Origin of the sequence: Gordonia sp. C13 (genome assembly GCF_023218005.1) — a bacterium.
GTDB classification, from domain to species: domain Bacteria; phylum Actinomycetota; class Actinomycetes; order Mycobacteriales; family Mycobacteriaceae; genus Gordonia; species Gordonia namibiensis.
On record NZ_JALPSY010000001.1, the window covers coordinates 1 to 57,671 of the forward strand.

A 57,671-nucleotide genomic window follows, 5' to 3' on the forward strand; every position below is an offset into this window, starting at 1 on the left:
TTTCCGGGTGAGCGGGAACGGAAATCGTGAGCGAGCCGGTGGAGCTACGCGTATTTGTAAGCGGCGCTCTGCTTCTCGCGTCTCTTCATGGCCTGGATCGCGTCGTGGTGGCGACGGGCGTGGTACGCCAGCGGGAAGTAGGTCGCGCGTTCGGGCAGGGTGCGGTAGGCGAACCGCAGGCGGCGGTGGATCTTCTCGAGGTGGCGCTGTTCCTCGTCGGTCCACGTCAGGCCGAGGATCTCGCGTACGCGCGGGTCCATGACACCGACGGTGGTGAGGTAGTTGAAGTTCTGGAACGGGACCGACGCGGTGGCGGCGACCTTCTTGACGGCCGGACGCAGCGCCTTGGGCACGGTCTTCGGCACCGGCGGGGCGGCGCGCATCTGCTCGATGAGCTCGATCGCCACCGGATGGCGGATCAGTTTGTTCTCGATGAAGTCGTCGAAATACTCGTCGAACTCCTCGAGGGTCTCGGGGTAACCCTTCATCGGGACCTGGACGATCTTGGCGATGCGACGGTTGTCGCGCAGCAGCTCCTTGCGCTCTTCGAGCGTGAACTTTCGGCCGAGGACGAGCGGCGCGGCGGTGGTCATCGTCGGGAACCCGGTCGCGATCACCCACGCGTAGGCCTCCGGGTTGAGCGCGCTGATGTGCTTGCCGTCGGCGTTGCGCATCTGCAGCGGCTGATGCAGCTTGCGCAGGCGGTGTCCTTCAGCGATGGCTTCCTGGCCGCCGTAGGTCCAGCGCAGCACCGAGTCGGCGGAACGGATCGCACGCCCGACCGGATCGGTGCGAAACACCGAGTACTTGCCGACGACGTCGCCGATCACCGGGTGCATCACCTGCATCACGAACGCTGCGCCGTTGATCGGCAGGAACGTGTAGAGACCGGTGAGCTGCGCGGTGAGCGAATCGGGCGGGATCAGCTCGATCTCGTCGTCGCGGTGGTTGATGAGCCGGTCGGTGTCCTCGGGATCGGCGGTCGTCGGTTCGTCGTGTACCGCGGTCATGGTGCCCCCAACATGGCTTTCGAAAGCTATTTCGACAACATTTGTAGTCAGATTACCCCAGGAGCTGTTGGAAACCCAGGTTTCGATACGGCTCGTCGCTGCGCTCCTCGCCTACTCAACCGGCGGGAAGGCACGACCGATCGGCGAGAAGGCAGATCACAACCGGCGAGGAGGCACGACCGACCAGCGAGAAGGCAGATCACAACCGGCGGGGAGGCACGACCGATCGGCGAGAAGGCAGATCACAACCGGCGGGGAGGCACGACCGACCGGCGAGAAGGCAGATCACAACCGGCGGGAAGGCACGACCGACCGGCGAGAAGGCAGATCACAACCGGCGGGGAGGAACGACTTACCGGCGAGAAGGCAGATCTCAACCGGCGGGGAGGCACGACCGATCGGCGAGAAGGCAGATCACAACCGGCGGGGAGGCACGACCGACCGGCGAGAAGGCAGATCACAACCGGCGGGAAGGCACGACTGACCGACGAGAAGGCAGATCACAACCGGCGGCGAGGCACGACCGATCGGCGAGAAGGCAGATCACAACCAACGGGGAGGCAGGGTTTTCCTGCTCAGGCAGGGCCGATGATGACCGTGCGGGTCCCGAGGGCGCGCTCGCGGACGGTGAAGATGCGGGTGCCCTTCTTGCGGCCGGTGCGGATCTCGCTGAGATCGAGACCCGCCGAGGACAGACGCGCGTGGGTCGCTTCGACGTCGGTGGACCGCCAGGCGACACCCCACAGCGAGGTTGCGGCGGGCGTCGGGGGTTCGGTCGAGGTCACCGCGGTGACGACCTCGACGATGAGGTCGCCGGCACGGAAGAACAGCTGTCGGGCGTTGTCGCCGATCGGCTGGTCGAGCCGGAAATCCAGGTCGAAGACGCCGCCGAACAGCGCGACCGCCCGATCGCGGTTGTCGCAGGTGAAGACGAGGTGGTCCATCCCGGTCACATCGCCGGCATGCGCCGCCTCCCCCACGGCTTCGCGGGCGGCAACACCGAGTGGCGTGGACCCCCCGATCACCCCGACGGTCGAGTCGACGACCGGGAAGCCGCGTCGGGTCAGCAGCCGGCGCATCGCCGCGACCGCGTCGACCGCGAAGTACACGCGATGGCCGGCGTCCGCGTCACCTTCTTCGACGGGTGCCCGGCGCAACCGGAGCTCGGTGTTGCCGACCACCAGCGGCGAATCGGCATCGGGCGCCCCGGATAATCCGAGAAGGGTCTCGTGCGTACGGGCGGCGAGTGCAGGGTCGGCGCAGGCGAGTTCGACGATCGCAGTCGGGAGCGGAGTCGGCGGGATCACCGCTTCTTCTTACCCTTTCGCCTGCGCGGTGTGGGCGGGGCGGGTCGATACGTCAGCGGTGCCGAACTGGTGATGTGCCAGGCGCCGCACGTGCACTCGTAATAGCGCAGAGACAGCGTTCCCAAAGCTCGCCGCTTGATGCGATCGATGCCGTCGAGCGCGTCGGCCGGCGACGAGAAGGGAAGCTTGTCAGGTGTCGGACACTCGGCCGTCTCGATCCGGCGCTCCGGCCGTCGAGCGGGACGGGTGTGCATCAGCTCGTGGAAAGCCGTACGTGCCTCGATCTCGCGGTAGAACGATTCGAGATCGTCGTCGGAGAAGGGCACGGGTCGATTATCCCCTCACCGCGGATCGTCGGCAGAATCGCGCCCGGTGCGCGACTAGCGGGCCATCCACAGACGACGGCGGATGACCTCACGCATACGGCGGAGCTCGGCGGCGCTCAAGGCCTCCGGCGGATCGGCGTCGACGATCCGGTTGAGTTCAGCGAAGAAGTCCCGATCAGACAGCCCGAATTCCTCGATGATCTGCTTCGACGACCCACCTCCCAACGGGTACCAGTGCTTCTCGAACTGGATCATCTGCTGCTGCCTGTCGTTCATTCCACCTCCAACTACGTTCTGTTCCGCATCGCGCCGGCACACGTCGTCCGGCTGAGAAAAGTCTTGATTTGTGCGTGACGGATGTCACCGCCGTCGTCCTTTGTACACCTGTCGTCCGACAGTTGGGAGCAAGTGACCCAAGGTGATTCGAATGTGTCTCACAACGTTCACCGGAAGGTCATGAATTCCCGCCGGGAGCTCCCGGAAGGCCCTCAAGCGTTCACCGAGGACGGGGTGTCGGAACGTCGTGAATCGCGTCGGTTCGCCCGGATGCTGCTCGCGAGAGAGGCGCCTATGAACGCCACTCCGACGAGGCCGGTGACGACCTCGTCGATGTGATACTTCACGCCCAGAAGGAGGATGACGGCCAGTGCGCCGATCGCCCAGTGCGCCCCGTGTTCGAGGTACCGGTACTCCCCCAGCGTGCCCTGACGCACGAGGTAGATCGTGATGGACCGGACGAACATCGCGCCGATGAAACCGAGGCCGAGAGCGATGATGATCGGATCCGAGGTGATCGCGAAGGCCCCGATCACGCCGTCGAAGGAGAACGACGCGTCGAGCACCTCGAGGTAGAGGAAGAGGAAGAACGCGGCTTTGCCGGTCGCCTTGGTCGCTCGGGTCGGGCCGGGTTCGTCGTGTTCCGGGCCGTCGGACATGAACAGCGAGCTGAGTCCGTCGACGGTGATGTAGGTGACCATGCCGAGGATCCCGGCAATCAGGACCGTGGCGCGAATGTCGTCAGCAGCCAGGAACTCGGCGCAGAGCACGAGCGCGACAGATGCGAGTACGACGGGTAGCTGGTCGAGCTTGCCGATCTTGGCCAGCGGACGCTCGAGCCACGTCAGCCAGGTGCGCTCGCGCTCCGTCAGCACGAAATTGAGGAACAGCAGCAAGAGGAACATCCCGCCGAATGCGGCGATCTGCGGATGCGCCTCGGTCAGGATCGTCTCGTAACTGGGTTGGCCGTCGGCGAAGTAGGCCTGCCCGTCGGGCGGAGGGTTGGTGGCGAGTCGCAGCGCCTCGGCCGGGTTCAAGCCGCCGGTGATCCAGACGATCATCAACGGGAAGAGCAGGCGCATGCCGAAGACGGCGATGAGCACACCCACGGTCAGGAACATGCGCTGCCAGAACGCGGACATCCGCTCCAGGATCGTCGCGTTGATGACGGCGTTGTCGAAGGACAACGACACCTCGAGCACGCCGAGGATCGCGCACAACGCGAGCCCGGTCCAGCCGAGGTAGAGGTACGCGATGACCAGCGCGACCACCGAGATGCCGGCGGACAGGCCGAAGATGCGGGCGATCACCGCAGCTTCTCGGCTTCCTTCGCGAGCTCGAGCAGAGTGTCGGTCAGCTCGGCCAGGACGTCATGGTCGGCGCGCTCGGCGACCGCGGTGCCGAGGTCCTCGGCCGCGCATCGCAGAGCGAACATGCGATCGCCGAAATCGGCGGCCTCGGCGGCCGACAGGATCACGGCGTCGGCGGGAATGGATGTCCCCTCGAGCAGCGTTCTCTGCTCATAGGCGCGCTGCCTGCACGAACGCTTGCAGTACTTGCGGCGCCGGCCGAGTTCGGAGTCGACCATCATCGACCCGCACCACGCACAGTTGTACGGGCGACGCCGGTGATGAGAGACCTGTTCCACATCGGAGACCGTACCCCGGTGGGACGCTCCGAAACCGGCACGGCACGTCGGGCGGTCGCCTCGAGTCAACACGGGTCGTCGGCGGGTGGCGGACCACCACTGCGATTGCGCGTAGAATGTTTCTGTTGACGACTCAGTTGGCTGCGTTCGAACGTGAACGCCGCGTGAATACAGCTGATAGATCCGGCAAACTGAGAAATCTGACGAAGCTTTGAGAGGAACCCTTCATGGCAGATCGAGTACTTCGGGGTAGCCGCCTCGGCGCGGTGAGCTACGAGACCGATCGCGACCACGACCTCGCGCCACGTCGCATCGTCCAGTACCGCACCGACAACGGTGAGATCTTCGACGTCCCCTTCGCCGACGACGCCGAGGTGCCGTCGAAGTGGCCGTGCAAGAACGGCATGGAAGGCACGATCCTCGAGGGCGCAGAGCCCGAGGAGAAGAAGACGAAGCCGCCGCGCACCCACTGGGACATGCTGCTCGAGCGTCGTAGCGAGGAAGAACTCGAGGTGCTCCTCAACGAGCGTCTCGAACTGCTGAAGCAGCGTCGCAAGGGCATCACGCACTGAGCCCCACCGTTTGACAGACAGATCGGCCCGGCAGGAACGCCTGCCGGGCCGATCTGTCTGTGTACTGCCGAGCTAGGAGTTCTTGACGATGCCCAGGCGCTCGAGGCGGCTCTGGATGCCCCAGCGCGCGACCATCGTGAAGGCCTCCGACATGACACCGCCACTCATCTTGGACACGCCCAGCTCGCGTTCGGTGAACGTGATCGGCACCTCGCGGACATCGAACCCGGCGCGCACGGTCCGCCAGGCGAGGTCGATCTGGAAGCAGTAACCGGCCGACTCGACGGTGTCGAGCTGGATCTTCTCCAACACGCCGCGTCGGTAGGCGCGGAAGCCGGCGGTGATGTCGTGCACCTTGGCGCCGAGCGCGACGCGGGCGTAGGTGTTGGCACCGCGCGAGAGGAACTCACGGTGCTTGGGCCAGTTCACGAGTTTGCCGCCGGGCACGTACCGAGAACCGATGACGAGGTCGGCGCCGTCATTGATGGCGTCGAAGAGGCGGTGAAGCTGCTCGGGGGCATGACTGCCGTCGGCATCCATCTCGACGATGACCGGGTAGTCGCGGTTCAGGCCCCACGCGAACCCGGCGAGGTAGGCCTTGCCGAGGCCGTCCTTCTCCTTGCGATGCATCACGTGGATGCGGCCCGACTCCTTACCGTCGGCGGCGTGTGCCTCGGCGTCTTTGCGGGCCAGTTCTTCGGCGACCTCACCGGTGTCGTCCGGGCTGGAATCGTCGACGACCAGCAGGTGCACGCCGGGCAGGGCGGCCTGGAGGCGTTCGACGATCACCGGCAGGTTGTCGCGCTCGTTGAACGTCGGCACGACGACCAGTGCGCCCGCTCCGTCGGCGCCGACCACCGGCTGCGGCGCGTCGCCTGACTGGCGCTGTCCTGCCGAGGCGTCAATCCCCGATGCCATCGAGCTCCTTAAATGTCACCGGACGCCCGTGCGGCGTCCCTGCGTGGCTTGAGTGTGAACCTAGTACGCGAGGCCAGCGCAAACAAAAGACCGCCCACCGCCACGACGATCGCGAGTGCCTCGGGCCATACCCCGAGGCGGGTCGCGAGGGTCTCGCCGTCGTGCAGCGGGAGGGTGCTGGTCAGCACGTCCGAGGCGAAGATGCCGGATTGCTCGGTGATCGAACCGTCGGCGTCGATGATCGCGCTCACACCGCTGGTCGCGGCGACGACCACAGCACGTCCGTGTTCGACGGCACGCACTTGCGACATCGCCAGCTGCTGATAGGTCATCTCGGTGCGGCCGAAGGTCGCATTGTTGGTGGGCACGAAGAGCATCTGCGCCCCGTCACGGATCGACTGGCGGGCCGCACGGTCGAAGGCGACCTCCCAGCAGGTCGCGACGCCCACGGAGACCTCACCCGAGCGGCCGGGGACGTCCACGACGGTGGGACCGGTGCCCGGTTTGAAGTTGCCGGCCATGTCCGCATACGACGAGAAGAGACGGAAGAACGAGCGCCACGGCAGGTATTCGCCGAACGGCTGCACGATGTGCTTGTCGTAGCGGTCGACAGGTCCCTTCGCACTGTCCCAGACGAGCACCGAGTTCGTGGGGCGGCCGTCGGAGTTGCGGATCAGGGTGCCCACGAGGATCGGGGCGCCGACGGCCTCGGAGGCGTGGGTGATCTCGGCGGCGGCGTCGGCGTTGTCCAGCGGTGAGATGTCCGAGGCGTTCTCCGGCCACAGCACGAAGTCGGGCGGGGCGGCGAGGCCGGCGTCGATCGCCTGGGCGTAGCCGATGGTGGTGCGCACGTGGTTGTCGAGCACGGCACGGCGCTGCGCGTTGAAATCGAGGCCGAGGCGCGGCACGTTGCCCTGGACGGCGCCGATACGCACTGACTGCGATGAGATGGTGCGGTCGATGGTGGCCGGGGTCAGGGCGATCGCCGCCACGGGTGCGAGCAGCGCGATGGCCACCGCGAGGGTCGCGACCCGCACGAGGCCCGACGGCTGGTCGGCGGTGAGCGCCGCCGCCGAGCGGGCGGATCGGCGGTAGGCGGAAACGAGGATGATCAGCAGCCAGGCGACCGAGGCGCCGAACAACGCCACCCCGGCGGACAGCCCGGGTGCGCCCAGCACGGACGCCAGTGGCAGCAGCGGGCCGTCGACCTGACTGAAAGCTGTTCGCCCCCAAGGAAATCCGCCGAACGGGAACGACGATCGCAGGGCTTCGACGAGCACCCAGGACAGCATGAACCAGACCGGCGGTACCGGGAGCCGCATGGTCAGGGTCGCGATCGCGCCGAACAGGGCGAGGTACCCGGACAGCAGCACCGACAGCGCGAGCCACGGTAGCGGGCCGACGTAGACACCGATCCACGGCAGCAGCGGGATGAAGAAGGCGAGACCGAAGACGAAGCCGACCCACGCACCCGTGCGCACCCGTGGACGCCGCACGTACAGCGCGGTGAAGAGCACGCCGAGACCGAAGACCGCAAGGAACCACCAGTTGCGGGGAGGGAAAGCCGCCCACATCGCCAGACCGGCGACGATCGCGGCCACGGTGCGAAGACTCCAGTCCCAGGTCAGTGTGAAACGGCGGGAACGCGCCTCGGTCTCCTCGGGGGACGTCATCGTGTCGGTGGCGTTCACCCGGCGTCCCGGTCGAAGAGAACCTGTCCGCGGTGCACGGTCCGGACACACCGCGGCAGTTCGGCTCCCGGGGAGACGTCCGGCAGGGCGGGCACGCGCGAACGCGGGTCGGTGGACCAGCGCTGCACCTTTTCGTGGGAGCCGGCGACGACGAGGTCGTCGGCCTCCCAGACCGCGTAGCTTGCGGGTGCACCGGGCGCCAGGGTGCCGGTGAGGCCGTCGTTGACACCCCCGGCGCGCCAGCCGCCGCGGGTCGCCGCGGCAAAGGCACCACGGGCCGAGATCGCGTTGGTGGGCTGGTGGTGGTGGACCGCGGCCCGGATCGTTGACCAGGGGTCGATCGGCGTGACCGGGGCATCGGACGAGAACGAGAGCGCCACACCGGTTTTGGCGAGCATGGCGAAATCGTTGAGGGTTGCCGCGCGGGCCGTGCCGAGCCGGGCGTCGTAGAGGTCGCCCTCGCCGCCCCATTCGGCGTCGAAATGCGGCTGCATGCTGGCGATCACGCCGCAGCGTGCCAGGACCTCCGCGTCGCGGGCGGTGACCATCTCGGCGTGCTCGAGCCGGTGGGCGCAGCGGGCGATCGCCGGGGTGCCCAGTTCGTCGGCGAGTTCGGTGAGAGCGGCGACGACGGCGCCGGTGGCAGCATCACCGATGACGTGGAAGCCGGACTGGATGCCGGCGAGCGTGCAGCCGCGGAGGTGATCGCGGATCGTCTCCATGTCGAGGTAGCTGATGCCGCGGGTGTCCGGGGCGTCGGTGTACGGCTCGTTGAGCCACGCGGTGTGCGACCCGATCGCGCCGTCGATGAAGAGGTCACCGCCGAGTGCGTGGGCGCGGGTGATGGTCATCAGTTCGGCCGCGTGGTCGGCGTCGGTGACGGTCTGTCCCCAGTAGCGGCGGATCTCGACGGGGTGGTCGAGGTCGGCGATGGCCAGGAAGTCGTCCATCCCGCTGATGTCGGGGCCGCCGTTCTCGTGGACGGCGACGACACCGTGCGCGGCGGCCACGTCGAGTGCACGACGTTGCGCCCGCTCACGGTGTGCGGCGGTGACGAGGAGTCGGGCTGCACCACGGACGAGGTGATGCGCCTCGGCGACCAGAGGCTCCTCCGGGTGGTAACCGACGGCGTCCGCGAGTTCGGGGACGAGGCGGCGCAGAGCGGTGGACGCGACCGCGGAGTGTTCGTCGACGCGGGCGAGATAGACCGGACGTCCGCCGACCACTGCATCGAGCTCACTGGTCGTCGGGAAACGACCGTCCTCGGGTTCGGGGCCTTCCCACGTCGAGTCGTCCCAGCCGAGACCCCAGAGGAGATCACCCTCGTCGTGTCCGGCGACGGCGTCGTCGGCGACCGCCTTCTCGACGAGACGCAGGCAGTGAGTCCGGCTGGTCGCCTCGTTGAGGGTGAGGCCGTCGAGGGAGAGTCCCGTCGACGTGAGGTGCACGTGCGAGTCGACGAAACCCGGGCTGACGAACAGCCCGTTCAGATCGACGATCTCCGCATCCGGGTGAAGGGCCCGGCCGACGTCGTCGGTTCCGACCCACACCACCACCCCATCGGTGATGGCCATCGCGGTCGCGTCAGGGGCGGCCGCCGAGTACACGGCACCGCCGAGGAGCAGTTGGGTTGCCACGATCGTTCAGTCTGCCTTGCCGTGGGTGAATGTGGCCGGGAGGGGTCGCGCGGGGCGAGCCCAGGTCAGCGCGTGGGCGGCAGCTGCGGGGTGGTCATCGGTGTGGTTCTTGGGCCGAAGCCGGTTCCGGAGGTGTCCGAGTCCACAACCGTGCCGTCGACGACGGTCCCACCACCGGGAACGCCGCCACCGCGGATCCGGCTGCCGTAGACGCCGGTGGCGTACAGGCCCGCGCGGTCCACCGCGGTCGCCATCCGCTTGGCGCCGACGGCCACCACGGCCGGGCGCAACGCTTTGCGGGTCGGCGGGAAGAGCAGCAGTATTCCGGCGAGAGTCGAGACGATGCCCGGGATGACCAGCAGGATGGTCGAGGTCGCGACGAGCGCGGTGTCGGCCAGCGGCGCCCGCGCGTCGACCTCGTTGTTGGCGGCGCGACGCAGCTCGCCGAAGACCTTGCGGCCCTGCCAGCGCAAGGTGAGGAACCCGAGGACGCCGGCCGCGATGCTGATCAGCACAGCCCAGCCGAACCCGAGCCACAACGCCATCGCCACGAAGGCGGCGATCTCCAGCAGCGCGTACACGGCGAAGTAGCGGAGTGCCATGGTCGTCTCACCTGTCTTTCGGTGCCTTGCCGGCACCCTCGATGTCAGGGTCTGGCGGGGTAACGAACGAGGGGGCCATTTTTCTCCCGGGGGGTTTGACCTCGATACGCGGCGTCCTCGATACGCGGCGTCCTCGATCTCGATGCGCTCCTTCGTCGCTTACTCGACCCGGCGGCTTCGCTCGGCCGTCGCTACTCGGCGGAGCAGGACGTCAGTCTTCCCCGCGGGCCTCGATGTCGCCCTCGGTCTGCAGGTACACGTTGCGCAGCTGATCGAGGAGTTCGGTGGGCGGTTCGTGCCACATGTCCCGTTCGACGGCCTCGAGCAGGCGTTCGGCGATGCCGTGCAGTGCCCAGGGGTTGGACTGCTGCATGAACTCCTGATTGGTCTCGTCGAGGACATAGGACTCGGTGAGCTTCTCGTACATCCAGTCGGCGACGACGTCGGTGGTGGCGTCGTAACCGAAGAGATAGTCGACGGTCGCGGCCATCTCGAAGGCACCCTTGTATCCGTGGCGCTGCATCGCCGAGATCCAGCGCGGGTTGACGACGCGAGCGCGGAACACGCGGGCGGTCTCCTCCGACAGCGTGCGGGTGCGGACGGAGTCGGGCCGGGTGCTGTCGCCGATGTAGGCCTCGGGCGCCGTTCCGGTCAGCGCGCGGACGGTCGCCACCATGCCGCCGTGGTACTGGAAGTAGTCGTCGGAGTCGGCGATGTCGTGTTCGCGGGTGTCGGTGTTCTTGGCGGCCACCGCGATCCGCTTGTAGGCGGCGCGCATGTCGTCGACCGCCGGGACACCGTCGAGTCCGCGGCCATAGGCGTAGCCGCCCCACTCGGTGTAGACCCGTGCCAGGTCCTCGTCGCTGCGCCAGTCGCGGGAGTCGATGAGCTGCAGGATTCCGGCGCCGTAGGTTCCGGGTTTGGAACCGAAGACACGGGTGACCGCGCGGCGGCGGTCGCCGTGCTCGGCCATGGCGGAGCGGACATGGGCGGCGACGAAGTTCTGCTCATCCGGTTCGTCGGCGCCGGCGGCGAGAGCGACCGCGTCGTCGAGCATCGCGACCACGTGCGGGAAGGCGTCGCGGAAGAACCCGGAGATCCGGACGGTGACGTCGATGCGCGGGCGGCCGAGTTCGGCGAGGTCGATGAGTTCGAGGTCGACGACACGGCGCGACATCTCGTCCCACACCGGCATCACACCGAGGAGGGCGAGGACCTCTGCGACGTCGTCGCCGGATGTGCGCATGGCACTGGTCCCCCACACCGACAGCCCGACCGATGCCGGGTGGTGGCCGTGGTCGCTGACATACCGCTCCAGCAGCGAGTCGGCCATCGCGCGACCGGTCTCCCACGCCAGCCGCGAGGGCACGGCCTTCGGGTCGACGGAGTAGAAGTTGCGGCCGGTCGGCAGCACGTTGATCAGTCCGCGCAACGGAGAGCCGCTGGGGCCGGCGGGGATGAAGCCGCCGTCGAGGGCGTGCAGGACGCGGGGCACTTCACCGGTCGTCTGCCGCAGACGCGGGACGACTTCGGTCGCCGCGAAACGCAGGACATCACCGACCGCGTCGGGCAATCCGGCGGTGGCTTCCGCAATGACAGCCGGAGACCAGTCGTCCTTCGCGCACGCCGCGACCAGGTCACGGGCCTGCGCCTCGACGACGTCGACGGTCCCGCGTTCGGCGGTGCCGTCCTCGACCAGGCCCAGTGCTTCGCGGAGTCCGGGCAGCGCCGACGTTCCACCCCACAGTTGCCGGGCGCGCAGCATCGCGAGGACGAGGTCGACCTCGGCCTCGTCGCGCGGTGGCTCACCGAGAACATGGAGGCCGTCGCGGATCTGGACGTCCTTGATCTCGCACAGCCAGCCGTCGACATGCAGCAGCATGTCGTCGAAGACCTCTTCGTCGGGGCGTTCGGTGAGTCCGAGGTCGTGGTCCATCTTGGCCGCGGTGAGCAGTGTCCAGATCTGCTGGCGGATCGCCGGGAGTTTCGCGGGATCGAGGGCGGTGATGTTGGCGTGTTCGTCGAGCAGCTGCTCGAGTCGGGCGATGTCGCCGTAGGACTCGGCGCGCGCCATCGGCGGGATCAGGTGGTCGACGAGAACGGCGTGGGCCCGGCGCTTCGCCTGGGTTCCCTCCCCCGGGTCGTTGACGAGGAAGGGATAGATGAGCGGGAGATCGCCGAGGGCCGCGTCGGTTCCGCAGTTGGCGGACATGCCGAGGTTCTTGCCCGGCAACCATTCGAGGTTGCCGTGTTTGCCGACGTGCACGATCGCGTCAGCACCGAAACCGGCCTGGCCCGAGGCCTGCCGAGCGGCGATCCACCGGTAGGACGCCAGGTAGTGGTGCGACGGCGGGAGGTCGGGGTCGTGGTAGATCGCGACCGGGTTCTCGCCGAACCCGCGCGGCGGCTGCACCATGATCGCGATGTTGCCGAAAGTCAGTGCGGCGATGACGATGTCGCCGTCGGGATTGGTCGACCGGTCGACGAACAGGTCACCGGGTGCCTCGCCCCAGTGTTCGACGACGGCACTGCGCAGTTCTTCCGGCAGCGTCTCGAACCAGGCGCGGTACTGCGCGGCGGGCAGGCGGATGGGGTTGGCGGCGAGAGTTTCCTCGGTCAGCCAATCCGGGTCCTGGCCGCCGGTGGCGATGATCTCGTGGATCAGCGCATCCGAATCGTCCTCGGCCAGGCCGGGTATCGCACCGGGACCGGACTCCGGTCCGATGTCGTAACCGGCCGCCCGTAGGGCCGAGAGCAGGCGCAGCAGACTGCGCGGGGTGTCGAGACCGACGGCGTTGCCGATGCGGGCGTGCTTGGTCGGGTACGCCGACAGCATGATGGCGATGCGCTTGTCGCCCGCCGGGATCCGGCGCAGCCGTGCGTGCGACACCGCGATGCCCGCGACGCGGGCGCAGCGCTCGGGGTCCGGCTGATACCAGGGCAGACCGTCGTCGTCGAATTCCTTGAAGGAGAACGGGACCGTGATGATGCGGCCATCGAACTCCGGCACCGCCACCTGTGTCGCGACGTCGAGTGGTGACAGACCGTCATCGCTCGCCTCCCAGTCCGCGCGAGAGCCCGTGAGGCACAGGCCCTGCAGGATCGGGATGTCGAGTGCGGCAAGTCGTTCGATGTTCCACGCTTCGTCGTCGCCGCCGGCCGATGCGGTTGCCGGGGTTGCTCCGCCGGCCGCCAGGACGGTGACCACGAGGGCGTCGACCGTGCCGAGCAGCTCGATCAGGTCATCGGGAGCAGTGCGCAGGGACGCGCAGAAGATCGGCAGTGCGCGCGCGCCGCGTTCTTCGATGGCGCTGCACAGCGCATCGATGTAGCGGGTGTTCCCGGCGAGATGCTGAGCGCGGTAGTAGAGGACCGCGATGGTCGGCCCTTCGGAGATATCGCGCTCCGCACGTTCCAGGATTCCCCAGGCCGGGGTCTGCTGCGGGGGCTCGAAGCCGTGGCCGGTGAACAGCACGGTGTCGGACAGGAAGTGGTGCAGGTTGACGATGTTCGCGACGCCACCGGCGGCGAGGTAGTCGTGCGCCTGGGCGGCGACACCGGCCGGCACCGTCGAATGGGCCATCAGGTCAGGGTCCGGCTGCTGCTCGCCGGAACACACCACCAGCGGTTTGCCCGTCGCCTCGACCGCGGCGAGTCCCTCTTCCCAGGCGCGCGTTCCGCCGAGGATGCGGACAACGATCAGGTCGGCGTCGGCGGCGAGGGCCGGGATCTCGTCGACGAGGAGCCGGGCAGGATTCGCGCCGCGGAACCCCACCCCGGGGTTCGCCTCGCCGGCGGCCGCCGCGGTCAGCAGGTCGGTATCCGAGGTCGAGAGCAGCAGGATCATCGTGTCTCCTCGCCGGGTTGTCGCGCCCGGAGTGTCGGGTGTGTGCGAGGGACTGGTCTGGCTGGGGCACCCGGTTTTCGTCGGGACCCGTCACAGTGGCGCGACCGCGCCGGATTCTCACCGGCTTCAGCCCGCTCGCGGTTGGGTCTCAGCGTACGGCGACCGGTCGGCGAAGTCCGCACCTGGGCCGGTCGTAGGCTGGGGGAATGACTGAGGCGGCCGAACCCGCTCCCGGCACGACGATCCGGGAGACCGCGATCCGGGAGTCTGGGGATCGTTGTCCCGGCGTGTTCAGCACCCACGACGCGCAGGACGGCGCGCTGGCCCGAATCCGGCTCCCCGGAGGCCGGATCCGCGCCGACCAGCTCACCGCCCTCGCCCAGGCAACAGCCGCGCACGCCGACGGCTTCCTCGAACTGACCGCACGCGGGAACCTGCAGCTCCGAGGCATCACCGACGTCGAGGCGGTGGCCGACGCCGTGGTGAACGCCGGCCTTGCGCCGAGCTCGTCGCACGACAGGGTGCGCAACATCGAGGTCAGCCCGCTGACCGGCCGCATCGGCGGCATCGCCGACGCCGCTCCGCTGGCAACGGCGCTCGACGACGCACTGCGGGCCGATCCGTCGGCCTCCTCGATCTCGGGACGGTTCTTGTTCGGGATCGACGACGGCCGGGGCGACATCCGCCGCCGCGGCGCCGATGCGTGTGCAGTGGTGCGATCGGCCGAACCCGTGGTCGCCGACATCTTCATCGGTGGAGTCCCGGTCGGGTCGGCCGAAGGGCCGGACGGGATCGTCGAGGCACTCATCGCGGTGACCGCCGGTCTGAACAAGGTGGCACCCGGCGCCTGGCGGGTGCGAGATCTCGGCACCGAGGACCGAAGCAGCCTGGAGCGCCGCGTCGCCGAAATCCTCACCCCCCTGGTCGAATCCGGCGAAGAAGACATACCGGACCCGCCGGGGCCGATCGTGGGCTGGTTCGATCAGGACGACGGATCGGTGCTGCTCGGCTCGGTCGTCGAACTCGGCCGGCTGCCCGCGCGCCTGGCCGAGTTCATCGGCGCGGTCGAGTCGCCGGTGGTCTTCACCCCGGACCGGGAGATCCTGATCTGCGACCTCGGTGAAGGGGTGGCCGAGACCGTGGTGCGGGTTCTCGCGCCGATGGGTCTGATCTTTGACGCGAACTCGCCGTGGGCGCGAGTCAGCTGCTGTGTGGGCGCCCCCGGTTGCGAATCCGCCAACGCCCCGGTGCGCGACGACCTTCTCGCACACGTGGAGGCGGGCCTCCCGGTCGGCGACCGCGAACATTGGGTCGGTTGTGAACGTCGCTGCGGCTCCCCCGCGGGCGCTCACCTGTCGGTGCAGGCCACGCCCGAGGGCGGGTACGACCGGCATCGCCGCTAGGCTCGTGCGCACCATGACCGAGTACCTGCGCGACGGCGCCGCGATCTACCGCCAGTCCTTTGCGACGATCCGGGCCGAGTCGGACCTGTCCGCCTTCGACTCCGATGTGTCGACCGTGGTCGTCCGGATGATCCACGCCTGCGGCCAGACCGATCTGACGCGCGACGTCGTCGCGACGCCCGGCGTCGTGCGCGCGGCCCGCGGGGCACTCGAGGCCGGCGCCCCGATCCTCTGCGACGCGTCGATGGTGGCTTCCGGAATTACCCGCAAACGTCTGCCGGCCGACAACGAAGTGCTGTGCCACCTCTCCGAACCGGGCCTCGCCGCCCTCGCCGAGGAGATGGGTACCACGAGAACCGCTGCCGCCCTTCAGTTCTGGTTGCCACGCCTCGAGGGTGCGGTCGTCGCAATCGGCAATGCCCCGACCGCGTTGTTCGCCCTGCTCGACATGATCGACGAGGGCGCGCCCCGCCCGGCCGCGATCGTCGGCGCACCTGTCGGTTTCGTCGGCGCGGCGGAATCCTGTGAGGCCCTCGCTGCCCGCACCGATCTCGAGTTCATCACCGTCACCGGTCGTCGTGGCGGGTCGGCGATCACCGCCGCTGCCGTCAACGCGCTCGCCACCCCTCAGGAGTGAATGTGCCTGTAGTCAACGACGACGTCACTCCGGGCAAGCTCTGGGGCATCGGCCTCGGCCCCGGCGACAGCGAACTCATGACGGTCAAGGCCGCGCGGGTGATCAGCACCGCCGACGTGGTCGCGTATCACTGTGCGCGCCATGGCAACAGCATCGCGCGGTCGGTCGCCGAACCGTACCTGCGGGACGACCAGACCGAAGAGCGGCTCATGTACCCGGTCACCACCGAGACCACCGACCATCCCGGGGGCTACCAGGGCGCGCTCGACGACTTCTACACCGAAAGCGCGGAGCGACTCGCCGTCCACCTGCGTGCGGGCCGGGACGTCGTCCTTCTCGCCGAAGGGGATCCGCTCTTCTACAGCTCCTACATGCACATGCACAAGCGGCTGTCTCCGCACTTCGACGCCGAGATCGTGCCGGGTGTGACGTCGGTGAGCGCGGCGTCGGCGGCCACCGGCATTCCGCTGGTCGAGGGCGAGGAGACCCTCACGGTGGTGCCGGGTACGGCGTCGACGGAGGAGCTGCTCTTCCGTTTCCGCTCCGCCGACGCCATCGTCATCATGAAGCTGGGTCGCACCTTCGAACGGGTGCGGGAGGCGTTGCGCGAGGCGGGTCGTCTCGACGAGGCCTTCTATGTCGAACGGGCGTCGACCACCGTCGAACGTGTGCTACCGGCCGCGGACGTGAATCCTGCTGAGGTGCCGTACTTCTCGATCCTCGTCGTTCCCGGCCGCCGGAACAACCCGCGCTTCGAGCCGGAACCGGTACCGGGCGAGCTGGTGGTCGTCGGCCTGGGACCGGGCCACGACAGCTGGACGACGCCGGAGGTGCGCGCCGAAATCGCCACCGCCACCGACCTGGTCGGTTACACGACCTACCTCAAGCGCGTGACCCCGCGGCCCGGCCAGCGCGTGCACGCCAGCGACAACCGGGTCGAGTCCGAACGCGCCGAATTCGCGCTCGACCTCGCCCGACGTGGTGCCCGGGTGGCCGTGGTGTCATCGGGCGACCCCGGTGTCTTCGCCATGGCGGCCGCGGTCGCCGAGGTGGCCGCCGAGCCGCAGTGGCATGACGTCCCGGTCCGGGTGGTTCCGGGTGTCACCGCCGCAACCGCGGTGGCGGCGGCCGTCGGTGCGCCTCTCGGTCACGACTTCGCGGTGATCTCCCTGTCCGACCGCCTCAAGCCGTGGTCGGTGATCGAACGCCGCATCCGTGCCGCACTGGCCGCCGACCTGGTCATCGCCGTCTACAACCCGGGTTCGGCGAGCCGCTCATGGCAGGTCGGGGCCCTCAAACACACGCTGTTGCAGACGGTGTCGCCGGATCGCGTCGTCGTTCTCGGTCGCGACGTGGGTGGCCCGGAACAGACGCTGACCACCACAACCGTCGCCGACCTCGACCCGGAAGTCGTCGACATGCGGACGCTGCTCATCATCGGGTCATCGGCGACCCGCGTCGTCTCGCGCGCCGCCGGCTCCCTGGTGTTCACGCCCCGCCGACACACCCCGGCCGATGAGCCGGAACAGGTCTCAGCCGAGCAGCCGCTCGAGCCAAGCCTGGGCGGCAGCGACGTCTGACACCGCCGGGACGTCGGGTTCGATCGGACGGTCGACGACGATCACGTCGATGCCCAGGGTCGCGGCGGCGTCGAGTTTCGCCTTCGTCAGCGCTCCCCCGCTGTTCTTGGTGACGAGCAGGTCGATCCGGTTCTCGCGCAGGAGTGCGAGCTCCGAGTCGTAGTCGTACGGTCCTCGGGACCGCAGGATCTCGTGGTGTGCAGGCAGTTCCGCGGTCGGCGGGTCGACGACGCGGATGAGGAACCAGACGTCGTCGATGCCGGCGAACTCGCCGACATCCTGGCGGCCGGTGGTCAGTAGCACCCGCGTTCCGCGGCGTCGTACCTCGTCGGCGGCAACCGCGAGATCCGGAACGCGGATCCAACGGTCGGCCTGGGTAGGGACCCAGGGTTCGCGACGGAGCCGGAGCAGCGGCACCCCTGCCTCTGACGCGGCCTGCGCGGCGTTGCGGGTGATGGTCGCCGCGAACGGATGGGTGGCGTCGACGACGGCCTGAATCCGGTTGCTGATCAGCCACTCCCGCAGACCGTCGACTCCCCCGAAGCCGCCGATCCGGACCGGGCCGACCGGCAGGCGGGGATTGTCCACGCGCCCGGCGAGGGAGCTGATGACAGACCGTCCGGCGTCGAGGAGTCCGGCCGCCAGTGCACGTGCTTCGCCGGTGCCGCCGAGGATGAGGATCTGTTGATCGGTCATGGGTGCGGTGTCTCGCGGAGTTTCGTCATCCGGGCGTGGGAGTACAGGTAGCTGTCGGTGACCTCGGGGTGCGCCGCGGCGTCCAGGACGCTACCGACGAAGATGATCGCGGTCTTGCGGATATCGGCGACGTGCAGCGTCTCGGGTAGCCAGCTCAGCGGACACCGCACCACCTGCTGGTTCGGCCGACTCGCGAAAGCGACGGTCGCGGTGGGGCACTCCGAGCCGTAATGCGGTGTGAGCGCCTCGACGATCTGTTCGGCACGGTGTGCGGCGAGATGGAGGGCAAGTGTCACTCCGGTTGCGGCGAGGCTTGCCAGGTCCTCGCCGTCGGGCATGTCGGTCGACAGCGTCGACACCCGGGTGATGAGCAGGCTCTGACCCACGCCGGGCACGGTGAGTTCGGTGTCGAGCGCCGCGGCCGCGGCGGCGAAGGCGGGCACCCCGGGCACGATCTCGAACGGGATGCCGCGAGCCCGGAGTTCGCGTTGCTGTTCGGCGAGCGCGGAGTAGATCGACAGGTCACCGGAGTGCAGGCGGGCGATGTGATCCCCGCGTTCGTGAGCGGAGACGATGTGATCGACGATGTCGGACAACGGCATCCGCGCGGTGTCGACGAGGACGGCGTCGTCGGGGCACAGGTCGAGCATCTCGTCGGGTACCAGCGAGCCGGCGTACAGACAGGTGCGGCACTCCCCCAGCAGCCGCGCGCCGCGCAGGGTGATCAGGTCGGGGGCACCGGGGCCGGCGCCGATGAAGTAGACGGTCATGCCTTCGGTCCCGCCTCGTGTGCTGGGTCGTCTCTGGTTGCGGCCCACTGGACGATCGGCAAGGCCGGCCGCCAGGTGGTCATCGTGCCGAGCGGTGCGACGGTCTCCACAGATAGGCGCCGCAGGGTGCCGCCGTGTTCGGCGTGCCAGCGGACCAGGATCTCCTGGTTCTCCACGGTGACGGCATTGGCGACGATCCGTCCGGACGGTCGGAGTGCGTTCCAGGCGGCGTTCAGGACCTTCTCGTCGAGGCCGCCGCCGATGAACACCGCGTCGGGAGACTGTGCGTCGGACAGGGCTTCGGGTGCCGCACCGCGAAGCGACAGGCGATGGCCGACGCCGTGCCGTCGGGCGTTGGAGGTCAGGCGTTGGGCCCGTTCGGCGTTCTGTTCGAAGGCGATCGCACGTCCGCGGTCGTCCGCGCGCAGCCATTCGATGGCCACACTTCCAGAGCCGGAGCCGATGTCCCAGAGCAGTTGGGGCCCAGCGGGTTCCAGTGCGGCAACCGTGATTGCGCGGATCGGAGACTTCGTGATCTGGCCGTCATGGTCGTAGGTGTCGTCGTCGCGACCGGGCGTCCGGCTGCGTCGGGGACCTACGCAGTCGACGGCCACGATGTTGAGCGGGTCCACGGGCGAATACGCCCAGGAATCCACGGCCGAGGAACGGATGCGCTCGTCTGGTCCACCGAGTTGTTCGAGCACTGTCATCGTCGAGTCCCCGAATCCGTTCTGCGCGAGCAGTTCCGAGATAGCTGCCGGGGTCGTGTCGTCGCGGCTGAGGACGAGCAGACGTCCGCCGTCGGTGGCCTCGGTGAGAACGACCTCGGGATCGGCGGTCACGGCGCTGACGATCCGAACCGTGGCGAGGTCCCAGCCGAGACGCGCGCAAGCCAGGCACGCGCTGGAGACCGCCGGATAGACCCGCACCTGGTCGGCGCCCACCCGCCCGACGATGCTGGCGCCGACGCCGTGGAACATGGGATCACCGCTGGCCAGGATGTGGATCTGATCGGAAGCGATCTCGAGGACTTCGGCGAGATGTGCCGACATCGGGGAGCGCCACGCCTCCCGTGTACCGGTCAGTTCGTGCTCGACCTCGTCGAGCAAGGCGAGTTGCCGTGTGGCGCCGTAGATCACGCGGGCATCGCGAAGTTCGTCGCGTGCCGCGTCGCCGAGTCCGCGCCAGCCGTCGGCGCCGATCCCGACGACCACGAACCGCGGCGGTACGCCCGAACCCGACGGCGTGGAGCTCATCGGGGCATTCTCCGCCACACCGCACGAGGGAGAAGACGCATGCCGAAGAAGACCGGCCGCAGCACCGCCGGGATCCAGACCTCGCCGCGACCCTTGCGGTACGCACGGGCAACGGCGTCGGCGACCTGGTCGGGGGTCTTCGAAAAGGGTGCGGGTTTCACGCCGGACTCCATCAGCTCCTTGGTCATAGCGCCGATCACGAAGCCGGGTCGGGCGAGGAGCAGCCGAACGCCGGTGCCGTGCAGCGAGTCCGCCATGCCGCTGGCGAAACCGTCGAGGCCGGCCTTGGTGGAGCCGTAGACGAAGTTGGCCCGGCGCACGCGGATACCGGCGACCGACGAGAAGACGATCATCGTGCCGGCCCCCTGCGCGCGCAGGGCGGCGGCCAGCGGAATCAGAACACTGACGTGTGCGTAGTAGTCCGTGTGCGCGATCTGCAGGGCATGCGCGACATCGGCTTCCGCGCGCGCCTGGTCCCCGAGAATCCCGAAGGCGACGATCGCGATGCCGATGGGGCCGAACTCCTCGGCCAGCGAGGAGATCAACCCGGGGTGGCTGTCGATGTCGTTCGCGTCGAAGGCCACGGTGTGCACGGCGGTCGCGCCGGCGTCGAGCAGGACGGCCTTCTGGTCGGCGAGGTCGTCGGGCCGACGGGCCGCGAGGACCACCGTCCGTCCTTCGGCCAGGCGCTGTGCGGTGGCCACCCCGATCTCACTGCGGCCGCCGAACAGGACGAGCGAACCCGGAGATGTCTCAGACGCCATGCACAGCAGTATCGCACCAGCCCCGGGGCCCTCCTGCCACCCCGTCGCGCTAGCGTGGCTGTCATGCCACGCACCGCTGCCGACATCGGCCCCGCCGCCGTCGAGTTCCTGACCGAACGCCACCTCGGCACACTCACGACGCTGCGCGCCGACGGAACACCGCATTCGGTCGCGGTCGGATTCACCTGGGACCCCGACGCCGGGCTCGCGCGGGTGATCACGTTCGATGGCAGCCAGAAGGTGCGCAACGTCGAACGCGGTGGCTATGCGGCGGTGACGAATGTCGAGGGTCCGCGCTGGCTGACCCTGGAGGGCCCGGCGCGCATCAGCCGCGAACCGGACCGCGTCCGCGAGGCCGAACAGCGCTACGCGCAGCGATACCGGCAGCCCAAGCCCAACCCCCGACGCGTGGTGATCGAGATCAGCGTGTCCCGGGTGCTCGGGTCGGCGTCGCTGTTCGGTTAGACCGCTGTCGGGGTGACCTCGATACGCGGCGTCCTCGCTCCGCTCGGTCGTCGCTACTCGGCCAGCGGAGGTCAGGCGTCGCTGTTCGGTCACCTCGATACTCGGCCAGCAGAGGTCAGGCGTCGCTGTTCGGTCACCTCGATACTCGGCCAGCAGAGGTCAGGCGTCGCTGTTCGGTCACCTCGATAGTCGACCAGCGGAGGTCAGGCGTCGCTGTTCGGTCACCTCGATACTGGGCCAGCAGAGGTCAGGCGTCGCTGTTCGGTCACCTCGATACTGGGCCAGCAGAGGTCAGGCGTCGCTGTTCGGATAGACCGCTGTCCGGGTGACTACAGTTGCACCAACTCGTGCGGGCGGTTGTTGAACGATTCGCAGCCGTCCTCGGTGACCACGACGATGTCCTCGATGCGGGCGCCCCAGCGGCCGGAGACGTACACGCCGGGCTCCACGCTGAACGCCATGCCGGGGCGCAGGGTGATGTAGTTGCCGTTCACGATGTAGGGCTCCTCGTGCACGGAGAGGCCGATGCCGTGCCCGGTGCGGTGGATGAACTGATCGGCGAGACCGCGCTCGCGCAGCAGGTCGCGAGCCGCTGCATCGATCGAGGCGGCGGTGACCCCGGGACGTACCGCGGCGACCGCAGCCCGCTGCGCTTCGTGCAGGGCTGCATATGCGTCGGCGACGTCGGCGGCCGGCGGTTCGAAGCAGTAGGTGCGGGTCGAGTCGGAGTTGTAGCCGGGTTCGACCGGTCCGCCGATGTCGATGACCACGATGTCGGACCGTTCGATGACCCGGTCGGAGAACTCGTGATGCGGGTCGGCGCCGTTGGGTCCGGAGCCGACGATGATGAACGCCGCCTCGGTGTGGCCCTCCTCGAGGATCGCCGCGGCGATGTCGTCGGAGACCTCGCGCTCGGTGCGTCCGGGCTTGAGCCACTCACCCATCCGGGCGTGGACGCGGTCGATGGCCGCGCCGGCTCGACGCAGGGCCTCGATCTCCGCGTCGTCCTTGATCATTCGGAGTTCGCGGAGTACGGCGGTGGCGAGTTGCGGGGTGGCGCCGGTGTGCCGGGCCAGCGGGATCACGTGCAGGGCCGGCATCGAATCCGACACCGCGATGGCCGGATTCGAGGGCAGACCGGCGAGTGCGAGACCGTGCGCGTCGTCGCCGTCGACCCAGTCGGCCACCTCGATGCCGAGATCGCCGACGGCTGAGGCCGACAACGACGGCACCTCGAGGCGCGCGATGACCAGCTTCGGGTCCCCCGCGGCGGGGATCACGAGTGCGGTGAGGCGTTCGAAGGTGTCGGCGCGTGAGCCCACGAGGTAGCGGAGGTCCGGGCCGGGCGCCACCACCAGCGCGTCGAGGCCGGCGTCGCGGGTGAGTTCCGCGGCGCGGCGCATGCGTTCGCGGTACACCTCGGGATCGAACAGCGGTGCCGCCGAGCCGGCGGTCGTCGATGTGGCAGCCATGGTCGAAGACTACCGCCGGGTGCGGGTCGTGGTGACGCGGCGACACCGTCAATGCAAGAGTGTGTGGGTGACGGATTCGTTGATGCTGCTCGACGGTGCGAGCCTGTGGTTCCGGTCGTTCTACGCCCTGCCCGAGAAGATGACCAGCCCTGACGGGCGACCGGTGAACGCGGTCCGGGGATTCATCGACACGATCGCGAATCTCGTGACGCGCGAACACCCGACGCGCCTCGTCGTCTGCCTCGACCTCGACTGGCGTCCCGAGTTCCGCACCGCTCTCATCCCGACCTACAAGGCGCACCGCGTCGCGGTCGAGGACGGTGCGACCGACGCCACGGGCACGGAGACCATCGACGTCGAAGAGGTTCCGGACACGCTGACGCCGCAGGTCGACATGATCATGAATGTCCTTGCCGCCGCGGGGATCGCGACCTCGGGTGCGGTCGGCTGCGAGGCCGACGACGTCATCGGGACGCTCGCCTGGGAGGAGGCGAAGGACCCCGTCATCGTCGTCAGCGGTGACCGCGACCTGCTGCAGGTGGTGTCCGACGATCCGGTTCCGGTGCGGGTGCTCTACGTCGGGCGCGGATTGGCGAAGGCCGAGATGATGGGGCCGGTCGAGGTCGGCGAGAAGTACGGCGTGCCCGCCGATCGCGCGGGGATCGGCTACGCGGAGATGTCGATGCTGCGCGGCGACCCGTCGGACGGTCTTCCCGGCGTGCAGGGCATCGGTGAGAAGACCGCAGCGAAACTGATCAGCGAGTACGGCAGCCTGGACGCGCTCGAAGAGGCTGCCCGGGACTCGTCGTCGAAGGTCCCGACGCGGGCTCGCAAGGCGCTACTCGCTGCCGCTGACTATCTGGAGGCCGCACGCACCGTCGTCTCGGTGCGCACCGACGCGGAGACCATCGACAGCGGGCCGGATCTGCTCCCGTCCGAACCGGCCGACCCCGAGGCGCTGGCCGCGCTCGTCGAGGAGCTGGGCATCGGGGCGTCGGTGAGCCGGTTGTCGAAGGCGCTGGGCTGGCCCATGGCCTGATCAGCTGGGACGCGAGACCTCGTAGCGACCCTCGTCGTCGATGAAGGTGACGGTGACCTGCTGGTCCTGTCCGCCGACGGTCACCGAGCAGGTGAACGATGAGCCTTCCTTGACGCGCTGACCGGACGGGCATTTCACGTTGCTGACGTCGCTGGCCTGGTAGTCCTCGGTGAGGATCTTCTGGACGCCGTCCTGGGCCGCCTGCTGGTCGAGGTTCTTCGGTGCCCAGCCGGGTGCTACGAAGGCGGTGATGAGGACGATCGCGGCGATCACGATCAGCGCACCGCCCCCGGCGAACAGCAGGGTTCGGAGCGTCTTGTTCGATTTGGGCGTCGCCATGCCGCTGAACTGGTCGGGTCCGCCGAACTGGTTCTGGCCGTAGACGCCCGGTGCCTGCTGTGGCTGCTGCGGCTGGCCGTAGGGCTGCTGACCGTACTGACCCGGCGTCCCGTACTGGGCGGCACCGTACTGACCGGCCCCGTATTGTCCGCCACCGTACTGTCCGGGGTCGGGCCGACCGTAGGGCTGCGAGGGTCCGCCGTAGTTGGGCGCGCCCTGGTCGGGGGCACCGTAGGCCGGCTGGCCACCGGGTTGTCCGTACTGGCCGGGCTGCACCCCCGGGTACCCGACCTGGGTCGGCTGGTTCTGGGGCGGCTGACCCCCTGATGCCTGCGCTCCGGGCGCGTATCCGGGAGCCTGATACGGGTTCTGCTGGTAAGGATTCGCCGGGTACGGGGCCTGCTGGTTCGAATCCTGTTGGGGCTGTCCGTAGGCGGGGTTGGGCGCCATCGTAGTGGGGTCGGCCTGCGAACCGCCCTGCTGGGATCCGCCCGTGTTCACGATCTCGGTCTTGTCGCCGGCGCCGGGCTGGCCCTGCTGGGGCTGGGACGGATTCGGGTTGTTCGGGTCGGTCATGAGTCCCCTCCCACTCGGCTCCCACCTCGTCGAGGTGTCGGCGAACTGTGACGTCGCGCGGCAGTGCCGGGACATCCCTCCCCGACACCGAATGCGGGATGAACGTTACCTCAGGCACACACGACTATCAGGCAACCAAGCGCACGGTGGCCGAAGCGTCGTCTGGTGAACCGACGGGCTCAACCGAGCTCGGCGGCGACCACTCCCCGACGGATCGCCTTGACCGCGGATCGCGCGGTGCCGCCCAGGCGGGTGTCGGTGCCGACGCACAGGCGGACCTGTTCCAGGAGGTCGATGACCTGGCGGTTCCAGCGGACGAAGTCGCCCGGCGAGAGCAACTGGCCGCGTTCACCCGCGAGGAGCAACGCCTCGCTGAGCGATCGGCCTGACGCCCATGTCGCCACCGCGAGTGAGAAACCCGTGTCCGGCTCGCGGGTGGGACTGACCCGGTGGCGCGACTCGACTGCGGTGACCTTCGACCAGATGTCGACGGTCGCGGCCATCGCCGTGCGCAGCGAGGTGCTCCCGGGCAGCGCGTCGACCCCGCCGTAGCTGTCACGGCGGCTCTCATAGACGAGTGCAGCGACGACGGCGGCCAGGTCGGCCGGCGACAGGTCATCCCACACGCCCGCGCGGATGCATTCGGTCACCACGAGATCGCTCTCGCTGTAGATGCGAGAGAGCAGCTTCCCCGATTCGGTCACCCGCATGGTGTGGCCGGTCGATTCGGAGGTCTCGCGGACGCGTTCGACGTAGCCGAGCTCGCTGAGGACACCGACGATGTGGTCGAAGGTGACACCGAGCGTCGAGGTCCGCTCACCGATGCTGCGTTCGGCGGTGACAATATCGCGCAGGAGTCGGTTGCGCTTCTCGGCGAGCCGGAACAGTTCGTCGCCGTTCGGGATCTGGTGTGCGGGATGGGCACGCAGGGTGCGTCGCATCGCGGCCAACTCGGAATCGTCGGCGGCGTCGGCGCGCTTCTTGGATCGGCCGCGGGGCATCTCGATCCCGGTGGAGCGCAACGCCGATGCGAGATCACGACGGCCGCGGCCGGTCCGGCGGTCGGCGTTCTTCGGCAACCGCATGTTGCCGAGAACTTCGGGCGGATTGACGAAGTCGCGCAGCCCGATTCGTCCGCACCAGGCGTCCTCGGTGACCACCAGCGGTTTGGGATCTGCTGCCTGGGTGGCCGGCTCGACGATGACCGCGAGACCGCGGTGGCGTCCGACCGGCACCCCGATGACGTGGCCGCGTTTGAGCGCGGCGAGGTCGGCGACGATCGCGTCCTCGGTGTTGATCCGCTTGCGATACTTGAGGTCTCGTTCACGGCGCCGGATGTCCTCACGGAGCGTGACGTAACCGAGGAACCCTGCGTACGCCTCCGCGTCGCCCACTGCTGGTTCTCCGGTGGCGTCGACTCCCCCGGGCTCCAGACCCCGCGCTTCGGCGGCGCGGGCCAGCTCGCCGTCGAGTTTGCGCAGCGCCCGCTGCGATTCGTGGAGCTTGCGGGCCAGCCCGACGACCGATCGGTCGGCCTGGAACTGTGCGAACGACCGGTGCAGGAGTTCGCGGGCCCCGTCGAGACCGAGCCGGCCGAGCAGATTGACCGCCATGTTGTACTCCGGCGAGAACGAACTGCGCAGGGGGAACGTGCGGGCACCCGCGAGTCCGGCGACCTCCTCGGGGACGACCTCGGGGGTCCACACCACGACCGCATGGCCCTCGACGTCGATCCCGCGGCGGCCGGCGCGGCCGGTCAGCTGGGTGAACTCGCCGGGGGTGAGGTCGACATGCGACTCGCCGTTGTACTTCACGAGACGCTCGAGGACCACCGACCGGGCGGGCATGTTGATCCCGAGAGCCAGGGTCTCCGTGGCGAACACCATGCGGACGAGACCGCGGACGAAGAGTTCCTCGACGGCGTGGCGGAAGGTCGGGAGCATCCCGGCGTGATGCGACGCCAGACCGCGGCGGAGACCTTCGCGCCACTCCTGGACACCCAGCACATCGGCGTCGGTGGGTGAAAGCTCGGTGAGACGCCGGTCGACGACGGCGTCGACCTCGGCGGCTTCCTCGGGCGTCAACAGCGCGATACCCGACCGCAGACACTGCGCCAGGGCGGCGTCACATCCGGCCCGGGAGAAGATGAACCCGATCGCGGGCAGCAGCCCCTCACGGTCGAGGCGGCCGACGAGATTGGGACGCGAGAGCAACGGCCCCCGGCCGTCGCGGCGTCGTGGTTGACCCCCGCCACCTCGGCGGCCTCGGCCCCGGGACGACTCGCGATCGTCTTCGGCGAGCAGGATGCGGTGACGGATGTGCCGCTTGAGCTCGGGATTGACCCGCGGGCGTGACCCCTTGCGGTCGGCGGGATCGCGGTCGGCAGGATCGAAGAGGTCGAACATGCGCTGGCCGACCAGCATGTGCTGCGACAGCGGGACCGGCCGGTGCTCGTCGACGATGACGGAGGTGTCGCCGCGGACGGTCTGGATCCAGTCGCCGAACTCCTCGGCGTTGCTGACGGTCGCCGACAGGCTCACCACACGCACGGACGGTTCGAGGTGCAGGATCACCTCCTCCCAGACCGCACCGCGGAAGCGGTCGGCGAGGAAGTGCACCTCGTCCATCACCACATGAGACAGTCCGTCGAGGGCGCGGGACTCGGCGTAGATCATGTTGCGCACGACCTCGGTCGTCATCACGACGATCGGCGCGTCCGGGTTGATGGAGCTGTCGCCGGTGAGCAGGCCGACGGACTCGTGACCGTGGACGGCCGCGAGGTCGGCGTACTTCTGGTTGCTCAGGGCCTTGATCGGGGTCGTGTAGAAGCACTTGGTACCGCCCGCGAGCGCGAGGTGCACCGCGAACTCGCCGACGATCGTCTTGCCCGCACCGGTCGGTGCGCAGACCAGGACGCCGTGACCGGCTTCGAGTGCCTCGCAGGCACGACGCTGGAACGGATCGAGTCCGAAGTCCAGCCGCGAGGTGAACGCGTCGAGTTGACTCACAGGACGTCGTCGAATGTCTCGCGTGCCCGCGTCGAGGTCCGGGTGGCGTTCGGGCTGCCCGCAGCAGAGGTCGCGACCGGCGACGGCGGCGAGACGGGACGGGTCGGCGGCAACGGGCTGGCCTCGTCGTCGGAGAGTCCGGCCCAGCTCGGCGCCCGCTTGCCCCGACGCTTGTCGACGATGCGGGCGAACTGGATGGAGAACTCCAGCAGGACGGTCAGTGCGATCGCCAGAGCCAGCATGGTGAACGGATCCTGGCCCGGGGTGACGATGGCGGCGAAGACGAAGACCGCGAAGATCAGGCCGCGCCGCCACTTCTTGAGGCGGTCGTAGGTAAGCACGCCGACGAGGTTGAGCGCGATGATCAACAGGGGCAGCTCGAAGCTGACACCGAAGATGACCAGCACGTTGATCATGAAGCCGAAGTACTGGTCGCCGGCGAGCGCGGTCACCTGGACCTCGTTGCCGACGGTCAACAGGAAGTCGAAGGCCTTCGCGACGACCAGATATGCCAGAACGGCACCGGCGACGAAGAGCGTGGTCGCGACCGTGACGAAGGCGATGCCGTAGCGGCGCTCGTTCTGGTGCAGGCCGGGGGTGATGAACTGCCAGGTCTGATAGATCCACACCGGGCACGCCAGTACGACACCGGCGGTGAGCGCGACCTTGAGTCGCAGCATGAACTGGTCGAACGGACCGGTCGCGAGCAGACGGCAGGAGTCGTCGGCGGTCAGCGTGGCACGGCTCGAGGCCGGCAGGTCGCAGTACGGCCCGCGCAGCATGTCACCGAGCGACGGGATTCCCAGGAAGCCGTGGCTGTACCAGATGAACCCGAGAATCGTCGTGGCCACGATCGCCAGCAGCGAGATGACCATTCGGGTGCGCAACTCATAGAGGTGCTCGACCAACGACATCGTGCCGTCGGGATTGAGTTTGCGCTTGCGGTATCGGGGGTCGAAGGGGATGCGCACTCGGATTCTCCGACGCGCCCCTAAGCCGATTTCTTGGCGTCGGCGTTCGACGACGTGCCCGGCTGGGTGTTGTCAGCCGACGGGAGTTCCCGCTGCGGGGCGTCGGGCGATGCCGGTGCGGTATCCGCCGGCTTGTCGTCCTTCTGCATCTCCTTGACCTCGCTCTTGAAGATGCGCAGCGACTGTCCGAGACCTCGGGCGGCGTCCGGCAGCTTCTTCGAGCCGAACAGGATCAGCAGCACGACGGCGACAATCGCCCAGTGCCACCACGAAGTGAAGCCCATGAGATCACCCTTCAGATCGGATCCAGACCGTGTCCAATGCTACCCGAGTCGTCCGAGGGCGGTGGACCGCCCGGTCAGCGGTAGCGTTCGCGCGCGCTCGCCGCCGACTCGACCACCGCAGTCGCGACCTTCTGGTCGTCGACGACGCGGACCGAGCCGCCGAAGCCCAGCAGGAACCGGGTCAGCCATTCGGGTGAGCCGTAGACCATGCGGGCGCGCACCGGTTCGTCCGGCTCGCGGTCGTCGATCGACGTGGTCGGTTCCACCGGGTAGTAGTCGAGGATCCACAGGTGATCCGGGTCGATCTCGAGTTCGACCGCGGGCAGATCCGGGTTCTCGGGGACCAGCACCGATTGCGACGACGACTCGGCCTCGGCCGGCGGGTTGCTCGGTTCGTCGAGCGCGACGGCGGTGTCGATGCGGTCGAAGCGGAACAGACGTACGCCCTCGGCCATGCGACACCACGCCTCGAGGTAGGTGTGCTGGTCCATCACCTGCAGGCGGATGGGGTCGACGACGCGTTCGGTGACGCTGTCCCGGCTCGCCGAATAGTAGCTCAGCTGGAGTGCACGTCCTCGGCGGACGGCTTCGCGAACGGTGGTGAAGGTCGGGTTCTCCCCCGGCGTCGTGTCGGTCTCGGCGCCGGAGGCCAGGCCCGGCACGGCGGTCGCACCGACCGCCTCCTCGATCTTGGCGATCGCACGCCGCGCGGCGGCCACGTCGACCACACCGGGCGTCTCCACGAGGGCGCGCAGCGCCACGAGCAGGGTGCTGGCCTCGACGGTCGTGAGCCGCAACGGGCGGTCCATGCCCGCGGTGAAGCCGACGTTGACGAAGCCCTCGCTGAACTCGAGTTCGATCAGGTCGTCGGGGTAATAGCCCGGGAGCCCGCAGACGAACAGCAGCTCGAGATCCTTGGTGAGCTGAGACTGGGTCACGCCGAGTTCGCGGGCGGCCTGCTCGATCGAGATGCCGCGTCGGGCTTGGAAATACGGGACCATCGCCAGCAGTCGGTTGAGACGCGACGGTTGTGCACCGGCCATCAGGCGCTCACCCCTGCCAGCCGGTCGAGGCCGGCGATCACGAGCTCGCGCAGCTCCGGCGGATCGAGGACGACGGCGTCCCGGCCCACGCCCAGCACCATGCGCGCCACCGCGGACAGCGAGTGGATGTCGAGGGTCAGTACGTCGCCCGCCTCACCGTCGAGGTCGCCGGGTTCGGAGGCGGTCGCGGCCCGGCGGAGTCCGGCGGCCCGGCCCTCGGCCACCCAGATGCGCGCGGCGCGGCCGTCGGTGCCCGCCGCGGAATCGACCGCCGCGGAGACGATCTGCTGGAGGTCGGTGCCGGCGGGCACGTCGACGGCGTCGGCGGGTCCGACCGGCGTCACCGACGAGATCCGCGACAGTCGGAAGGTACGCGTGGCGGCTCGGTCGAGGTCGTGTCCGACGACGTACCAACGGCCGCGATGGGACACCACTCCCCAGGGCTCGACCCGACGAATGGCAGGGGTCGCAGTCGCCGACGACCGATGGGTGAACTCGACGGCACGCTTGACCTGGATCGCGCCGAGGAGTCCGGCGATGACCTGCTCGGAACCCATCGACCGCGTCGAACCGCCCGCGGTGATGCCGAGGTCGTCCTCGGAGCGCACGTCGAGGCCGGCGGCGCGCAGCTTGAGGATCGCGGTCTGCGACAGCGTGGAGACCTCCGGGGTGTCCCAGAGTGCGGCGGCCATGGCGATCGCGGCGGCCTCGTCGGAGTCCAGCGAGATGTCGGGCAACTCATAGGTGTCGCGGTCGATGCGGTATCCCTCGGCGCCCGCCGCCATCGGCGAACGCCCGGTGACCAGCGGGATGCCGAGGTCGCGCAGTTCGTTCTTGTCGCGCTCGAACATCCGGTTGAACGCCTCGTCGGACTTGTCGCCGTCCTGGTAGCCGGCGACGTTACGCCGGATGTAGTCGGCGGTGACGTACTGCTTCGTCCACAGCAGACAGATCACCAGATTGAGCAGTCGCTCGACTTTGGGAGTGGCCACTGCGTCAGGTTAGATCCTCGCCGATCGGGCGGTGCGGAGGCTCGCTCACATGGATGCGATCAGCCGGTCGACCCGCTCGTCGACGCTGCGGAACGGGTCCTTGCACAGCACGGTGCGCTGGGCCTGGTCGTTCAGCTTGAGGTGGACCCAGTCGACGGTGAAGTCGCGTCCGGCCTTCTGTGCCGCCGAGATGAAGTCACCCCGGAGCTTGGCGCGGGTGGTTTGCGGCGGCTCGTTGACGGCGGTCTTGATGGCCTCGTCGGTGGTCGCGCGGGCCACGAGCCCCTTGCGCATCAGGACGTCGAACACACCGCGTCCGCGCTTGATGTCGTGGAAGGCGAGGTCGAGCTGCGCGATCTTCGGATCCGACAGCTCCATCGAGTATTTGTCCTGGTAGCGCTGGAACAACTTGCGCTTGATGACCCAGTCGACCTCGGTGTCGACCTTCGCGAAGTCGTCCGCCTCGACCGCATCGAGCATGCGGCCCCACAGATCGACAACCATGTCCATCTCGGGATCGGGACGACGGTTGGTGAGGTGCTCGACCGCACGTGCGTGGTACTCGCGCTGGATGTCGAGAGCACTGGCCTGCCGGCCACCGGCAAGACGCACGGGGCGCCGACCGGTGGGATCGTGGCTGACCTCACGGATGGCGCGGATCGGGTTGTCCAGGGCGAAGTCCCGGAACGCCACGCCGGCCTCGATCATCTCGAGCACCAGCGCCGCCGAACCGACCTTCAGCAGGGTGGTCATCTCGGACATGTTCGAGTCGCCGACGATGACGTGCAGACGCCGGTACTTCTCGGCGTCGGCGTGCGGCTCGTCGCGGGTGTTGATGATCGGACGCGAACGGGTCGTGGCCGAGGAGACGCCCTCCCAGATGTGCTCGGCACGCTGCGACAGGCAGAAGGTGGCCGCCTTCGGGGTCTGCAGCACCTTGCCCGCGCCGCAGATCAGCTGCCGGGTCACCAGGAACGGCAGGAGGACATCGGAGATCCGGGAGAACTCCCCCGCGCGGACGACGAGGTAGTTCTCGTGGCAGCCGTAGGAGTTGCCCGCGGAGTCGGTGTTGTTCTTGAACAGGTAGATGTCGCCGCCGATACCCTCGTCGGCGAGACGCTGCTCCGCGTCGACGAGCAGGTCCTCGAGGACGAGTTCACCGGCGCGGTCGTGGTTGATCAGCTGGATGAGGCTGTCGCACTCGGCCGTCGCGTACTCGGGATGCGACCCGACGTCGAGGTAGAGGCGTGCGCCGTTCTGCAGGAAGACGTTCGAAGAGCGGCCCCACGACACGACGCGGCGGAACAGATACCGCGCCACCTCGTCAGGGCTGAGGCGCCGATGGCCGTGGAAGGTGCACGTGACACCGAATTCGGTCTCGATGCCCATGATTCGTCGCTGCACTTGACCAACCCTACTCGCGGAACCCGCGGTCGACCGGGAAGAAGAGCCCGGTCGACCGCGCGTCGTCGCGTTCTAATTCGATCCGTCGGAAGTGTCCCCGCCGGAGGTGGTGTCGTCCGCCCCGGTCTCCGTCGTCGCGGCGTCGGCGGCTGGGGCCTCGGCGGTCGGCAGGAGCTCCTCGACCGCGGCAGAGGTCAGGCGCTTGAACGCCCGCCGCGGCCGGTTGCGGTCGAGAATCGCGACCTCGAGGTCGCCGGCGGACAGCTCCCGCGGCGACGCCGGGGCGCCGTTGCCGGAGTCGGCCGGGGTGGCGAGCGCCTTGACCGCGACCCCGATCGCCTCGGCGAGCGCCATATCGGGCGCGTAGCTCTCCTTGAGAGCCGCCGCGATGGGTTCGGTCGCGCCGCCCATCACCAGGAACCGGGTCTCGTCGGTGATCGAGCCGTCGTAGGAGATCCGGTACAGCTGAGACGGTTTCGGCTTGCCCGCACGGGCGACCTCGGCCACGCACAGCTCCACCTCGAACGGCTTGGCCTGCTCGGTGAAGACGCTGCCCAGGGCGTTGGCGTAGGTGTTGGCGAGCGACAGACCGGACACGTCGGCGCGGTCGTAGCTGTAGCCACGCATGTCGGCGAGCTGGATGCCGGCCTTGCGCAGACTCTCGAACTCGTTGTACTTGCCCACCGCGGCGAAACCGATGCGGTCGTAGATCTCGCTGGTCTTGCGGAGGGTGTTCGACGGGTTCTCCGCGACGAACAGCACGCCGTCGGCGTAGGTCAGGATGACCACCGAACGACCACGTGCGATGCCTTTGCGTGCGAGCTCCGAGCGATCTCGCATGATCTGCTCGGCACTGGCGTAATACGGGAAGGTCATCGGGCACCTCCCTCGTGCTCGGCGGTACGGCGTTCGACGACGGCCCGCGCCGCATCCTCGATCTCCGTCGCGTCCACCTCCCGAGCACCTTGTGCGTCGACGACCGCGGCCATCGGGAAGATCTTGCGGACCAGGTCGGGTCCGCCGGTGGCGGAGTCGTCGTCGGCGGCGTCGTACAGGGACTCGACCGCGATGGCGAGCGCCTCACCGGCGGTCAGATCGGAGCGGTAGAGCTTCTTCAGCGACGACTTCGCGAACACCGAACCGGAACCGATGGCCGTGTACCCGCCGAACTCCTCGTGACGGTCACCCGCGACGTCGAAGCTGAAGATCCGGCCGCGCTCGGTCGGGTCGTCGTGATCGATGTCGTAGCCGACGAGCAACGGGATCGCGGCGAGACCCTGGAGGGCCGCGCCGAGGTTGCCCCGGACCATGCTCGCGAGTCGGCTGACCTTGCCGTCGAGAGTGAGTGGGATGCCTTCGATCTTCTCGTAGTGCTCGAGTTCGACGGCGAAGAGCCGCACCATCTCGATCGCGATACCCGCGGTGCCGGCAATGCCGGCCGCCGAGTACTCGTCGGTGATGTAGACCTTCTTGACGTCCCGCGTCGCGATCAGGTTGCCCATGGTGGCGCGACGATCCCCGGCAAGGATCACGCCACCCGGGTACGACACGGCGACGATCGTCGTGCCGTGCGGGATGTCTCCGGCGCCGTCGGCGCCACCCGCGAAGGACCCCACGCGATCAACCTGAGCCTGCGGAAGCTGCTCGGGCGCGTGCATCCGCAGGAATTCGGTGAACGACGAGATGTCCGCGCCGTAAGAGGATCTGGGGCCGAGAGCGGAACCCGTACGAGATTGTGAGAAGGGCAGTGATCCGAACCTGTCGCTCACTGGCCGCCCTTCTGCACGTAAGCACGCACGAAGTCCTCGGCGTTCTCCTCGAGCACGTCATCGATCTCGTCGAGCAGGTCGTCGGTGTCCTCGGCCAGCTTCTCGCGACGTTCCTGTCCGGCACCGGAATCGGGGCCAACACCCTCATCGTCGCCGCCGCCACCACGCTTGGTCTGTTCCTGCGCCATCTGCTGCCTCCTTGAAACCGATCGCCCCTTGGCGGGCTACCCGCGACCGACCACCATCGGGTCTCGCGACCCCTGGGATCTCACCGGCTTCCGCCGGGCGCTGATCCCTGGTGAATCGGCCTCGGAATCGTGTGTTCCCACACTACCTGTGGCGGCGACAACTGGGGCGGAACGAAGCACATGCCCCGCGCGTGTCAGGTCGTCAGCTGGTCGACCAGTTCGGCGGCGGAGTCGACCGAATCGAGGAGCTTGCCCACGTGGGCCTGCGTCCCGCGCAACGGCTCGAGCGTCGGGATACGGACGAGGGAGTCCCCGCCGAGGTCGAAGATGACCGAATCCCAGCTGGCTGCGGCGACATCGGCACCGAAACGGCGCAGGCATTCGCCGCGGAAGTAGGCGCGGGTGTTTCGCGGCGGCTCGTGGATCGCGGCGAGCACGTCGTTCTCGTCGACCAGACGCTTCATCGAGCCGCGCGCGACGAGGCGGTTGTAGAGCCCCTTGTCGAGCCGGACGTCGGAGTACTGCAGGTCGATGAGCTGCAGGCGCGGCGCCGACCAGGCCAGGCCCTCGCGCTGGCGGAAGCCCTCGAGGATGCGCAGCTTGGCCGGCCAGTCGAGGATGTCCGAGCATTCCATGGGGTCGCGCTCGAGCCGGTCGAGAACGTCCGCCCAGGTCTCGAGGACGTGTTTGGCCCGCTCGTCGTCGGAGTGCTCCTGCTCGTGGAACTTCATGCAGCGTTCGAGGTACTCCCGCTGCAGGGCCAGCCCGGTGAGCTCGCGGCCGTCGGTGAGTGCGACGGTCGCGGTCAGGGTCGGGTCGTGGCTGATGGTGTGCACCGCCTGGACCGGGCGGGCGAGTTCGATGTCGGAGAAGTCGACGCCTGCCTCGATGAGGTCGAGGACCAGTGCGGTGGTCCCGACCTTGAGATACGTCGCGGTCTCGGCGAGGTTGGCGTCGCCGATGATGACGTGCAGGCGGCGGTAGCGCTCCGGGTCGGCGTGGGGCTCGTCGCGGGTGTTGATGATGCCGCGCTTGAGGGTGGTCTCGAGGCCGACCTCGACCTCGATGTAGTCCGAGCGCTGCGAGAGCTGGAAACCGGCCTCGTCGCCCGACTGGCCGATGCCCACGCGACCCGAGCCGGTGATGACCTGACGCGAGGCGAAGAACGTGGTCAGACCGGCGATGACCGCGGTGAACGGGGTCTCGCGGGCCATCAGGTAGTTCTCGTGGGTGCCGTAGGACGCACCCTTGCCGTCGATGTTGTTCTTGTAGAGCTGCAGCTTGGGCGCACCCGGAACGCTCGCCACGTGGCGTGCGGCGGCCTCCATGACACGTTCGCCCGCCTTGTCCCAGATGACCGCGTCCATGGGGTCGGTGACCTCGGGTGCGGAGTACTCGGGATGGGCGTGGTCGACGTAGAGGCGGGCGCCGTTGGTGAGGATCATGTTCGCCGCGCCGATCTCATCGGCGTCGATGATCGGGGCCGGTCCGGAACCGCGTCCGAGGTCGAACCCGCGAGCGTCGCGGAGCGGGGACTCCACCTCGTAGTCCCAGCGCGTGCGCTTGGCGCGGGGTACGCCGGCGGCCGCCGCGTAGGCGAGAACGGCCTGGGTGGAGGTCATGATCGGATTCGCGGTCGGGTCGCCGGGAGCGGAGATTCCGTACTCGACCTCGGTACCGATGATTCGCTGCATGCTTCGAGGGTAGAGGGTGATGCGGAGTGGCTCGCATCGTCCCGTTCGCAGGGCAGGCCCGGCACCAGTACCGTCGTCGCCGTGAAAGCTTTCCGCCGGTTCACCGTTCGGGTGCCGCTGCCTGCCGAACTAGCCGCCCTCGGTCCCCTGTCGCACAACCTGCGCTGGGTGTGGAACCCGCCGACCCAGGAGTTGTTCGCGACGATCGACGCCGAGCGGTGGGAGGCGACGGGTGATCCGCTGCGGGTGCTCGCCGACGTCGATCCGGCCCGGCTGACCGAGCTGGCGGGCGACGAGGAGTTCCGGGCGCGGGTGTCGGCAGCGGAGGCGAGTCTCGAGGAGTATCTCGACGCGCCGCAATGGTTCGGCGGATACGCGGAGAACCATCCCGTGCCGCCCGGGATCGCGTACTTCTCCATGGAGTTCGGCGTCTCCGAGGTGCTGCCGATCTACTCCGGCGGACTCGGCATCCTCGCCGGTGACCATCTGAAGGCCGCATCGGATCTCGGGCTCCCCCTCATCGGCGTCGGCCTGTTCTACCGGTCCGGCTACTTCCGCCAGGGCCTCGACCACGACGGCTGGCAGGTGGAGCGCTACCCGGTCAACGACCCGCGCGATCTGCCGCCCACCCTTCTCACCGACGGCGATGCACCCGTCGTCGTCGAGATCTCGATGCCCGGCGGTCGCACCCTGTCCGCGCAGGTGTGGGTCGCGAGCGTCGGCCGAATCCCGTTGCTGCTCCTCGACTCCGACATCGCGGCCAACACCGACGACCAGCTGCGCGGCGTCACCGACCGCCTCTACGGCGGCGATCAGGAGCACCGCATCCTGCAGGAGATCCTCCTCGGCGTCGGCGGTGTTCGTGCGCTTCGCGCCTACGTGCGGGTCACCGGCCGCGACGAGCCGACGGTGTTCCACATGAACGAGGGTCACGCCGGATTCCTGGGCACCGAACGCATCCGGGAGTACGTGGCCGCCGGACTCGACTTCGACACCGCCGAGGCAGTGGTGCGGGCGTCCAACATCTTCACCACGCACACCCCGGTGCCCGCCGGGATCGACCGCTTCCCCACCGAACTGGTGAACCGGTACCTCGACGCCGACGACTCCGGGACCTCGCGTCTGCTGCCCGGCCTGCCCGCGTCGACAGTCGCCGAACTCGGCGACGAGACCGACCCGGGTGTGTTCAACATGGCGCACATGGGTTTTCGTCTCGGCCAACGCAGCAACGGCGTCTCCCAGCTGCACGGTGAGGTGAGCCGGGAGATGTTCGCCGACCTGTGGCCCGGCTTCGACGCCGCGGATGTGCCGATCGGTGCGATCACCAACGGCGTGCACGGTCCCACCTGGGTGTCGAAGGTGTGGCGCGACTTCGCCTCGAGCGACGAGGATTCCGCCCCCGAGGTCTACGCCGGGCTGCCTGCCGAGACCATCTGGTCGACCCACGAGTCGCTGCGGGCCGAGCTCGTCGCCGAGGTCCGGCGTCGGGCTCATGCGAGCGGACGCGAACGCGGCTTCACCGACGCCGAACTCGGCTGGACCGCCGACCTCTTCGACCCCGGGGTGCTGACGATCGGCTTCGCCCGTCGTGCAGCCACGTACAAGCGGCTCACGCTCATGCTGCGCGACCCGGACCGCATGCGCCGCATACTCACCGACCCCGACCGCCCGGTGCAGCTCGTCATCGCGGGCAAGGCGCACCCGGCCGACAACGGCGGCAAGGCACTGATCCAGCAGGTGGTGCGCTTCGCCGAGGACCCGCAACTGCGCGACCGCATCATGTTCCTGCCCGACTACGACATCTCGATGGCCCGCCACATCTACGCCGGCTGCGACGTATGGCTGAACAACCCGGTGCGGCCGATGGAGGCGTGCGGGACATCGGGGATGAAGTCGGCGCTCAACGGCGGCCTCAACCTGTCCATCCTGGACGGCTGGTGGGACGAGATGGCCGGCGACGACAACGGCTGGGCGATCCCGTCGGCCGAGGGCATCGAGGACGAGAACCGACGCGACGACCTCGAAGCCGAGGCGCTCTACGCACTCCTCGAGGACACCGTGATCCCGCTGTTCTACGAGCGCGACGAGAACGGCCTGCCGACACAATGGGTGGAGATGATGCGCCACACGCTCACCCGACTCGGCCCCCGGGTGCTCGCGTCACGCATGGTCCGGGACTACACCACCGAGCTGTACTGCCCGGCCGCGGAGGCCTACGTCGCCGCGTGTGCCGACGATTACGCCGGCGCGCGCGATCTCGCGGCGTACCGGCGCGAGATCGAGACCGGCTGGGGTTCGATCGTCGTCGCAGGGGTGGACGAGGAAAGCGAGGACGACGGCCTTCGGGTCTCTGCGCACGTGGCGGTCGGCGAGCTCGACCCCAACGGTCTCCGCGTCCAACTCGTGCTGGGCCGCGTGACCGACGACGGCGACATCGTCGACCCGGCGATCATCGACATGAGTCCGGCGGCCGATCGAGATGCGTCGGGACGGGTCGTCTTCTCGGTGCCGGCCACCCCGCCGGCATCGGGTCATCTCGGTTTCACGGTGCGGGTGCTCCCCCGCCACGAACAGCTCTCGAACGACGCCGAACTCGGGCTCGTGCGGTACCCGGTCACGGCTGGTTAGAGCGCTCGCACCCGACTGGCGAACCTCGACCCGACTGACAGACTTCGATCGAAGTCTGCCCGTCGAGTTGGCGTCTGCAGGTCACCAGGCCTTCGTGGCTCGTCGCTTGCGCTCCTCGCACCTCAGGCAGCGAGAGGGCGGCGGCACACCCAGACAGCGGAGGGTCGGGCACCTGAGACAGCGAGAGGCTCGTGTGTCAGCGCTTCTTCAACCGCAACCGTGAGTAGGTGAACGCGAGCAAGAGGATGCTGATGAAGGCGAGCACGGCGTAGGCGATGGCGCTGTGGGCGATCGATGTCTCCCACAACGTGATCCGCTGGGGTGCGGCGACGTTGATGTTGTAGAGGTCGACGCTGCCGGCGGCGGTGACGTAGCCCCAGAACGACGGGAAGATCCACGACAGCTGCTGCAGGCCGGCACCGTCGAGCTTGAACAGGCCGCCGCAGAAGACGAGCTGCACCATCACCACGATGACCAGCGGCGGCATCACCTGTTCGTTGGACTTCACCGCCGACGAGATCGCTAGTCCGACAAGGGTGCTCACGCAGGCGAGCACGGCGACGGCGAACAGCAGGGCCAGTGGCGGCGGCAGGATCGGGCCGCCGAAGTCGGGCAGGCCCCGACCGGCGAAGGTGATGCCGACCATGATGATCGTCTGCAGGATCGCGGCGATGAAGAAGACCACGATCTTCGCGAACAGGTAAGCGCCGGGACGCAATCCGACGGCTCTCTCCCGTTCGAAGATGTCGCGTTCTCCGACGAGGTCGCGGACCGTCAGGGCCGCACCCATGAACGCCGCACCGACGACGAGAACCACCAGGATCTGGATCGCCTCCGCACCGTCCTTGGGTGGCGGCGCATTCGGGATCACCTCGAGCCGGGCGAAACCGCTCGACCCCGGGATGACCAGCGTCAGCAGCCCGAGGACCACCGGCAGCAGCACCAGGAACACCAGATAGCCGATGTCGGCGAAGACGAGCCGTACCTGGCGTCGGGCGATGGTCGACGCCTGTCTGGTGAAGCTGGTGTGCGGCACCGGGATCGGCGGGCCCGGAGGACGTTGCGGCGGAGGCGGATTCGGTGTGCGCCTGTGACGTTCGAGGTAGCGCGTGTGCGCGGCGTCGGGCTGGTCGGCGACGTAGGCGAAGATCTCCGCCCAGTCCGAGGTCCCCATCTCCTGCTCGACCTGCGAGGGCGCACCGCAGAACGACGTCTTGCCGCCCGGGGCGAGCAGCAGCACCTGGTCGCACATCGACAGGTACGTCAGTGAATGGGTGACCACGAGGACGACGCGGCCGGCGTCGGCGAGGCGTCGCAGGGTCGCCATGACCTGGCGGTCGAGTGCAGGGTCGAGACCCGAGGTCGGCTCGTCGAGGATCAGCAGCGACGGACCGGTGAGCAGCTCCATCGCCACAGAGGCGCGTTTCTGCTGTCCGCCGGAGAGCTTCTCGACACGGGTGTCGACGTGTTCGGTCAGCTGTAGCTCGCTGAGGACGCCGTCGATGACCCGATCGCGGTCCTCCTTCGACAGGTCGGGTGGGAGTCGCAACTCGGCCGCGTAGCGAAGGGCCTGCCTCAGCGTGAGTTTGTGGTGGAGCACGTCCTTCTGCGGGACCATGCCGATACGGGTGCGGAGTGCGTCGTACTCCGCGTGGACATTGCGACTCTCGAAGGTGACCAGGCCACTCGTCGGCGAGTTCAGGCCTGCGGCGATCTTCGACACGGTCGATTTGCCTGCACCGGACGGGCCGATCACTGCAGTGAGCGTGCCGGGACTCGCGCTGAAGTCGACGTCGGCGAGGAGCCGCTTCCCGCCGTCGACGACGAGGCTGACCCCGTGCACGTGGAGGCCGTCGGCGACCGCCGCACTCTCCTGGCCGCGCATGAGGGTGCCGCCGGACACCACGAAGTCGCTGTTGCCGATCGTGACCACGTCGCCGTCGGACAGCGGTGCGTTGTCCACGCGCCGGCCGTTGACGAAGGTGCCGTTGACGCTGCCGAGATCGTCGATGACCAGGACGCCGCCGCGGCTCGACACCTGCGCATGGTGGCGGGAGGCGAGGACGTCGCTGACGACGATGTCGTTGTCCGGGGTGCGGCCGATGCGCTGCACGCCGCGCAGCGAGATCGACTCGCGCTCGGGCGGAGTCGGCGCCCCGGGGAGCCGATAGACGGCGGAGACGTTCTGTTTGAGCGCCTGTAGATGTGGGGCGTTACGCAGCTCGGCAGGCATGGGTTCCGGCGCACCGGGGCGAGAGGGGCCACCCGGGGTTCGCGACGGGATACGGCCCGACGGCGGCATGGTGGGTCCGGGATGACCGGGGCCGGCGAACCCCGCCGACCGTGGTCCCGGCGGGAACGGACCCGGCCGGGCCGGCGGGGACGGTATCCGGCCGCTGGGCGGCGGCGGGTACGCGGTCGGATCGATCACCAGGTCGACGATCGGACCGGTGCTCACGTCGCCGAGCCGGACCTGCGTCGGGCCGGCGATCATCATCTCGGCCATGCGCCGGCCGCCGGCGAAAAAGCCGTTGGTGCTACCGATGTCGACGAGGTACCACGCGGTGCCGCGCCACTCGATGGCAAGATGCCGACGCGACACCATCGGATGATTGATCACGATGTCGTTGTCGGGTTCCCGGCCCAGGGTGATGCGCGGGGATTCGCCCAGCGGATGAGGCGCCCCACCGTCGACGATCACCCGACCGCGAGCCATCGATGTACTGTTCATCGCCGCCAACTTTAGTGCTTGACGACTGTTTTCATGCCGTTCTGTACAGCAGACGACCGACCCCCTGGGGAGTCGGTCGTCTGCTGGGTGAGGCGCGTGTTACAGGTACTGACCGGTGTTCGTCTCGGTGTCGATGGCGCGGCTCGCCCCGGAGGACTTGCCGGTGACCAGCGTGCGGATGTAGACGATCCGCTCGCCCTTCTTGCCCGAGATGCGAGCCCAGTCGTCCGGGTTGGTGGTGTTGGGCAGATCTTCGTTCTCCGCGAACTCGTCGAGGATCGAATCGAAGAGGTGCTGCACACGCAGACCCGGGGCACCGGTGTCGAGCTGCGACTTGATCGCGTACTTCTTCGCACGGTCGACGACGTTCTGGATCATCGCGCCCGAGTTGAAGTCCTTGAAGTACATGATCTCCTTGTCGCCGTTGGCGTAGGTGACCTCGAGGAACCGGTTGTCCTCGCTCTCGGCGTACATCCGCTCGACGACCTTCTCGATCATCGCCTTGATGCAAGCCGAGCGATCGCCGCCGAACTCGCCGATGTCGTCGGCGTGGATAGGCAGTTCCTCGGTGAGGTACTTCGAGAAGATGTCGATCGCCGACTCGGCGTCGGGGCGCTCGATCTTGATCTTCACGTCGAGGCGGCCGGGACGCAGGATCGCGGGGTCGATCATGTCCTCGCGGTTGGACGCACCGATCACGATGACGTTCTCGAGGCCTTCGACACCGTCGATCTCGCTGAGCAGCTGCGGGACGACCGTGGTCTCGACGTCGGAGGAGACACCGGATCCGCGGGTGCGGAAGATCGAGTCCATCTCGTCGAAGAACACGATGACCGGGGTGCCCTCGGACGCCTTCTCGCGGGCGCGCTGGAAGATCAGCCGGATGTGACGCTCGGTCTCACCGACGAACTTGTTCAACAGCTCGGGGCCCTTGATGTTCAGGAAGTAGGACTTGGCCTCCTTCGCATCGTCGCCGCGGGCCAGCGCGATCTTCTTCGCCAGCGAGTTGGCGACGGCCTTGGCGATGAGCGTCTTGCCACAACCGGGCGGACCGTAGAGCAGCACGCCCTTCGGTGGCCGCAGCTGGTAGTCGCGGAACAGATCCTTGTGCAGGAACGGCAGCTCGACGGCGTCGCGGATCTGCTCGATCTGCCGACCCAGACCACCGATGTCCTCGTACCCGACATCGGGCACCTCTTCGAGGACGAGGTCCTCGACCTCGGCCTTGGGCACCCGCTCGAAGGCGAATCCGGCTTTGGTGTCGATGAGCAACGAGTCGCCCGGACGCAGCTTGCGGCGCTTGCCGTCCTCCGCGTCGACCTCGCCCAGCAACGGCTCGGCCAGCCACACGACGCGCTCCTCGTCGGCGTGGCCGACGACCAGCGCCCGCCTGCCGTCCCCGAGAACCTCGCGCAGCGTGCTGATCTCGCCGACCGTGTCGAACTCGCAGGCCTCGACGATGGTCAGGGCCTCGTTCAGACGCAGCGTCTGACCCTTGGTGAGGGTTTCGGTGTCGATGTTCGGCGAACAGGTGAGCCGCATCTTGCGGCCGGAGGTGAACACGTCGACGGTCGCGTCGGGGTACACGTCAAGCAGGACCCCGTATCCGCTCGGCGGCTGACCGAGACGGTCGACCTCCTCGCGAAGGGCGACGAGTTGCTGACGCGCCTCCTTGAGGGTGTCGAGCAGCTTCGCGTTGCGTGCCGTGAGGCTGTCGACGCGTTCTTGGAGGCTCTCGTTGTCTGCCTGACGTCCGAACGACGGGCGTTCGGAACCACTCCGCGCAAGAGGCGGGGTGTAGGCAGGGGTGAAGCCCTCTTCGGGTGCACTCGCGCTCTCGGGGACCGCGCGGTCCCCGGTGGCGTCATGGCGGTCAGATTCGGTCATTGCTGACTCCTCTCCCCGGCAATCACCCGATCCCTCGATCGGAATGCTCGCGCCGTATCCCTACGCTACCGGCACGGACACAGAATCGCCCTTCACCCGCCAAATGGCGGTGTTGACGGTGTGTTAAATGTGCGCCTTCGCAACGGAATCGCGATCTTGCGGCCGGTGATACCGGCCGAACTCACCCCTTCGTGGGCCGACGCTGCGGACGCAACGTGGTGGTGCCGTCGGCGAGTCGGCGGGCGGTGATGAGAAACGCGGTGTGGCCTTGCATTTTGTGCTCGGGACGAACGGCCAGGCCGACCGCCGACCACTCGCGGAGCAGGGTCTCCCAGGCGCGCGGTTCGGTCCAGCACTCCTGCTCGCGCAACGCCTCGATCACGCGCGAGAGCTGGGTGACGGTGGCCACATAAATGGTCAGGACTCCGCCTGGTTTCAACACGGTGCGCACGACGTCGAGGGGTTCCCACGGTGCGAGCATGTCGAGGATGACGCGGTCGAAGCGCTCGTCCTGATCGACGTTGGCGAGGTCGTCGACGACGATGTTCCAGTTGTCCGGGCGGCCGCCGAAGAAGGTCTCGACGTTGCGGATCGCGTGCTCGGCGTGGTCCTCGCGGATCTCGAAGGAGTTCACCTCGCCCTCGGTGCCGACGGCGCGCAGCAGCGAACACGTCAGCGCACCGGAACCTGCGCCGGCCTCCAGGACGCGGGCACCCGGGAAGATGTCGCCCTCGAGGACGATCTGCGCGGCGTCCTTGGGGTAGATGACCTGCGCACCGCGCGGCATCGACAGCACGTAGTCGACGAGCAGCGGCCGCAACGCGAGGTACTGGGTGCCGCTGGTGGCCGAGACGACGCTGCCCTCGGGCGAGCCGATGAGGTCGTCGTGCGAGATGGCGCCGCGGTGGGTATGGAACTGCTTGCCCTCTTCGAGGAGCACCGTGAACTTTCGGCCCTTGGCATCGGTCAGTTGAACCCGGTCGCCGACGGCGAACGGTCCGGTGGTGGGCACTGGGTGCTTCCTCTCGTGAACGGGACGGAGCCGACACCTCCGCGCTGGGCGGATCGGTGGTGGTCGGGAGTCCGGTGGGCCGTGAGGACGATACCCGACCGCACGTGGGTGTCGGACCGGCAGAGTGTCGGGGCCGGGGCCTAGTCTGCGAGATGTGAGCACGATGACCGGCACCGACGACCCCTCCACCAGCGCGGCCCCCGCGCCGGAGCCACCCCCGGCGGAGGGGGCGCGCGGGATCGTCGGACGCCCCCTGGCCCTGTCGCCGTCGCGCGCGGCGGACTTCAAACAGTGCCCGCTGCTGTACCGGTTCCGCGCCATCGACCGCTTCCCGGAGACCCCGACCGCCGCGCAGACCCGTGGCACCGTCGTCCATGCGGCACTCGAGAACCTCTTCGACATGCCTGCCGAGCTCCGCACCCAGGATTCGGCGGAACTGCTCGTCGAAGGGGCCTGGGCGGCCCTGTGCGAGGAGGATCCGCAGCTCGCCCGGGTGATCGGCGAAGGCGGTCAGGCGGCGTTCATCGCCGGCGCCCACAAGCTCATCGCGACGTACTACACGATGGAGAACCCCACCGCCTTCGACGCCGACGCGGTGGAGGAACACGTCGAGATCGAGGCCGACGACATGCTGATGCGCGGCTTCATCGACCGCATCGACGTCGCACCGACCGGCGAGATCCGCGTGGTCGACTACAAGACCGGACGCTCCCCCGGCGAGGCCTACGAGGCCAAGGCGCTGTTCCAGATGAAGTTCTATGCGCTGGCGATCCTGCGCACGCGCGGCGTCGTGCCCGCGCGGTTGCAGCTCATGTACCTGTCCGACGGCCAACAGCTTATCTACCACCCCGACCACGACGAGCTCCTCCGCTTCGAGCGGACGCTGCGCGCGATCTGGCAGGCCATCCGCACGGCCGTCGCCTCCGGGGATTTCCGGCCGCGGAAGTCGCGGATGTGCCGGTTCTGCGAGCACCAGTCGCGGTGCCCGGAATTCGGCGGCGAGATCCCGCCCTACCCGGGTCCGCCGCCCGGGTTCGTGGCCTGACGCACACCCCGGGCCACCCGATTATGTAGATGCACATAGGCTGGGGATGTGGAGAGTTCGTACTACGTACCCGTCGACGCCCCGGCGTCCGACGGCACCAGCCCGGCCGGCGACCCGTCGGCGCGATATGAGTATTTCCAGCCGACCGACGCCACCCTGAGCGTCTGGTCACCGACCATGCAGCACGGTGGCCCGCCGTCGGCCCTGATGATGCGCTCGCTGTTGCGTTGCGATCCGGACCCGACGCAGCACTTCACCCGAGTGACGACCGAGATCCTCGGACCGATCGGGTTGGGCGTCAACCGGATTCACGCTCGCGTAACCCGACCGGGTCGACAGATCAGCCTCGTCGAGACCGAACTCGAGGTACAGCAGGCCGACGGCTCGTTCCGAACGGCCGCCAAATCGGTGGGTTGGCGCATCCGCGGCGCGGACACCAGTGAGATCGCCAACGGTCCCGCTCCCCTGACCCCGCGGCCCGACGAGTTGCCGAGGCAGATCGGGTTCCCCGACGACAGCGGCGAGGCCGTGGACTGGGGAACACTCGGGTTCATCGGGACCGTGGAGTCGGCACGTACCGAGGGCCGCTACGGCGTGACACCGGCGGTGTGGCTGCGCGCAGTCCTCCCGCTGGTCGAGGGTGAGAAGACGTCGGACCTCGAGGCGATGTTCATCGTCATCGACGTCGCCAACGGTGTGGGCACGCGACTGCGCCCGGACCGCTGGTCCTGGATGAACACCGACACCACCGTGCACCTGACGCGGGTGCCGAGCGGACCGTGGGTCGGCATCGACGCCAACATGGTCGCCGGACCCGACGGCTTCGGCGCGACCCTCGGCGACCTGTACGACACCTCCGGCTACATCGGCCGGTCGGCACAGACGGTGTTGCTCAACGCCGTGGGCTAGCGGCAAACGCACGATGGTCTCGCGAGGTCCCCACCAGGCCTTCGTGGCTCGTCGCTTACGCTCCTCGCACCTCAGGCAGCGGACCTGGGTGCGTTGCGTTCTTTCGGATCAGGCAGAAAAAGGGGCACTCCCATCTTGGATGAGGGTGCCCCTCTTCTGCTCCCTGAGGAGGCCTGAGCTTGCGAAGGCCGTCTCGAAGGGTCAGAACCGGCAGGACCGGATGTCGGTGGCGAGAATCGCCTTCGCGCCGAGCTCGGAGAGCTCGTCCATCAGGTTCTGGTGGTCCTTGCGCGGAACCATCGCGCGGACGGCGACCCAGTCGGGGTCGGCCATCGGGGCGACCGTCGGAGATTCGAGCCCCGGGGTGATCGCCGATGCCTGGTCGAGCAGGTTCTTCGGGCAGTCGTAGTCGATCATCACGTACTGCTGGCCGAAGACGACGCCCTGGACACGGGCGATGAACTGCTTCTCGGACTTGGTGAGGTCGGCATCGCGTCGGGAGATGAGGACGGCCTCGGAGTCGCACAGCGACTCGCCGAAGGCGGCGAGACCGTGCTGGCGCAGGGTTCGACCGGAGCCGACGACGTCGGCGATGGCGTCGGCCACACCGAGCTGGATCGAGATCTCGACCGCGCCGTCGAGCCGGATGATGTCGGCGGTGATGCCGCGGCCTGCGAGGTCGTCGCGCACCAGGTTCGGGTACGACGTGGCCACCCGCTTGCCGGCGAGGTCGGCGACGGTCCACTCCTGATCGGCCGGGGCCGCGTAGCGGAAGGTCGACGATCCGAAGCCCATCGCGAGCTGTTCGTGGACCTGTGCGCCGGAGTCGCGGGCGAGGTCGCGGCCGGTGATGCCGAGGTCGAGGCGTCCCGACCCGACGTAGATGGCGATGTCCTTGGGACGCAGGAAGAAGAACTCGACGTCGTTGCCGTTGTCGAGAACCGTCAGGTCCTTGGAATCACTTCGTTTGCGGTAGCCCGCCTCGGCGAGGATGGCCGACGCGGATTCGGAGAGCGCACCCTTGTTGGGTACGGCCACTCGCAGCATCTCGATGTCCTTTTCGTGGGGTTGCGCTCAGCTGAGCAGGAGGTGGTGGTCTGTGGTGCCGGGTCGTCCGGTCACAGATGTCGGTACACGTCCTCCAGCTTCAGGCCCCGCTTGATCATCATCACCTGCAACCAGTAGACGAGCTGGGAGATCTCCTCGCCCAGCGATTCGTCGGACTCGTGCTCGGCGGCGAGCCACACCTCACCGGCTTCCTCGATGATCTTCTTGCCCAGGGTGTGCACACCCGAGTCGAGCGCGGCGACCGTGCCCGACCCCTCGGGGCGGTTCTCGGCCTTGTCGCTGAGTTCGGCGAACAGCTCCTCGAATGTCTTCACGATTCCTCATTTTGGCATGTCGCGATACGCGCGAGACCGCCGGTCCATGCCTCGGTGACGTCGTCGAGTCCCAATCCGACGAGAGACTGCCGGAACACCCGCAGCGGACCGCGCTCCACCGGTGCCGCCGATTCGACGACGAGGGTGGGACATCCGGCCGTCGACGCGGCCTGCGCACCGGTCGGGGAATCCTCCACCGCCAGGCATTCCGCGGTCGAGAAACCGAGCAGTTCGGCGGCGCGCACGTACGGGTCGGGGGCGGGTTTGCCGACGGCGACCTCGTCCCCGCAGACCGTGGCGGCGAAGCGGTGGCGACCGATGGTCTCGAGTGCGACCTCGGTCAGTTCGCGGACCGTGTTGGTGACCAGCACCATCGGGATCCCGGCGTCGGCGACGAGGTCGAGCGCCTCGCGGGCACCGGGACGCCATGGCAGGTCCTCGGCGAACAGTTCGTTCACCCGGTCGAGAGTCCAGCGGCCGTCCGCGTCGGGATCGCGCTCGTCGGCCGACAGCCCGGCCGCGTCGTGCACCTTGGCGAGCGCGTCGGGCAGGGAGTTGCCGAGCGTCGATTCGCGGAGTTCGCGGGTCATGACGATCCCGTGCCGGGTCGCCAGATCGGCCATCGCGATGTCCCAGATCGGCTCGGAATCGAGCAGTGTGCCGTCCATGTCCCAGAGGACGGCGGCAGGCAAACGGGAGGCGGGATCAGCGGTGTCGGTCACCCCTGCATCATCGCAATCCACCGTTCCGTCGGCTCATCGGCCGGGTAGAACATCTCGATGGTCAATTCTTCGAGCGTGACGTCGCGGGGTGAACCGAACGTGGTCAAGGTGCTGAAGAAGGACAGGATCTCGTCGCCGAGTTCGAGTTCGAACGGCACCAGCAGCGAACCCACCTCGCGCGACCTACCCGACACCTGTCCGCCGTTCAGGCCGGACACGGTCGGATACGACGACACCTCTCGTTCGAGCTCGGCGAGTCGTTCGTCGCCGGTGATGCGCACCATCCGCCGGAGCAGGTCGAGCAGGTAGGACGCCCACTCGTCGAGGTTGTGCGTCATCTTCGCAAAGCCGTCGGGGTGCAGCGACACCCGGAACAGGTTGACCGGTCTGGTCTGGAGCTCGTCCGGGAGCAGGGACAGCAATCGCATCGCGGTGTCGTTGGCCAGCACGACGTTCCACGCGCGGTCGAGGGCCATCCCGATGTTCGGGTTGTGCGCGTCGAGCAGTCTCTTGACCTCCCCGCGGACGCGGGTCATGGTCGCCGAGTCGAGGGGCTCCTCGCTGTAGCGAGGTGCGTGACCGGCCGCGAGGAGGAGCGAATTGCGTTCTCGCAGAGGGATGTCGAGTCGTTCGGCCAGCGCGTGCAGCAGCGCCGGACTCGGGCGTGACTTGCCGGTCTCGACGAAGCTCAGGTGCTTCGGGGAGACCCCGACCTCGTAGGCGAGATCGAGCTGGCTGATGGACCGGCGAGACCGCCACTGCTGCAGCAGGGTTCCCACCTCGACGGTCATGGGGTCATCGTAGACAGCTCTCGATCAGTTCGAGTGAGTACGCGATGGTCTGGGCGAGAACGTCTTCGGGCTCGCCGTCGAACTCCTTGCGGGTCGCCGAGACCTTGCCACGATGGTCGAGTCCGAACCAGACGGTTCCCGGTGCGGCCTCGTCGGGTTCGGGTCCCGCCTCGCCGGTGACCGCGACGACGATCTCGGCGTCGAAGAGGCGCGCGGTGGTCGCCGCCATGGCGCGTGCGGCGGTCTCGCTGACGACCGGTCCCTCGGGCACCTCGAGCAGGCCGAACTTCACGTCCTCGTGGTAGGCGATGACGCCGCCGCGGAACCAGTCACCGGCCTGCGGGGCCTTGCTCAACTCGCTCGCCAGGTTGCCGCCGGTCAGCGACTCCGCCACCGCGACGTGCACTCCCTGCTCCACGATCGCGTCGGCCAGACGCGCACAGGTCTCGGAGAAATCGGTCACGTCGGACATCGGTCACTTGCCTCTCGGTCGGTGTGGGGTTCACAGCAGCATCCGGGACGGTATCCGGAACGGGCCCGCCTCAAACCACTCCCTGGTCAGACCACTACCTGGAAGGTAGTAGTGTCCGCGCCCGAATGCGGCCACTGTTGGATTCATGACCCAGACCAACACAGACCGGCCCACCACCGTCCTGATCTCCCCGGCAATGGCAGTGCCGGCGCGTGTCTACCGACGGTTGGCAGAGGCATTGACGGGATACGGCCACGAGGTGCGTGTCGTTCCACGCCGCGGCGTGGAAGAGGGTTCGACGCCGCCGTCACGTACCGCGGACTGGTCCTACGAGGACGAGGCCGCCGACCTCGCCGATGCGATCGCCGCCGCTCGCGCCGAGATCCCGGGCACGCGGGTCGTGGTGGTCGGGCACAGCCTCGGCGCGCAATTGGTCGCGATGGTGGCGCAGACGTCCGATCACACGCCCGACGGCATCGTCGCGATCGGTGCGTCGGTGCCGGCGTTCCGACACTACGGCGCTCGCGGTGTGGCCCTCGGCGCGATCGGCGCGGCCGTCGCCCCGGTGTCGGGCATCGTCGGCCACTGGCCCCGACAGGGTTTCGGCGGGCCGACGCCCCGCACGCTGATGAGGCAGTGGGCGCGGATGGTCCTGACCGGACGGGCGCCGTTCGCGCTCGACCGGTCCATCACCACGCCGGCCCTGGCGATCCGGCTCGACGGCGACGAGATCGTGACCGACGGTGCGGCAGCGGCATTCGATGCCGCCTTCGCACCCGAGTCGATCACCCATTGGCGCTACGACGACGCGCAATGCCCGGAGGGTGGGAACACCACGCACATCGGATGGGTGCGCACGCCCGACCCCGTCGCACGGCGGATCACGGAGTGGTGGGACGTGCACACGACGGTCGAGTCGGCGGTCACCGAGTCCGGGACGCGCTGACCGGAACGGTCACGGCATCCAGGTCCCCGACGTGGCCTCGATCCGCTCACGGGTGCGAGCAGCCGTTCCGCGTGCCCACGCCCCGGTCGAGACGAACGCGAGGACGAGTACCGCAGCGCCGCACAGCGCCATGCTGATCCACACCGGGCGGGCGGCCGAGGCGAGCCCGTCGGCGACCGATCCCTCCATCCCGGCAAAGGCCACCGCGCCGAACACCGCGACCCCGAGCGCGGTGCCGACCTGACGGCCCGTCGAGGCCATCGCCGACGCCAGACCCGCTTGCGTGCGGGGCATCCCGGACACCGCCCCGTTGGTGATGGGCGCGTTGAGGAACCCGAAACCGAGCCCGAAGACGAGGTAGGCGGCGCCGACGTAGACGAGGGAGGTGTCGTTGCCGAGGCCGGTGAGCAACAGGGCGCCCGTCACCATCCCGACTCCCCCGATCACCATCGGCGTCCGGGCTCCCCGGTCGCCCACGAGCCGACCGGCGATGGGCGCGCAGACCACGGACGCGGCCGCCATCGGCAAGGTCATCAGTCCGGCGTTCAGCGGCGACATCCCGCGCACCTCCTGCAGGTACAGGGTGTTGAGGAAGAGGAAGCCACCGGTGGCGGCGAAGGCGATGACGGCACACGCCACCGAGCTCGAGAACGGCACGCTCCGGAAGAAGCGCGGGTCGAGAAGTGGCTCCTCGCGGCGACTCTCGTAGGTGATCATCGCGATGAGCGCGCACGCCGAGACGGCGAAGCACGCCAGCACTCCCGGCGACGTCCAACCCTGCGGACGCCCCTCGATGATCGCGAAGGTGAGGGTCGCGAGGAGGGTCAGGATCAGCACCTGCCCGACCGGATCGGCGCGACGAGCGTGCTCGGCTCTCGACTCCGGAACGAAACGCATCGTCAGCCCGAGGGCGAACAGGCAGACCGGGACGTTGAGCCAGAAGATCGCCTCCCACCCGATGCCGGAGACGAGCGCCCCGCCGACCACCGGTCCGAACGCGAGGCTCATGCCGAACGCCGTGCCCCACAAGCCGATCGCCTGGGCGCGTTCACGTGGGTCCACGAAGACGTTGGTGACGATCGACAGCGCGACCGGGTTGAGCATCGCCCCGCCGACGGCCTGCAGCATGCGTGCGCCGATCAGCGCCTCCGGTGTGGGCGCGAGCGAACACAGCACCGACGCGACACCGAATGTCAGCAAGCCGACCTGGAAGATCCGCTTGCGGCCGAAGCGATCTCCGAGCGACCCGCCGAAGATCAGCAGGCTCGCGATCACCAGCGCATACGAGTCGAGGACCCACTGCAGTTGCGCCGGCGTCGCGCCGAGGTCCGAACTGATGGACGGCAGAGCGACGTTCACCGCAGAGACGTCGAGACCGACGATGAACAGGCTCAGGCAGCAGGTGGCGAGGATCACGAGGCGGTCCCGCCGGGTCAGAGTGCCGTCGGCCGACCGTGCGCGCAGCGCCGCGCGTGCGGCGTTCACGACTCGGCCGCCGTGCGGAGAAGGTCGAGCAGTTCGGCGAGCTGCCCGAGCTGTACCTCGTCGAGGGCGGTGAACATCTCCGGTGCGGTGGCGGGGTTCGCGGTCACCTCATCCACCACCTGGCGTCCCGTCTCGGTGATGGTCACCCGTTTGCATCGCCCGTCGTCGGCGTCGGCCTCTCTCGTCACGAGTCCACGGTCGACGAGGTCGTTGACGATGCCGCTCATCGCCGAGGCGTCCACTCCCATACGCTCCGCGAGGTCGCGTTGCGTCATCGGTCGTACCGCCACGCGACGGAGTGCGCGGAACCGGCTGAAGGGGATGTCGATGACCTCGCTGATGCGGGTGCGGGATTCCCTGGCCTGGTCGCGCACGAGACTGTTCATGGTGAACCACACCTCGGTGGCGGTCTGCGAGCGCGGGCCCGCGCCGGCATCGGTTGTAGACATACAATGATTGTAGATTTACAACTATTCTCTTTGGCAGCCGCCGTAGGCTGGGTTTCAGCATCGTCGAGCGAAAGCTGAGTCGCCATGTCGAAAGTCCTCGTCATCGGACACCGGAACCCCGACACGGACGCGATCGGTTCCGCGATCGGCCTGGCTCGCCTCGAACAGGCGCTCGGCGTCGACGCCGAGGCCGTCGCACTCGGCTCCCCCGGCCGCGAGACGGCCTTCGCCCTCGACCACTTCGGGCTGACAGCGCCACGCGTGATCGAGCACGCGAGCCCCCACGACGTGATGCTCGTCGATCACAACGAACGCCAGCAGAGCGTCGCCGACATCGCCGACGTCACCGTCCGCAAGGTAATCGACCATCACCGCATCGCCAACTTCGAGACCGCCGCCCCGCTGTACATGAGAGCCGAGCCGGTGGGATGCACGTGTTCGATCCTGACGCGCATGTACGCGGAGAACGAGGTCGAGATTCCCGCCGACACCGCCGGGATCATGTTGTCGGCGATCATCTCCGACACCCTCCTGCTGAACTCACCCACGACCACCGACTCCGACCGCATCGCCGCCGAGGAACTCGCAACCATCGCGGGCGTCGACCTCGAGGACTACGGGAACCAATTGCTGCGTGCCGGAACGGAACTCGGCGACCAGCCGGCGTCGTCGATCATCGGCCTCGACGCCAAGACCTTCACGATGGGCTCGGTGAGCGTGCGCGTCGCGCAGCTGACCACCGTCGACGCCGACGCCGTCCTCGCTCGCCGCGACGAGTTCTTCGAGGCCATGACCACGGAGAAGGAGACCGCCGGCCACGACCTGTTCCTCCTGCTGATCACCGATGTGATCGCCTGCGACTCCGACCTTCTGGTGGTCGGCGAACCCGTGGACGCCGTCGAACGCGCACTCGGGGTCACGGTTGCCGACGGGCACGCCTTCGGCAAGGGCATCGTGTCGCGGAAGAAGCAGATCGTGCCGCAATTGACGGAGCAGCTGGCTGGTTGAGTCCGTCCAAGCGCCAGCCCGGACGGATAGCCGCGATACCATGCCGCACCGACAATTTCGGGGATCGATTGGGTTTCGATACTCGTTGCACAGCAACGGAATTGCGAGTACTATCGAACATATATTCGACCAATGTCTCCGGGGGTGACCGTCTTGACCGAGATCTCGCTGTCCGGCGCCCCGGTTTCGCGCGCTTGTGAACTCGTGCAGGAACTGCACCGGATCACCGCCGAACTGCAGACCGCCGATCTGACGCAGTGCTCCGATTCCGAACTCGTCGACGTCGCGGCCGAAACCGAACGTGCCATCGCGCGACTGAGTTTCGCCGGTGACCGCCAGATCGTCGAAGCCACCGAACGAGACCTCCCCCACAAGACCGGCCACCGCAGCGTCATCCAGTTCATGACCCACCGACTGCGCGTCGCCGAACCGATCCGACGCCGCAACCAGATGTCGGCCACCGCAAGCTTTCCCAGCCACACCGGCGAGCAACTGCCACCTCAACATCCCGCCCTGGCCGAGGCATTCGCCGGTGGCCGCGTCGGACCTGCGCACGTGCGAGCGGTCGTCGAGGTGCTCGAGCAGATTCCGCACGCCGTCGACCACGACGTGAAGGTCGCCGCCGAACGACAGATGGCCGAGATCGCCGTCGACCACACCCCCGCCGACATCGCTGCCCTCGGCGCACGCCTGCTGGCTCACCTCGACCCCGACGGCACACTCGCCGACGACACCGACCGCAAACGCCGCCGCAACCTGTCGGTCCACCGCCAACGCGCCGACGGCACCGCCAAACTCACCGCCAACCTCACCCCCGAACTCCTCGCCCGGGTCACCATGCTGCTCGCCGTCTGGGCCACACCCGGCATGAACAACCCCGACGACCCCGACTCCCCACACGGATCGATCGAAGACGCCGACCCCGAAGCCGTCGCTGCTGCGGCCGAACGCGACGACCGCACCCCCGCCCAGCTCAATCACGACGCGTTCAACGCCCTGCTCAAAGCTGTCTTCGAGGACGGACTCCTGGGTAAGAGTCACCGCGGGTTACCGACCCAACTGATCATCAAAGCCGACCTCAACGACCTCCGCCGCGAAGCCGGCTTCGCCACCACCGCCACCGGCACGCTGATCCCCATCCCCGACCTCATCGACATGGCCGCCGACGCCCAGCCCTGGCTGGCGGTGTTCAAAGACGCCACCGCCGTCCCGCTGTACTTCGGACGCGGCAAACGCCTGGCCACCCGCGAACAACGATTGGTGTCCTTCGCCCGACCCGACGGCGAGAACTGCTCCACCCCCGGCTGCGACCTCGCCGCCGCACACGTCGAGATGCATCACGCCCAACTCGATTGGGCAGCAGGTGGCCTCACCGACATCACCGACCTCGCCCCCGCCTGCCCGAAACACAACCGCATGGTCAGCAACCAACCCGGCGGCTACACCACACGCATGGTGCGCGAAGGCCCCGACGAAGGACGCTGCGCCTGGCGACTCAACGCCGAACCCGGCGCACCACCCAACCCTGAACGCATCAACCGGCGACCCGACATACCCCGCCGGTTCGCCGAACACCTCCAACAAGTGCGCGACGAGATCCACGGACCCCAACCGGAGTCCGGCGATACCCCACGCCTACAGATGCGTCAGGTCATCGACCTCCGCAACGCCTCCGACGCCGAAGCCACCCTCGCCTCAATACTGCTTGCCGCCGCATACCCGCGCGGCTGACGCAGCGAGCCTCGAAGGGCTGGCAAACCGGCCATCGTCAGGGTCGAAAAGGTCCGTTCCCTGAGAAGCGCCCAGATCCCGACTGCCGAACCTCAACTCGACCGGCAGACGTCGATCGAAGTCTGCCGGTCGGGTTGACGTCGACCGGTAGTCAGGTAGCCGACGATGTCTCACCAGCCCTTCGTGGCTCGTCGACTTCGATACGCTCCTTCGTCGCTACTCAGCCCGGCGGCTTGCGCTCCTCACACCTCGGGAGCAGAGGCGACGCCCTCACCATGACGCCCCGCGCCGCCGGCGAAGCGGGTGGCTCCCGCGACGGTGTCGGACGCGAGCGACACCAGGCCGTGCCGTAACTCGTTGCTCATCGCGGCATCGAGGTCCTGGCCGTGTTGCTCGAGAACAGACATCCGGTCCTGGCGTAGGCACATTTGCGGGAACTGCGCGATCTGAGTCGCGAGTTCGACGGCGGCGTCGAGCGCCGTCCCCGAAGGCACAACCCGATTCGCGAGTCCGATCTGCAACGCCTCATCGGCTGCGACCGCACGACCGGTGAGGATCAGGTCCATCGCACGACTCTCCCCGATCAACCGCGGAAGCCGCACCGTCCCACCGTCGATCAGCGGGACGCCCCACCGCCGGCAGAAGACGCCGAACACGGCATCCTCCTCGACGACGCGCATGTCCGCCCACAGGGCGAGTTCGAGTCCACCGGCGACGGCGTGACCGGAGATCGCCGCGATCACCGGCTTGGACAACCGCATCCGGGTCGGGCCCATCGGGCCGTCGCCGTCGGCCTCCACCCGGTTCGGGGTTCCGTCGGCGATGGCCTTGAGATCGGCTCCCGCGCAGAACGTCCCACCCTCGCCGTAGAGCACGGCCACCGATACGGACTCGTCGGCGTCGAACCGACGGAACGCATCGGCCAAGGCGTCGGCGGTCGCACGGTCGACAGCGTTGCGGCGGTCGGGACGATCGATCCCGATGATCCGGACCGGCCCCTGCGACCGTTCGATCACTTCCGACACGCCCATCGCCCCCGGTCAGTCGTCGAACACCTACGTGTTGAAGTACTTGGCTTCCGGATGGTGCAGCACGAACGCATCCGTGGACTGCTCGGGATGGAGCTGCAACTCCTCCGACAGCCGGACACCGATCCGCTCCGGCTCGAGCAACTCGATCATCTTCGCGCGGTCCTCGAGATCCGGGCAGGCACCGTAACCGAAGGAGAAACGCGCACCGCGGTATTCGAGGTCGAAGAAGCCCTGAGCGTGCTCGGGATCCTCGCTGTCCATCGACCGGTCACCGAACTTCAGCTCGCTGCGCACACGCTGATGCCAGTACTCGGCGAGCGCCTCGGTCAGCTGCACACCGATGCCGTGCACCTCGAGGTAGTCGCGGTAGGCATCCTCGGCGAACAGCTTGTTCGCGAAGTCGGCGATCGGCTGTCCCATCGTGACGAGCTGGAACGGCAGGACGTCGACCCGGCCGGCGGCCTTCGCGGCCTCGCGCGACTGGATGAAGTCGGCGATGCACAAGAACCTCGATCGCTGCTGGCGCGGGAACGAGAAGCTGAACCGAACCGGCGCATCAGGATCGGGCTCGGTGAGCACGTGGACGGTGTCACCCTCGCTGACCGCCGGGTAGTAGCCGTACACCACCGCGGCGTGCTGCAGGATGTTCTCGGTCGCGAGCCGGTCGATCCAGTAACGCAGACGCGGCCGGCCCTCGGACTCCACAAGCTCCTCATACGACGGGCCGTCGCCACCGCGGGCGCCGCGCAGGCCCCACTGGCCGAGGAACAGCGCACGCTCGTCGAGCAGCTGCAGGTAATCGGCGATCGGCACACCCTTGACGATGCGCGAACCCCAGAAAGGCGGGGTCGGGATCTCGTTGTCGGCGGCCACATCCGAGCGCGCCGGCACCTCGACGGGCTCCTCGGCGGCCTTGCGCTTCGCGGCGATGCGCTTGGACCGCTCGTGGCGTGCCTTGCGCTCGGCCGTCTTGGCCGCCTCGGCCTTGGCCTCGTCGCTGTCCGGGTCGGGTCCGCCGCCGCGCTTGCGCGCCATGATGTCGTCCATCAGCCGCAGGCCCTCGAAAGCGTCACGCGCATAGTGCACGTCGCCCTCGTAGACCTCCGACAGGTCGTTCTCGACGTACGAACGCGTCAGCGCCGCGCCGCCGAGCAGGACCGGATACTCCTCGGCGAGACCACGCGTGTTGATCTCCTCGAGGTTCTCCTTCATGACGACGGTCGACTTCACGAGCAGACCGGACATGCCGATGACGTCG

At 68.3% G+C, this 57,671-nt stretch carries 50 protein-coding genes and 1 pseudogene (1 of these 51 running past the window's edge); 12 read left to right on the forward strand and 39 right to left on the reverse strand.

The window, feature by feature from the left end:
- Positions 1 to 44: 44 nt before the first annotated feature.
- The 6 genes from M1L58_RS00005 to M1L58_RS00030 form a co-directional block, all read right to left on the reverse strand.
- Positions 45 to 1,010, reverse strand: a complete 966-nt coding sequence (locus M1L58_RS00005; protein WP_248657391.1) for an oxygenase MpaB family protein — start codon at positions 1,008 to 1,010, stop codon at positions 45 to 47.
- A 575-nt stretch (positions 1,011 to 1,585) separates the two neighbouring features.
- Entirely contained in the window at positions 1,586 to 2,317 is a 732-nt protein-coding gene (locus tag M1L58_RS00010; RefSeq protein WP_248657392.1) for a VOC family protein, read from the reverse strand.
- Positions 2,314 to 2,643, reverse strand: coding sequence for a hypothetical protein (locus M1L58_RS00015; protein ID WP_248657393.1), 330 nt, complete (start codon positions 2,641 to 2,643; stop codon positions 2,314 to 2,316). The genes M1L58_RS00010 and M1L58_RS00015 overlap by 4 nt, the downstream gene beginning before the upstream one ends.
- 54 nt (positions 2,644 to 2,697) lie before the next feature.
- Positions 2,698 to 2,919, reverse strand: coding sequence for a DUF3263 domain-containing protein (locus M1L58_RS00020; RefSeq protein WP_006864747.1), 222 nt, complete (start codon positions 2,917 to 2,919; stop codon positions 2,698 to 2,700).
- A gap of 212 nt (positions 2,920 to 3,131) precedes the next feature.
- Complete coding sequence (locus M1L58_RS00025) at positions 3,132 to 4,229, reverse strand: DUF475 domain-containing protein (RefSeq protein ID WP_006864746.1); 1,098 nt, start codon at positions 4,227 to 4,229, stop codon at positions 3,132 to 3,134.
- Positions 4,226 to 4,510, reverse strand: coding sequence for a hypothetical protein (locus M1L58_RS00030; RefSeq protein ID WP_005199987.1), 285 nt, complete (start codon positions 4,508 to 4,510; stop codon positions 4,226 to 4,228). Before M1L58_RS00030 ends, M1L58_RS00025 begins: the two co-directional genes overlap by 4 nt.
- A 284-nt stretch (positions 4,511 to 4,794) precedes the next feature.
- On the opposite strand from M1L58_RS00030, the gene M1L58_RS00035 reads away from it, so the two are divergent.
- Complete coding sequence (locus M1L58_RS00035; protein ID WP_006864744.1) at positions 4,795 to 5,139, forward strand: RNA polymerase-binding protein RbpA; 345 nt, start codon at positions 4,795 to 4,797, stop codon at positions 5,137 to 5,139.
- Between the two features lie 72 nt (positions 5,140 to 5,211).
- On the opposite strand, the gene M1L58_RS00040 is transcribed toward M1L58_RS00035, so the two are convergent.
- From M1L58_RS00040 to cobN, 5 genes and pseudogenes are all read right to left on the reverse strand, one after another.
- Positions 5,212 to 6,057 (reverse strand): polyprenol monophosphomannose synthase, encoded by an 846-nt coding sequence (locus M1L58_RS00040; RefSeq protein ID WP_248657394.1) that lies wholly within the window; start codon positions 6,055 to 6,057, stop codon positions 5,212 to 5,214.
- A gap of 8 nt (positions 6,058 to 6,065) precedes the next feature.
- A complete protein-coding gene (gene lnt / locus M1L58_RS00045) occupies positions 6,066 to 7,748 on the reverse strand; it encodes an apolipoprotein N-acyltransferase (protein ID WP_248657395.1) in 1,683 nt (560 codons plus the stop codon).
- Complete coding sequence (locus M1L58_RS00050; RefSeq protein ID WP_248657396.1) at positions 7,745 to 9,385, reverse strand: amidohydrolase; 1,641 nt, start codon at positions 9,383 to 9,385, stop codon at positions 7,745 to 7,747. Before M1L58_RS00050 ends, lnt begins: the two co-directional genes overlap by 4 nt.
- A 65-nt stretch (positions 9,386 to 9,450) precedes the next feature.
- Positions 9,451 to 9,987: an FxsA family protein gene (locus M1L58_RS00055; RefSeq protein ID WP_248657397.1), complete on the reverse strand. Its 537-nt coding sequence runs from the start codon at positions 9,985 to 9,987 to the stop codon at positions 9,451 to 9,453.
- Positions 9,988 to 10,198: 211 nt separating this feature from the next.
- Positions 10,199 to 13,840, reverse strand: a pseudogene (gene cobN / locus M1L58_RS00060) (cobaltochelatase subunit CobN); the annotation flags it as partial.
- A gap of 200 nt (positions 13,841 to 14,040) precedes the next feature.
- Between cobN and cobG the strand changes: the two are divergent.
- The 3 genes from cobG to M1L58_RS00075 are packed head-to-tail and all read left to right on the forward strand — an operon-like array spanning position 14,041 to position 17,454.
- Complete coding sequence (gene cobG, locus M1L58_RS00065; RefSeq protein WP_248657399.1) at positions 14,041 to 15,237, forward strand: precorrin-3B synthase; 1,197 nt, start codon at positions 14,041 to 14,043, stop codon at positions 15,235 to 15,237.
- Positions 15,238 to 15,250: 13 nt separating this feature from the next.
- Positions 15,251 to 15,874 carry a precorrin-8X methylmutase gene (locus M1L58_RS00070; RefSeq protein ID WP_248657400.1) on the forward strand — a complete coding sequence of 208 codons (624 nt, stop codon included), beginning with the start codon at positions 15,251 to 15,253 and terminating at the stop codon, positions 15,872 to 15,874.
- A gap of 2 nt (positions 15,875 to 15,876) precedes the next feature.
- On the forward strand, positions 15,877 to 17,454 hold the full coding sequence (locus tag M1L58_RS00075; RefSeq protein ID WP_248657401.1) for a precorrin-2 C(20)-methyltransferase: 1,578 nt from the start codon (positions 15,877 to 15,879) through the stop codon (positions 17,452 to 17,454).
- Here M1L58_RS00075 and M1L58_RS00080 read toward each other — a convergent pair.
- From M1L58_RS00080 to M1L58_RS00095, 4 genes are read right to left on the reverse strand one after another with little or no spacing between them, the layout of a single operon-like run.
- Positions 17,407 to 18,150: a cobalt-precorrin-6A reductase gene (locus M1L58_RS00080; RefSeq protein ID WP_248657402.1), complete on the reverse strand. Its 744-nt coding sequence runs from the start codon at positions 18,148 to 18,150 to the stop codon at positions 17,407 to 17,409. The two genes, M1L58_RS00075 and M1L58_RS00080, sit on opposite strands and share 48 nt — an antisense overlap.
- Entirely contained in the window at positions 18,147 to 18,920 is a 774-nt protein-coding gene (gene cobM / locus M1L58_RS00085) for a precorrin-4 C(11)-methyltransferase (RefSeq protein WP_248657403.1), read from the reverse strand. Before cobM ends, M1L58_RS00080 begins: the two co-directional genes overlap by 4 nt.
- Entirely contained in the window at positions 18,917 to 20,176 is a 1,260-nt protein-coding gene (gene cbiE, locus M1L58_RS00090) for a precorrin-6y C5,15-methyltransferase (decarboxylating) subunit CbiE (protein ID WP_248657404.1), read from the reverse strand. Before cbiE ends, cobM begins: the two co-directional genes overlap by 4 nt.
- Complete coding sequence (locus M1L58_RS00095) at positions 20,173 to 20,940, reverse strand: SDR family NAD(P)-dependent oxidoreductase (RefSeq protein ID WP_248657405.1); 768 nt, start codon at positions 20,938 to 20,940, stop codon at positions 20,173 to 20,175. Before M1L58_RS00095 ends, cbiE begins: the two co-directional genes overlap by 4 nt.
- Before the next feature lie 63 nt (positions 20,941 to 21,003).
- Between M1L58_RS00095 and M1L58_RS00100 the strand changes: the two genes are divergently transcribed.
- Complete coding sequence (locus tag M1L58_RS00100) at positions 21,004 to 21,405, forward strand: PPOX class F420-dependent oxidoreductase (RefSeq protein ID WP_232715166.1); 402 nt, start codon at positions 21,004 to 21,006, stop codon at positions 21,403 to 21,405.
- Between the two features lie 329 nt (positions 21,406 to 21,734).
- Here M1L58_RS00100 and M1L58_RS00105 read toward each other — a convergent pair whose 3' ends face one another.
- Complete coding sequence (locus M1L58_RS00105; protein WP_248657406.1) at positions 21,735 to 22,877, reverse strand: M24 family metallopeptidase; 1,143 nt, start codon at positions 22,875 to 22,877, stop codon at positions 21,735 to 21,737.
- Positions 22,878 to 22,959: 82 nt separating this feature from the next.
- Between M1L58_RS00105 and M1L58_RS00110 the strand changes: the two genes are divergently transcribed.
- Positions 22,960 to 23,916 carry a 5'-3' exonuclease gene (locus M1L58_RS00110; protein WP_248657689.1) on the forward strand — a complete coding sequence of 319 codons (957 nt, stop codon included), beginning with the start codon at positions 22,960 to 22,962 and terminating at the stop codon, positions 23,914 to 23,916.
- On the opposite strand, the gene M1L58_RS00115 is transcribed toward M1L58_RS00110, so the two are convergent.
- The 11 genes from M1L58_RS00115 to dop form a co-directional block, all read right to left on the reverse strand.
- Positions 23,917 to 24,831, reverse strand: coding sequence for a DUF4333 domain-containing protein (locus M1L58_RS00115; RefSeq protein WP_248657407.1), 915 nt, complete (start codon positions 24,829 to 24,831; stop codon positions 23,917 to 23,919). It lies immediately after the preceding gene.
- A 179-nt stretch (positions 24,832 to 25,010) separates the two neighbouring features.
- Positions 25,011 to 27,839, reverse strand: coding sequence for a DEAD/DEAH box helicase (locus M1L58_RS00120; RefSeq protein WP_248657408.1), 2,829 nt, complete (start codon positions 27,837 to 27,839; stop codon positions 25,011 to 25,013).
- Positions 27,836 to 28,810, reverse strand: a complete 975-nt coding sequence (tatC, locus tag M1L58_RS00125) for a twin-arginine translocase subunit TatC (protein WP_154883355.1) — start codon at positions 28,808 to 28,810, stop codon at positions 27,836 to 27,838. The genes M1L58_RS00120 and tatC overlap by 4 nt, the downstream gene beginning before the upstream one ends.
- A gap of 20 nt (positions 28,811 to 28,830) precedes the next feature.
- Positions 28,831 to 29,094, reverse strand: coding sequence for a Sec-independent protein translocase subunit TatA (tatA, locus tag M1L58_RS00130; RefSeq protein ID WP_006864725.1), 264 nt, complete (start codon positions 29,092 to 29,094; stop codon positions 28,831 to 28,833).
- 74 nt (positions 29,095 to 29,168) lie between these two features.
- On the reverse strand, positions 29,169 to 30,137 hold the full coding sequence (locus M1L58_RS00135; RefSeq protein ID WP_248657409.1) for a helix-turn-helix transcriptional regulator: 969 nt from the start codon (positions 30,135 to 30,137) through the stop codon (positions 29,169 to 29,171).
- Positions 30,137 to 31,129: a helix-turn-helix transcriptional regulator gene (locus M1L58_RS00140; protein WP_248657410.1), complete on the reverse strand. Its 993-nt coding sequence runs from the start codon at positions 31,127 to 31,129 to the stop codon at positions 30,137 to 30,139. Before M1L58_RS00140 ends, M1L58_RS00135 begins: the two co-directional genes overlap by 1 nt.
- A gap of 45 nt (positions 31,130 to 31,174) precedes the next feature.
- Positions 31,175 to 32,533 (reverse strand): Pup--protein ligase, encoded by a 1,359-nt coding sequence (gene pafA, locus M1L58_RS00145; RefSeq protein ID WP_248657411.1) that lies wholly within the window; start codon positions 32,531 to 32,533, stop codon positions 31,175 to 31,177.
- A 72-nt stretch (positions 32,534 to 32,605) separates the two neighbouring features.
- Positions 32,606 to 33,409, reverse strand: coding sequence for a proteasome subunit alpha (gene prcA, locus M1L58_RS00150; RefSeq protein ID WP_248657412.1), 804 nt, complete (start codon positions 33,407 to 33,409; stop codon positions 32,606 to 32,608).
- Positions 33,406 to 34,302, reverse strand: a complete 897-nt coding sequence (prcB, locus tag M1L58_RS00155; protein ID WP_248657413.1) for a proteasome subunit beta — start codon at positions 34,300 to 34,302, stop codon at positions 33,406 to 33,408. Before prcB ends, prcA begins: the two co-directional genes overlap by 4 nt.
- A complete protein-coding gene (locus M1L58_RS00160) occupies positions 34,299 to 34,490 on the reverse strand; it encodes a ubiquitin-like protein Pup (RefSeq protein WP_004019064.1) in 192 nt (63 codons plus the stop codon). Before M1L58_RS00160 ends, prcB begins: the two co-directional genes overlap by 4 nt.
- A 194-nt stretch (positions 34,491 to 34,684) precedes the next feature.
- Complete coding sequence (gene dop, locus M1L58_RS00165) at positions 34,685 to 36,184, reverse strand: depupylase/deamidase Dop (protein ID WP_248657414.1); 1,500 nt, start codon at positions 36,182 to 36,184, stop codon at positions 34,685 to 34,687.
- A gap of 81 nt (positions 36,185 to 36,265) precedes the next feature.
- Between dop and glgP the strand changes: the two genes are divergently transcribed.
- Positions 36,266 to 38,812: an alpha-glucan family phosphorylase gene (glgP, locus tag M1L58_RS00170; RefSeq protein WP_248657415.1), complete on the forward strand. Its 2,547-nt coding sequence runs from the start codon at positions 36,266 to 36,268 to the stop codon at positions 38,810 to 38,812.
- 196 nt (positions 38,813 to 39,008) lie between these two features.
- On the opposite strand, the gene M1L58_RS00175 is transcribed toward glgP, so the two are convergent.
- From M1L58_RS00175 to M1L58_RS00185, 3 genes are all read right to left on the reverse strand, one after another.
- Positions 39,009 to 41,528 carry an FHA domain-containing protein gene (locus M1L58_RS00175; RefSeq protein ID WP_248657690.1) on the reverse strand — a complete coding sequence of 840 codons (2,520 nt, stop codon included), beginning with the start codon at positions 41,526 to 41,528 and terminating at the stop codon, positions 39,009 to 39,011.
- Between the two features lie 114 nt (positions 41,529 to 41,642).
- Positions 41,643 to 43,430: a proteasome ATPase gene (arc, locus tag M1L58_RS00180; RefSeq protein WP_006864718.1), complete on the reverse strand. Its 1,788-nt coding sequence runs from the start codon at positions 43,428 to 43,430 to the stop codon at positions 41,643 to 41,645.
- 181 nt (positions 43,431 to 43,611) lie between these two features.
- A complete protein-coding gene (locus M1L58_RS00185) occupies positions 43,612 to 44,442 on the reverse strand; it encodes a tRNA (adenine-N1)-methyltransferase (RefSeq protein WP_005200017.1) in 831 nt (276 codons plus the stop codon).
- Positions 44,443 to 44,605: 163 nt separating this feature from the next.
- Here M1L58_RS00185 and M1L58_RS00190 point away from each other — a divergent pair, with 163 nt between their 5' ends.
- Together M1L58_RS00190 and M1L58_RS00195 are read left to right on the forward strand one after the other, a co-directional pair.
- Entirely contained in the window at positions 44,606 to 45,487 is an 882-nt protein-coding gene (locus M1L58_RS00190; protein WP_248657691.1) for a RecB family exonuclease, read from the forward strand.
- Positions 45,488 to 45,535: 48 nt separating this feature from the next.
- Positions 45,536 to 46,396, forward strand: coding sequence for a thioesterase family protein (locus tag M1L58_RS00195; protein WP_248657416.1), 861 nt, complete (start codon positions 45,536 to 45,538; stop codon positions 46,394 to 46,396).
- Positions 46,397 to 46,597: 201 nt separating this feature from the next.
- On the opposite strand, the gene hisG is transcribed toward M1L58_RS00195, so the two are convergent.
- From hisG to M1L58_RS00220, 5 genes are all read right to left on the reverse strand, one after another.
- Positions 46,598 to 47,443 (reverse strand): ATP phosphoribosyltransferase, encoded by an 846-nt coding sequence (gene hisG / locus M1L58_RS00200; protein WP_248657417.1) that lies wholly within the window; start codon positions 47,441 to 47,443, stop codon positions 46,598 to 46,600.
- Positions 47,444 to 47,514: 71 nt separating this feature from the next.
- Positions 47,515 to 47,778, reverse strand: a complete 264-nt coding sequence (locus M1L58_RS00205) for a phosphoribosyl-ATP diphosphatase (protein ID WP_006437957.1) — start codon at positions 47,776 to 47,778, stop codon at positions 47,515 to 47,517.
- The gene (locus tag M1L58_RS00210) at positions 47,775 to 48,446 is read right to left on the reverse strand and encodes an HAD family hydrolase (RefSeq protein WP_248657692.1); all 672 of its coding nucleotides are present in this window, start codon (positions 48,444 to 48,446) and stop codon (positions 47,775 to 47,777) included. The genes M1L58_RS00205 and M1L58_RS00210 overlap by 4 nt, the downstream gene beginning before the upstream one ends.
- Positions 48,447 to 48,496: 50 nt before the next feature.
- A complete protein-coding gene (locus M1L58_RS00215) occupies positions 48,497 to 49,291 on the reverse strand; it encodes a helix-turn-helix transcriptional regulator (protein WP_248657418.1) in 795 nt (264 codons plus the stop codon).
- 4 nt (positions 49,292 to 49,295) lie between these two features.
- The gene (locus M1L58_RS00220; protein WP_248657419.1) at positions 49,296 to 49,763 is read right to left on the reverse strand and encodes a CinA family protein; all 468 of its coding nucleotides are present in this window, start codon (positions 49,761 to 49,763) and stop codon (positions 49,296 to 49,298) included.
- A gap of 145 nt (positions 49,764 to 49,908) precedes the next feature.
- Between M1L58_RS00220 and M1L58_RS00225 the strand changes: the two genes are divergently transcribed.
- Positions 49,909 to 50,709 carry an alpha/beta fold hydrolase gene (locus tag M1L58_RS00225; protein WP_248657420.1) on the forward strand — a complete coding sequence of 267 codons (801 nt, stop codon included), beginning with the start codon at positions 49,909 to 49,911 and terminating at the stop codon, positions 50,707 to 50,709.
- A 9-nt stretch (positions 50,710 to 50,718) separates the two neighbouring features.
- Here the strand turns inward: M1L58_RS00225 and M1L58_RS00230 are convergent, their stop codons facing one another.
- Entirely contained in the window at positions 50,719 to 52,194 is a 1,476-nt protein-coding gene (locus tag M1L58_RS00230) for an MFS transporter (protein ID WP_248657421.1), read from the reverse strand.
- Positions 52,191 to 52,643, reverse strand: coding sequence for a MarR family winged helix-turn-helix transcriptional regulator (locus M1L58_RS00235; protein ID WP_248657422.1), 453 nt, complete (start codon positions 52,641 to 52,643; stop codon positions 52,191 to 52,193). The genes M1L58_RS00230 and M1L58_RS00235 overlap by 4 nt, the downstream gene beginning before the upstream one ends.
- Positions 52,644 to 52,727: 84 nt before the next feature.
- Between M1L58_RS00235 and M1L58_RS00240 the strand changes: the two genes are divergently transcribed.
- Positions 52,728 to 53,651, forward strand: a complete 924-nt coding sequence (locus M1L58_RS00240; RefSeq protein ID WP_248657423.1) for a manganese-dependent inorganic pyrophosphatase — start codon at positions 52,728 to 52,730, stop codon at positions 53,649 to 53,651.
- 132 nt (positions 53,652 to 53,783) lie between these two features.
- Entirely contained in the window at positions 53,784 to 55,382 is a 1,599-nt protein-coding gene (locus M1L58_RS00245) for an HNH endonuclease signature motif containing protein (protein WP_248657424.1), read from the forward strand.
- A gap of 242 nt (positions 55,383 to 55,624) precedes the next feature.
- Here M1L58_RS00245 and M1L58_RS00250 read toward each other — a convergent pair whose 3' ends face one another.
- On the reverse strand, positions 55,625 to 56,413 hold the full coding sequence (locus tag M1L58_RS00250) for a crotonase/enoyl-CoA hydratase family protein (protein WP_248657425.1): 789 nt from the start codon (positions 56,411 to 56,413) through the stop codon (positions 55,625 to 55,627).
- Positions 56,414 to 56,437: 24 nt separating this feature from the next.
- On the reverse strand, positions 56,438 to 57,671 hold the 3' end of the coding sequence (metH, locus tag M1L58_RS00255) for a methionine synthase (protein WP_248657426.1). Its footprint extends 2,357 nt past the window's final position; 1,234 of the gene's 3,591 nt are visible here — the last part of the coding sequence; the start codon falls outside the window, past its right edge; the stop codon is at positions 56,438 to 56,440.

Bases quoted from the DNA above. Each gene is read 5' to 3' on its own strand.
- M1L58_RS00005 (WP_248657391.1), bottom strand. From the start codon at position 1,010: ATGACCGCGGTACACGACGAACCGACGACCGCCGATCCCGAGGACACC.
- M1L58_RS00020 (WP_006864747.1), bottom strand. From the start codon at position 2,919: ATGAACGACAGGCAGCAGCAGATGATCCAGTTCGAGAAGCACTGGTAC.
- M1L58_RS00030 (WP_005199987.1), bottom strand. From the start codon at position 4,510: ATGATGGTCGACTCCGAACTCGGCCGGCGCCGCAAGTACTGCAAGCGT.
- M1L58_RS00035 (WP_006864744.1), top strand. From the start codon at position 4,795: ATGGCAGATCGAGTACTTCGGGGTAGCCGCCTCGGCGCGGTGAGCTAC.
- M1L58_RS00040 (WP_248657394.1), bottom strand. From the start codon at position 6,057: ATGGCATCGGGGATTGACGCCTCGGCAGGACAGCGCCAGTCAGGCGAC.
- M1L58_RS00055 (WP_248657397.1), bottom strand. From the start codon at position 9,987: ATGGCACTCCGCTACTTCGCCGTGTACGCGCTGCTGGAGATCGCCGCC.
- cobG (WP_248657399.1), top strand. From the start codon at position 14,041: ATGACTGAGGCGGCCGAACCCGCTCCCGGCACGACGATCCGGGAGACC.
- M1L58_RS00070 (WP_248657400.1), top strand. From the start codon at position 15,251: ATGACCGAGTACCTGCGCGACGGCGCCGCGATCTACCGCCAGTCCTTT.
- M1L58_RS00080 (WP_248657402.1), bottom strand. From the start codon at position 18,150: ATGACCGATCAACAGATCCTCATCCTCGGCGGCACCGGCGAAGCACGT.
- cobM (WP_248657403.1), bottom strand. From the start codon at position 18,920: ATGACCGTCTACTTCATCGGCGCCGGCCCCGGTGCCCCCGACCTGATC.
- cbiE (WP_248657404.1), bottom strand. From the start codon at position 20,176: ATGAGCTCCACGCCGTCGGGTTCGGGCGTACCGCCGCGGTTCGTGGTC.
- M1L58_RS00095 (WP_248657405.1), bottom strand. From the start codon at position 20,940: ATGGCGTCTGAGACATCTCCGGGTTCGCTCGTCCTGTTCGGCGGCCGC.
- M1L58_RS00100 (WP_232715166.1), top strand. From the start codon at position 21,004: ATGCCACGCACCGCTGCCGACATCGGCCCCGCCGCCGTCGAGTTCCTG.
- M1L58_RS00105 (WP_248657406.1), bottom strand. From the start codon at position 22,877: ATGGCTGCCACATCGACGACCGCCGGCTCGGCGGCACCGCTGTTCGAT.
- M1L58_RS00110 (WP_248657689.1), top strand. From the start codon at position 22,960: ATGCTGCTCGACGGTGCGAGCCTGTGGTTCCGGTCGTTCTACGCCCTG.
- M1L58_RS00115 (WP_248657407.1), bottom strand. From the start codon at position 24,831: ATGACCGACCCGAACAACCCGAATCCGTCCCAGCCCCAGCAGGGCCAG.
- tatA (WP_006864725.1), bottom strand. From the start codon at position 29,094: ATGGGCTTCACTTCGTGGTGGCACTGGGCGATTGTCGCCGTCGTGCTG.
- M1L58_RS00135 (WP_248657409.1), bottom strand. From the start codon at position 30,137: ATGGCCGGTGCACAACCGTCGCGTCTCAACCGACTGCTGGCGATGGTC.
- prcA (WP_248657412.1), bottom strand. From the start codon at position 33,409: ATGACCTTCCCGTATTACGCCAGTGCCGAGCAGATCATGCGAGATCGC.
- M1L58_RS00160 (WP_004019064.1), bottom strand. From the start codon at position 34,490: ATGGCGCAGGAACAGACCAAGCGTGGTGGCGGCGGCGACGATGAGGGT.
- dop (WP_248657414.1), bottom strand. From the start codon at position 36,184: ATGCAGCGAATCATCGGTACCGAGGTCGAGTACGGAATCTCCGCTCCC.
- M1L58_RS00175 (WP_248657690.1), bottom strand. From the start codon at position 41,528: ATGGCTCGCGGTCGGGTGATCGTCGACGGTGGGGCGCCTCATCCGCTG.
- arc (WP_006864718.1), bottom strand. From the start codon at position 43,430: ATGACCGAATCTGACCGCCATGACGCCACCGGGGACCGCGCGGTCCCC.
- M1L58_RS00190 (WP_248657691.1), top strand. From the start codon at position 44,606: ATGACCGGCACCGACGACCCCTCCACCAGCGCGGCCCCCGCGCCGGAG.
- hisG (WP_248657417.1), bottom strand. From the start codon at position 47,443: ATGCTGCGAGTGGCCGTACCCAACAAGGGTGCGCTCTCCGAATCCGCG.
- M1L58_RS00210 (WP_248657692.1), bottom strand. From the start codon at position 48,446: ATGGACGGCACACTGCTCGATTCCGAGCCGATCTGGGACATCGCGATG.
- M1L58_RS00215 (WP_248657418.1), bottom strand. From the start codon at position 49,291: ATGACCGTCGAGGTGGGAACCCTGCTGCAGCAGTGGCGGTCTCGCCGG.
- M1L58_RS00220 (WP_248657419.1), bottom strand. From the start codon at position 49,763: ATGTCCGACGTGACCGATTTCTCCGAGACCTGTGCGCGTCTGGCCGAC.
- M1L58_RS00225 (WP_248657420.1), top strand. From the start codon at position 49,909: ATGACCCAGACCAACACAGACCGGCCCACCACCGTCCTGATCTCCCCG.
- M1L58_RS00235 (WP_248657422.1), bottom strand. From the start codon at position 52,643: ATGTCTACAACCGATGCCGGCGCGGGCCCGCGCTCGCAGACCGCCACC.
- M1L58_RS00240 (WP_248657423.1), top strand. From the start codon at position 52,728: ATGTCGAAAGTCCTCGTCATCGGACACCGGAACCCCGACACGGACGCG.
- M1L58_RS00245 (WP_248657424.1), top strand. From the start codon at position 53,784: ATGTCTCCGGGGGTGACCGTCTTGACCGAGATCTCGCTGTCCGGCGCC.
- M1L58_RS00250 (WP_248657425.1), bottom strand. From the start codon at position 56,413: ATGGGCGTGTCGGAAGTGATCGAACGGTCGCAGGGGCCGGTCCGGATC.